Origin of the sequence: Tistrella mobilis, from assembly GCF_041468085.1 — a bacterium.
In the GTDB taxonomy this organism is placed as follows: Bacteria; Pseudomonadota; Alphaproteobacteria; order Tistrellales; family Tistrellaceae; genus Tistrella; species Tistrella mobilis_A.
The window spans coordinates 334,836-391,470 of the sequence record NZ_CP121017.1; the positions used below are offsets into that span (position 1 = coordinate 334,836).

Sequence of the window (56,635 nt, forward strand, 5' to 3'; positions counted from 1 at the left end):
GATCGCCAGTTGCCGCCGGCGTGCGCCCAGCGGCAGGCGCGGCACCAGTCGGCCGCCGTCGGCGACGCGGGCGGCGCGCCCGGCCATCAGGGATTGCAGGCGCAGCAGGCCGAGCGTGCCAAGGCCCAGCAGGCCGGCCAGGGCCGCGGCCTCGCCGAGCGCCGCCGGCCCGAAGCCCGAGAGCCGCTGATAGATCAGCGTCGCCAGTACGGGATAATCGCCGGGAATGCCGAGCAGGGCGGGCACCCCGAAATTGCCGGCGGCGGAGACGAGCGACAAGGCAGTCGCCGCGGCCAGCGCCGGGGCGACCAGCGGGCGGGCTGCGACGGCCAGGGCGGCGGAGGGGCCGGCGCCTGCGACCCGCGCCGCCTCGGCCGGTTCGGCCGGAATGCGGGTGACGGCGCCGATCACCGCCAGGAAGGCGATCGGCATATGCTCCACCCCCATCACCAGCCACACGCCCCAGGCGCTTTCCAACGGGTTGGGGCCGAAACCGCCGAGCCCCGATGCGCGGGCCAGTGGCCCGGCGGGATCGAAGGCGCGCCCCCAGGCGAGTGCGGCGATCTGGCTGGGGATCAGCATCGGCAACAGGGCGAGGGCCGCGAAAGCGCGTCGGCCCGGCAGATCGGTCAACCCGGCCAGCAGGGCGGCACCACCGCCCAGCGCCAGGGCGATGGCTGTGGAGGCGATGGCCGTCACCAGCGTGTTGAGACCGGCCTGCAGCACCCGCCCGTCACCGAGCAGGCCGAGGCCGAGCCCGCCCGCCACCGCCTCGACCGCGAGGAAGCCAAGCGGCAGGCCGGCCAGCAGCAGGGCGGCCGCCACTGCCGGCAACCCCGCCCGGCCGGCGCGGGGATCGCCCGGCGGACCACCTGCCTCGGCCAGTGCCATGCGTGGACGCAGAAGGGGGGCCAGACGCAGAAGCTGCCCGAGACGCGGAAAGGGTCGGGAGCGAGAAGCCGGGATCACCCGCCGAACAACTCCGCGAAGCGGCGACGGGTCTCCTCGCTGGTGGCGGCGAGGGTGTCGGGCGCAACGTCCAGCAGCTTGACGGTTGCCGGCCGGCCTGGCGGCGCGCCGGCCTCGGGACGAAGCGGCACGTAACCCTGGGCGACGGCGAAGCGCTGACCGTCTTCCGAGAGAAGCCAGGCGATGAAGGCGCGTGCGGCCTCCACATTGCGGGCGGTCTTCAGGATCGCGACCGGCTCGGTGACGGCCGTGGCGCCCTCGGCGGGATAGACGAAGCCGACGGGTGAGCCCTTGGCGGCAGCGTTGAAGGCCATGAAATCCACCAGCACGCCATAGGCGGCGCGGCCGGTCGCAACCGCATCCAGCACCGCGCCATTGCCCTGCAGGGCCGTCGCCCCATTGGCCTTCAGTGCCTCCATATAGGACCAGCCGAGGCCCTCGGTGGCTGTGACGGTGCCGACATGGATGGTGGCTGCGCCGGAATAGAGCGGGCTCGGCATCACCACGCGGTCCTTGGCGGCGGGGGCGGCGAGATCGGCCCAGCCGGTGGGGGCGGGCAGGCCCGCCGCCGTGTTCCAGGCGATGCCGGTCGCGATGATCTTGGTGCCGAACCAGGTGAGATCCCGATCATGGGACGAGGCCGGCAGCCCCTGGACCGGCGCGTCCGGCCAGGCCGCCAGGCGATCGCGGGCCTTCAGCCCCTCCATCGCCACGCTGTCGGCGATCAGCAGCAGGTCGGGTTCGGGGCTGCCGGCGGAGAATTCGGCGTCCAGCTTGGCCAGCACTTCGGTGGTGCCCGAGCGGAAGAAGTCGACCGAAACGTCGGGTTCCGCCTTGTTGAAGGCGGCGATCAGATCGGTCATCGCCTTGTTGGGGGTTGAGGTATAGACGACCAGACGGCCCGACGCGGCATCTGCGGCGGCGGGCATCAGGGTGGCCGCGGCAAGGGCCGTGGCCAGCAGCAGGGCGGGCGTCTTCATGGGGCGTGATCTCCACGGGCGAACCGATCTGCCCGCATACCACGCCCGTGTTGCAGGCAGATGTCGGTCCGCCCTGTGAACAGGGCCCGCGCGTCAGCCGCCGGTGCGGGTGAGTGCGCCGATCAGCACCACCGGTCCCGTCGGCGCGCCTGACGGCGAGCCGCCGACAGGCTCGATCGAGACCGCGAGGCCGAGCCCGTCGCCGAGACGTGGGCCGAAGGTCACCGGCAGGTCGACCCGCGTTTCGCGCGCCGGATCGACCAGGCCCAGCGAGACCGGCGCCGCACCCTCGCCGGGGAGGGCCCAGAGTTCGAAATCATGGGCGGCCGGCGTGTCTCCGGCCGAGGGCACGCCCAACGTGCGGACCAGCAGCCGCTCACGGCCTCCTCCTTCGCCCGGCTCTGCCGAGACCACCCAGGTCGGGGCTTCGGCGGCCTCAATCGGGCGCAGAACCGCCACCAGCCGGGTTGCGGCGGGATCGGGCAGCGGCTGGCGGATCAGCAGGAAGGCGGCCATGGCTGCGGCTGCGACCGCGGCGAGGCCGGCCGCACCCGCAGTCCAGCGCCAGAGCGTCAGGCCGCGGCGCAGCTCGATGATTTCGCCGGCCCCCGAGAGACGGGTATCGCCCGCGAGGCTCGCATCGATGCGCTCCTTGAGACGGGCCGGCGGCGTCACGGGGTCCAGCGCCAGCGCCATCGGGGCCAGCCGGCGCTCCCAGTCGGCGACGGCTGCACGCAGTGCCGGATCCTGCGCGATCTGCGCGCGCAGCGCCGTGCGCGCGGGCTCTTCCAGCGTGCCCAGCACATATTCGGCAATGTCGACGTCGCGCGGATCGTCGACGTCGCGCGGATCGGGAACGTCCCGCGGATCGGTCGGGCCGGCGGTCATCGCTCCAGGCACTCCTTCAGCGCGGCCAGGCCGCGGCGGATCCAGCTCTTGACGGTGCCGAGCGGCTGGCCGGTGCGGCCGGCGATCTCGCCATGGCTCAACCCGTCGACATAGGCAAGGCGGATACTGCCGCGCGCCCCGTCCGAAAGCTCGGCAAGGCACGAATCCAGCCGGCCGAGCCGGCCGGGCAGCTCCGGTGTCGTGACGGCGGCAGGACTGTCGGGATCGGCGGCGGCGGCCTGATCGGCCAGATCGGCAACGATCACCGGATCGGCCACGGTCTCGCGACCGCGGCGGCGCAGCAGATCGAGCGCCCGGTAACGCAGGATGCCCACGGCCCAGGCGGTCACTTCGCCGCGGGAACGGTCGTAGCGCCCGGCATTGCGCCAGATCTGCACGAAGGCGTCATGCACCGCATCTTCGGCCAGATCGGCATCTCTGAGCATCCGCAGCGCAACGGCATGAAGCCGGCTCGACAGCCTTGAATAGAGCGTGTCGAAGGCGCGTCGGTCGCCGGCGCCGGCGGCCGTGAGCAGTTCGTGCAGACCGTCCGTTTCCGGCCCGTGGTCCATGGACCCGCCCCGTCCCTCGCAATGAATGACGGGCAACCCTATCACGTCCACCGCGATCATGCATCCGGGGGGTGGGGCGGAGGGATGGGGCGGGGTATGGCTGTGGCGCCCGCCTCAGCCCTGCGGGATCAGCACATGGTCGATGACCTGGATCACGCCGTTGGACTGGAGAACGTCATAGGTCGAAATGTCGGCGGTGCGTCCGCCCGCATCGGCGATCACGATATTGTCGGGCCCGTTCATCCTCGCGGTAAGCATGCCGCCCACAAGCGTGGTCAGGGTTGCCTTGCCGCCGCCGGCCCGGATGCGGGCCATCAGCTCGGAACGGGTCAACCGGCCCGGCACGACATGGTAGGTCAGCACCCCGGCAAGTTGCGCGCGGGCCGATGGTGCCATCAGCCCCTCGACGGTGCCGGCGGGCAGGGCGTCGAAGGCGGCATTGGTGGGGGCAAAGACGGTGAACGGGCCGGGGCCCGAAAGGGCATCCACCAGCCCCGCCTGCTTCACCGCGGCGACCAGGGTGGTGTGATCGGCCGAATTGACCGCGTTCTCGACGATGGTCTTGCTGGCATACATGGGCGCACCGCCGACCTGGACCGGGCCGGCTGCGTCAGAGGCCATATGCGTGCTGCCACGCATGCCATCGCCTGCACAGCCGGCGAGACCCGCCCCCAGGATGAGAGCGAGGGCGAGGGTTGCGGCGCGGGCGCGGGCCCGGCCGGGGATCATGACACTGGTCATCCGACATCTCCCTGGTTCGCGGGGCAGGGCGGGCCGATGCGGCTCCGGCCCTGCTCCATGCAGACCTTACGGAGGGGGGCCGCGCCGTGGATGCAGCCATTTCCCGAAAAAGTCGCGGCGCCGGGGGCCGGCCGTCTTTCGGTCACAACTCTGGCTCTTGGATGTCCGGTATCGCTCACGTGCATGAGGACGCGATCCGGGCGACAGTCGGGATGTGGCCGCGACGGGCACCAGCACACCTCCCGCCCGTCCCGACCGCGCCGGTCCACCGATCCCGTCCCATGTCCCGGCCCCGTCCCGCCGTTCATGGGAGCCCCTCCCTCTCCCGAGGGGTGCCTCCCTTCCCGTAGGAGGCATCGGACCGGCGGTGCGGCGCCCGCCGCGGCCCACCTGCCCTCTTTTCCGAGGGCAGCCGAGACATCATCAGGAGCAACATCTCACATGGGCATCGCTTTCCCCCGCGTCGCAACCCGTCTCGCCTTCGCCGCAGCCGCGGTTCTGGCAGTCGCGGCCTGCGACGACGCCGACGCCCCGAGCACTCCGCCGGCCGAGCAGTCGGCGCCTGCGCCCGCGCCGTCGGCGCCCGCACCTGCCAGCCCGTCGGCACCGGCAGACCAGAGTGGCGCCCCGACCGCGCCGAACACGCCGGCTCCGACTTCCCCCACCAGTCCGACCACGCCGGCTCAGCCGGCCCCCGACGCGCCGGGTGATGCGGGCAGCGGAGCCACCAGCCCGGGTGCCGGTGATACCGGCTCGGCCGGCAATTCCGGCTCGGGCAGCAGCAATCTTGAGCCGCAGAGCGGGACGCCGTCAGGCAACCCCGCCGGCGGCGGCACCTGATCGGTCCGACCGTGAAGCAGGTCGCCGGAAGGGTGCGCCGGCGATCGGGTTCCCCTCAAGGACCGACAGGACGGGTCGGGTGTGCCACATGGCGCATCCGGCCCGTTCCCTTTTGCGCACGCGACTGCCATGCGGCGTCATGCCGCCCCGGAACCCGCCCTGTGGGCGGGTTTTCTGATTCTGTGACCCCTGTCACCGACCTGCATTGTCTGCAGACGACCCCTCCCGAATTTCTGGACCCGATCATCCAGAAATGTCTTGAAGCCCGCGCCGGATCGGCCATCTTGTGCGGGAACCAATTCGTGGTCGCCCTGGTCCAGTAATTTGGGCGGTCCGGTCATTCGGCGGAGGCGGTATGAAGAAGATCATCCTCGGCGTGGTGGTCGTTGCGGCACTGGCCGGCGGGGGCTGGTACGGTGCGGAGTGGTGGCGCCATGGTCGCTTCGTCGAAAGCACCGACGACGCCTATGTCCACGGCGACATCGCCAATATCGCACCGCGTGTGGCCGGCCAGGTCACCGAGGTGGCGGTCAAGGACAACACCGCGATCGATGCCGGCGCCCTGCTGTTCCGGATCGACGATGCCGACTACAGGGCCAAGGTCGCCGAAGCCGAGGCGGCGCTGGCGCGCGCCAGGGCATCGGTGGGCGTGATCGACCGTCAGCTTGAACTCCAGAAGACCGAGATCGCGCGCGCCGAGGCGGGCGTCGCCTCGGCCGAGGCCGAACGCGCCCGCGCCACCGGTGATCTCAAGCGCTATGCCGAACTGAACCGTACCGCGGCCGCCAGTGCCCAGCGCTACGACACCGCCCGTGCCGATGCCCGCAAGGCCGAGGCGTCGCTGGCCGAGGCCAGGGCGGCCGTGGCGGCTGCCGAAGGTCAGGTGCCGGTGCTGGAGGCGAACCGGGTGGAGGCCGAGGCGGAGATCGCCTCTGCCGAAGCGACGCTTCAGGCGGCCCGGCTCGATCTTGCCCATACCGTGGTGCGTGCGCCGCAGTCGGGGATCGTCGCCAACCGGTCGGTCGAACCCGGTGAGTATGTCAAGGCGGGCCAGACCGCGCTCGCGATCGTGCCGCTGCCCGAGACCTATGTGGTCGCGAACTTCAAGGAAACCCAGCTTGCGGCGATGCGTCCCGGTCAGCCGGTGACCATCGCGGTCGATGCCCTTGGCGGGCGGGAACTCCATGGCCGGGTCGAGAGCCTGTCGCCGGCCAGCGGTGCCCGCTTCAGCCTGCTGCCGCCCGAGAACGCCACCGGCAACTTCACCAAGATCGTCCAGCGCGTGCCCGTCCGCATCGCGGTCGACGCGGCCGACCCGGCGGCGAAGCTGCTGGTGCCGGGACTGTCGGTGGTGGTGGCCGTCGATACCGCTGCCGAGCCCGCGGCCGAAGCGGTTCAGCCGCAGTACGGCCTGGGTGCCGAGCCCACGGCCCCGCGCCTGGCGCAGCGCTGAGCGGAGGCGGGTCCGATGACCGAGGCCACGTCTGCAGCGGGCAGTATTGCGGCGGCACCTGCCGCCGCGGCGCCCAAGGGGCCCACGGTGGGGCAGATCGCCGGCTTCATCGCCATGATCTTCGGCATGTTCATGGCGATTCTGGACATCCAGATCGTGTCGTCCTCGCTGTCGGAACTTCAGGCGGGCCTCGCCGCCAGCCCCGACGAGGTCTCGTGGATCCAGACCAGCTATCTGATCGCCGAAGTGGTGATGATCCCGCTCTCGGGCTATCTGTCCCGGGCGCTGTCGACCCGCGGCCTGTTCCTGATCTCGGCCGCGGGCTTCACGGTGATGAGCGCGCTCTGCGCCACGGCCACCACACTCGACGAGATGATCCTCTGGCGGGCATTGCAGGGCTTCGTCGGCGGCGCGATGATCCCGACCGTGTTCGCGGCGGCCTTCCAGCTCTTCCCCGGCAACCGGCGTGCCGGTGTGTCGGTGGTGATCGGTCTGGTCGCGACGCTGGCGCCCACCATCGGCCCGACCCTCGGCGGCTGGCTGACCGAAATCTTCTCGTGGCACTGGCTGTTCCTGGTCAACGTCGTGCCCGGTATCCTGGTCACGCTGATGGTCTGGCGCGCGCCCGCTTTCGACACGGGTGATCGCAGCCTGCTGCGTCGTCTCGACCTGCTGGGGCTGGTGCTGATGGCGCTGTTCCTGGGCTCGATGGAATATGTGGTCGAAGAGGGGCCGCGGGATGACTGGTTCGACGACCGCATCATCACCTTCCTGTTCGTGGTGATGGTGGCAGCCGGCATCGGCTTCTTCTGGCGGGTGCTCAGCCACCACAACCCGATCGTCGATCTCAAGGCCTTCCGCGATCGCAACTTCGCCACCGGCTGCGTGTTCAGCTTCGTGATCGGTGTCGGCCTCTACGGCCTGGTCTATGTGTTGCCGCTCTATCTGGCGCGGATCCGCGATCTCAACGCCATGCAGATCGGCGAGGTGCTGTTCGTCACCGGCCTTGCCCAGTTCTGTTCGGCCCCCATCGCCGGCATGCTGTCGCGCAAGATGGATGTGCGGGTGATGCTGGCGATCGGCTTCACCATGCTTGCCGGTTCCACCTGGTGGATGTCGCATATCACGGCCGACTGGCAGTTCGACCAGTTGCTGTGGCCGCAGATCATGCGCGGCATGTCGCTGATGCTGTGCATGCTGCCGGTCAACCAGATCGCGCTCGGCACGCTGCCGATGGAGATGCTGAAGAATGCGAGCGGGCTCTATAATCTGATGCGCAATCTGGGGGGAGCGGTCGGTCTTGCCGGCATCAACACCCTGATGATCGACCGCAACGCCCTGCATCTGGAGCGCATCGCCGATGCCGCCAACCCGAACCGTCCCGAGGTCCAGGCCGCACTCGACGCATTGGGGCAGCGTTTCGACGGCGCGATTGCGGGGGACAGCTCCCTCGCGGCCCTCAAGACGCTGATGAACATGATCCAGGCTCAGGCGCAGGTGATGACCTTCGGCGACGTGTTTCTGGTGCTGGCGGGGATCTTCGTCGCCGCGGCGGTGATCACCGCCACCGTGCGCCGGCCGCAGATGGCGGGAGCCGGCGGGGGAGGCGGGCATTGAGCGAGGCGAGCCGGGAAGACATCCGTCGGGTACGGGCTGCCGTCGCCGCCGCCCGCGAAGCGGCGGCGGAGGCCTGTGGCGCGGGCTGCCCGCCTGCCCGGCAGGGGCCCGGCCGGCCGCCGGACACGGAAAAGCGCCGGGCGATCCTGGAGGCTGCCCGCCGGCTGTTCACCCGTGACGGCTTCATGGCCGGCATGGGCGAGATTGCGGCCGAAGCCGGGGTCTCGAAGCAGACGATCTACAATGCCTTCCGGAACAAGGACGAATTGTTCCTGGCGGCAATTTCCGAGGTGGCCGACCAGATCACCGCCCATCTGGAAACGCCGGATCCGGAAGCCTCGCCCCACGAGATCCTGACCCGCATCGCCTGGCATTTCATGGATGTGGTGATCTCGGGCAAGATGGTCTCGGTCATGCGCATGCTGACCGGGTCGGGACCGGGCGGCATGGCGCCCGATCTCGCCGCCGCCTTCTACGAGATCGGCCCGGCCCGCAACGGCCGCCGGCTGGCCGACTGGCTGGCGGAACAGGATCGTGCCGGCCGGCTGTCGGTCGATGATCCCGATCTCGCGTCGGAACACTTCTTCGGTATGCTGAACGGCAAATTGCAGCTCCGCCAGCTGTTCCACGCCGCGCCGCCGCCCGACGACGCCGAGGCCGAACGGCGGGTGGAAGCCGCGGTCAGGCGCTTCCTGAAGGCCTATGCCCCCGACTGAACCGGCGGGTGTCTGCCCGGGAGGCCCGGGAACCGGATGCCGGGAAGGAACACGCATGCTGCGCTGGGAAGGCACGGCCCTGGGTCGTGTTGAAGATTTCGCCCCTGTCGAACGACCGCTGCCGGAGCCGGGGCCGGGGCAGATGCGGCTGCGCATCGAGGCCGCCGCCCTGGGCTATGTCGACGGGCTGATCGTCCATGGCCGCTATCAGATCCGTCCCGACCTGCCCTATGTGCCGGGCGGCGAGATCGCCGGCATCGTCGAAGCTACAGGGCCCGGGGTCACCCGGTATGTGCCGGGCGATCGGGTGGTGACCTGGCAGATGGGCGGGGGCCTGGCCACCCATATCGTCGTGGCGGGGGATGAGGCAGATCCGGTGCCGGACGGCCTGTCGGGCGTCCATGCGGCGGCCATGCTGGTCGACTATCAGACGGCGACCTATGGCCTGTTTCCGCGCGGCGGGCTGAAGCCCGGAGAGCGGGTGCTGGTGACCGGGGCGTCGGGCGGGGTCGGCTCGGCGGCCGTCCAGCTCGCGGCAAGGGCCGGCGCCCATGTCGTGGCACTTGCCAGCACCGAAGAGGGGCGGGCGCGGGCGATCGCGTCGGGCGCCGCGGCGGCCATCCCGTCGCTCGACCCCGACATCCGGGCCCGGATCCGCGAAACCCTGCCGGGCGGCGCGATCGACATCGTCTTCGATCCGGTCGCCGGTCCCGGTTTCGAGCCCCTGTTCCGCTCGCTCGACAAAGAGGGGCGGCATCTGATCCTGGGTTTCGTCGGCGGGCCGATCCCGGCCCTGCCGGTCAATCTGCCCCTGCTCAAGAGTGCAGCGCTGATCGGGGTGGAGATCCGCCACTATCTGACCGCCCATGCCGACGAGGCCCGCGCCGTGCGGCTGGCGCTGATGGCGCGGGTGGCGGCTGGGGAGCTGATGCCGCCGAAGGTGGTCGCGATGCCGCTCGATCAGGCGCGCGAGGCGTTGGCGGCGACACTCTCACGGTCCAAGGGCGGCAAGATCGTGGTCGTGCCGGGCGTGGTCGGATCGGACGTGATCGGGCCGGGCTGAGCGTCAGAGCGACAGGAAGAAGCCCACGAAAACCGGCGTCGCGAGGCTGACGGCAAAGCCGCTGGCCAGGGCCACCAGCCCGGCCTCCCGGCCGCCATGGATGGTGATGATGCCGAGCGACACATCCATGGCGGTGGCGCCGGCTGAGGCGACCGGCGCCATGGGCCCGAAGGCACGCACCATCAGCCCGGCGAAGACCAGGGTGATGACCTCGCGTGAGATGTTGGCCATCAGGGCCAGCGCCCCCATCACCTCGCCCCGCGCCTCGGCGATCATCACGGCAGAGAGGCTGTACCAGCCGAAACCCGAGGCCACCGCCAGCACGTCGGGCAGCGTCATGCCCGGCAGCAGCGGTGCCACCAGAGCCGCGCCGCCGAGCGTGCCCAGAATCACCGCCACCGGCAGGGCGATCGCGCGGGGACCGGCGCTGCGCAGCCGCGCCCAGGCGGAGGGATCCAGCGCCGTGCCGATGCCGACCAGGAAGACCAGAAGCATCAGGGCGGGTTCGGTCGCATCGGATGTCCGTGCTGCAAGACCGGGGGCGAGGGCACCGAGGGCGATGCCCGCGACATAGGCGCCGAGGATGATCAGGGTCATGATCACGGCAGCGGCCTCCGCCGGGTGCGGCCGATCAGCCCCAGCAGCGTCAGCGTCACGAGGATGGAGCCCGCCACCGCAGCTGCCGAGATGGCCACCGCTTTCACGCCCGACGCCGCGAGGGTTGCGGCGAGATCGGGCATGGCGCCCGTGCCGATACCCATCAGCACCAGCAGCACGACGATCGACACGGTCGTCAGCCGGTCGATCGGCCGGGCGATCCGCGTCCGATGGCCGCGGAGCAGACGGCCGAGCACGAGGCCGGCCAGAAAGGCGAGGGCAAGGGCGAGCATGGGGCGGGGGCCTTGTGCGCAGGGGTGGAGCGGCGATCAGCCAGAGCTTTACGGCGACCGGTGGCGGCTGTCCATCCCATGTCCACCGCCTGAGTGGTGGCGGTGCCGGGCGGATGTCGCTAGCATGCATAAAAACAAACGTATGAATGCGGACCGGCACGGCCCGGCCGCGCCAGGGAGGATGACCCGCATGGTCGAAATCACCCATCGCCGCGTTCCGGTCGGCGAGGTCACGCTGCATGTCGCCGAAGCCGGCAGCCCCGACGCCCCTGTCATGCTGTTCCTGCACGGCTTTCCGGAATTCTGGTACGCCTGGAAGGGCATGATGGCCCGGTTCGCGGGCGCGTATCGCTGCGTGGCCCCCGATCTGCGGGGCTTCGGCGAGAGCGACGCCCCGGCCGAGGTGGAGGCCTATCGGACAAAGCGGGTGGTGGGCGACATCCTGGGGCTGATCGATGCGCTGGGTGTGGAGAAGGTGATCCTCATCGCCCATGACTGGGGCGGGGCGGCGGCCTGGTCTTTCGCCATGGCTCATCCGGGCCGCATCCATCGGCTGATCATTCTGAACTCGCCCCATCCCGCGACCTTCCAGCGCGAGCTGATGCGCAATCCCGAGCAGATCCGGGCCAGCCAGTATTTCCGCCTGTTCCGCACGCCCGAAGCCGAAGAAAAGCTGTCGGCCAACAATTTCGACTGGCTCTGGCGGTTCTCGATGCGCCCGGTCTACGACAAGGGGCTGATGACCGACGAAGACCGCGCCGCCTATCTGGAGGCCTGGGGCCGGCCCGGCCGGCTGACCGGGGGGCTGAACTGGTACCGGGCCTCGCCCATCGACGTGGTGCCGGCGGGCACGACGCCGCCCGAGCAGCCGCTGCTCGATCCCGCGGTCTATTCGGTCAAGGTGCCGACCCTGGTGATCTGGGGGCTGGGCGATACGGCACTTGTGCCCGGGCTGATCGACGGGCTGGAAGCCTGGGTGCCTGACCTCAGAATTGAGCGCGTGCAGCATGCCACCCACTGGATCGCCCATGAAGCGCCGGACGAGGTGGAGGCCCATATCCGCGATTTCCTCAGCAAGCGCGGATAGGTTTGTACGGATATTTCCGTCAAGCACGATTTAGGGACATCATGATACACTGGATGGGTATTCGACGGTTGTATCCGTATCGAGTGCCCATTTCTGCCTGCCATGTGCCACTTGCTCCACTTGCCGGCCCGGTTTATAGTGCACCGCACATAAAAACAAGGGACCGGGGCCGGCACCGCCCTGCCACCGGACGAGAATGCAGTCGCCCGCGGCCCGCCCCGCGGGCTCGTGGAGAGCATGACGGGTCCGGCCGTGCGCGACCGGGCGCAGTATCGAAAGGTCTGGTTGCCATGACCGCGATCAGCGGCCTGAGCCTCGAAGACATGACCGTCGGCATGGAGTCGACGATCACCCATACCGTGACCGACGCCGATGTCCGGGCCTTTGCCGACATTTCGGGCGATCACAACCCGGTTCATCTGGACGAGGACTTCGCACAGACGACGCCGTTCAAGGGCCGGATCGCCCATGGTGCCTTCACCACGAGCTTGATTTCCGCTGTCCTCGGAACCAGACTGCCCGGGCCCGGCGCCATCCTGGTCGACCAGAGCTTCCGGTACCGCGCGCCCGTGCGCATCGGCGACACGGTGACGGCGCTGGTCCGGGTGAACGAGATCGATCCGGCGCGCCGGCGCGTGACGCTCGCCACCGAATGCCTGGTGGGCGACACGGTCGTCGTCGACGGCATCACCAAGGTCATGGTGCCGGCCCGCGCGGCCGCACTCGCTGCCGCCGGCTGATCAGCCGGCCCGGGCGGGGCGGCGGGTGGTCCGCGCGACCCATCGCCCCGCCTGCCCGGGGCCGGACACATGGACGGGGAATGCGGCTCTACAGACATTTCGAAGGATTGGGCCCCGAGGCACGCGGCCTTGCCGTGGCTCTCGGCAATTTCGACGGCGTGCATCGCGGCCATCAGGCGGTGATCGGCGCTGCGGAATCCGCCGCGCGCCGCCTGAACACCCGTCCGGCGGTGCTCACCTTCGAGCCCCATCCGCGCAGCGTGCTGCAGCCCGACCGGGCTCCGGGGCGGCTGCAGACCCCTGCCGATAAACTGCGTGTGCTCGACGAGATCGGCATCGCCGCCGTGTTCATGCTCCGCTTCGACCGCCTGCTTGCCGCCATGCCGGCCGAGGATTTCGTCGAACGGGTGCTATGGCGCGGCCTGCGCGTGGCCCATGTCTCGATCGGCCATGACTTCGTCTTCGGCAAGGGCCGGGGCGGCAATGCCAAGATGCTGGAAGCCGCAGCCCAGGCGCATGGCTTCAGCCTGTCTGTGGTGGAGCCGCGCGCCGATGGCGACACGATCTTCTCCTCCACCGCCATCCGCGCCGCGATCGCCGGGGGCGACATGATCCGCGCCGCCCGTCTGCTCGGCCGGCCCTGGTCGGTGTCGGGCCGGGTGCGTGGCGGCGACCGGCGCGGCCGGACCATCGGCTTCCCGACGGCCAATGTCGCCATCGGCCGCTATGCCGAGCCGGCGACCGGGGTGTATGCCATCCGGGTGAACCTTCTCCCAGGCCGCGGCCCGGGGGGCGTGCCCCTGCCTGGCGGCCATTACGGCGGTGTCGCCAATTTCGGCCGCCGCCCCACATTCGACAAGCGCGACCTGCTGCTCGAAGCGCATCTCTTCGACTTTACCGGCGACCTCTATGGCCGGCGGGTGGAGATCGCCTTCATCGAGCGCATTCGCCCCGAGCGCCGCTTCGACGGGATCGAGGCCCTGAAGGCCCAGATCGCCGCCGATGCCGAACAGGCGCGATCGCTTCTCGCCAGGGCAGCCGACCGGCGCTATCCATGAGCCTCGCCCCATGGCATGATGCGGCCCGCCCGGGTTCGGGCGCGCCTGCCCTTATGCCATCGGCCGTGCATTCCGCCGGCCGGTGTCTCCCCGTCACCAACCTGAAGCCCGGAAGGGCCGGACCTCGATGAGCGTGGACTACAAAGCCTCGGTTTTCCTGCCCCAGACCCGTTTCCCCATGCGCGGCAACCTGCCGGCCAACGAACCCGGTCTGCTCGACCGCTGGTCCGGCCAGGACCTTTATGCACGCCTGCGCGAAGACGGCCGGGACCGCGAGCGCTTCGTGCTCCATGACGGGCCGCCCTATGCGAACGGCCATCTCCATATCGGCCATGCGCTGAACAAGATCCTCAAGGACGTGATCAGCCGCTGCCAGCAGGTGCTCGGCCGCGATGCCCCTTACGTGCCGGGTTGGGACTGCCACGGTCTGCCGATCGAATGGGAGATCGAGAAGCGTTATCGCGAGAAGGGCCGGAACAAGGACGAGGTGCCGCTGGTCGAGTTCCGCCGCGAATGCCGTGAGTTCGCGAGCCACTGGATCGACGTGCAGCGCGCCGAGTTCAAGCGCCTCGGCGTCCTTGGCGACTGGGACCACCCCTACCTCACGATGACCTACAGCGCCGAAGCGCAGATCGTGCGGGAGCTGGGCAAGTTCCTCACCTCCGGCCAGCTCTATCGCGGGCCCCAGGCCGTGATGTGGTCGCCGGTCGAAAAGACCGCGCTGGCCGAGGCCGAAATCGAATATCACGACAAGACCTCGACCACGATCACGGTGCGCTTCCCGGTGGTGAAGTCCACCCATCCGGCGCTGGACGGGGCCGCGGTCCTGATCTGGACCACCACCCCCTGGACCATCCCCGGCAACCGCGCGGTCGCCTATGGGCCGGATCTGGATTATGTCGCGGTCCGCGTGACCGGCACGGCCGACGGCTCCCTCGCCCGCATGGGCGAGGTGCTGGTCCTGGCCGAGGCGCTGGCCGCCCAGGTGCTGGCCGAGGCCGGCATCACCGGCCACGAGGTGGTCGCGACCTTCAAGGGCAGCGCCTTCGAAGGCGCCATCTGCGCCCATCCTTTCCATGGCCGCGGCTATGATTTCGAGGTGCCGCTGCTGCCGGGCGACCATGTCACCACCGAGCAGGGCACCGGCCTTGTGCACACCGCCCCCGGCCATGGTGAGGAAGACTTCCTCCTGGGCCGTGCCTTCGGGCTGGAGGTGCCGGACACGGTGGCCGAGGACGGCACCTATACCGATCAGGTTCCGATCTTCGCGGGCGACCATGTCTTCAAGGTCGACGACCGGATGTGCAGCGAGCTGACCGGGGCGGGGGCGCTCCTTGCCCGCGGCAAGCTGCGCCACAGCTATCCGCATTCCTGGCGGTCCAAGGCGCCGGTGATCTTCCGCGCCACCCGCCAGTGGTTCATCTCCATGGAACAGTCCCGGCTGCGCGAGAAGGCGCTGGCCGCAATCGACAAGGTGCGCTGGGTGCCCGAGACCGGGCGCAACCGCATCCGTTCGATGGTCGAGAGCCGTCCCGACTGGCTGGTCTCTCGTCAGCGCGCCTGGGGTGTGCCGATCACTGTCTTCGTGGACAAAAAGACCGGTGAGCCGTTGCGCGACCCCGAGGTGATCGACCGCGTCGCGGTCGCCGTGGCCGAAGAGGGCGCCGAGGCCTGGTACACCCGCGATCCGGCCGAGTTCCTCGGCAAGGGCCGCAACCCCGAGGATTACGAGCAGGTCACCGACATTCTGGATGTCTGGTTCGACAGCGGATCGACCCATTCCTTCACTCTGGAAGGCCGCAACGATCTGAAGTGGCCGGCCTCGCTCTATCTCGAAGGCTCGGATCAGCATCGCGGCTGGTTCCAGTCGTCGCTGCTTGAGGCCTGCGGGACCCGCGGCACGGCGCCTTACGAGGCGGTGCTGACCCATGGTTTCGTGCTCGACGGCGAAGGCCGCAAGATGTCGAAATCGGTCGGCAACGTCATCGCCCCCCAGGAGGTGATCGAACAGTACGGCGCCGACATCCTCAGGCTCTGGGTGGTCTCGGCCGACTATTCGCAGGATGTGCGCATCTCCAAGGACATCCTGTCCTCGCAGGCCGATGCCTATCGCCGGCTGCGCAACACCTTCCGCTATCTGCTGGGCGCGCTCGACGGCTTCACCGGGGCCGAGCGCCTGCCCCTGGCCGAGATGCCGGAGCTGGAGCGCTTCATCCTGCACCGGCTGTGGGAGCTGGACGGCCAGATCCGCAAGGCCATCGCGGCCTATGACTTCCACACCATGGCGACGCTGCTGCACAATTTCTGCGCCGTCGATCTGTCGGCCTTCTATTTCGACGTCCGCAAGGACGTGCTCTATTGCGATGCGGCCGACAGCATCCGCCGGCGGGCGACCCGCACGGTGATGGATCTGCTCTTCGACCGGCTGACCGTCTGGTCGGCGCCGATCCTGGTCTTCACGGCCGAGGAAGCCTGGCTTGCCCGCTTCCCCGAGGGGGAGGTGCCCGAGGGCGAAAGCGTGCATCGCCGGGTTTTCCCGGATACCGATGATGCCTGGCGCAACGATGCGCTGGCCGATCGCTGGCGCCGCGTCCGGCAGATCCGCCGGGTGATCACCGGCGCGATCGAGGTGGAGCGCCGCGAGAAGCGTATCCGGGCAAGCCTGGAGGCGCACCCGACCGTCTGGCTGGCGCCGGAGCATGCCCATGTCTTCGACGGGCTGGATCCGGCAGAACTGTCGATCACTTCCGATGCCACGCTCACCGGCGGCGATGCCCCGGCCGAGGCCTTCCGGTTGGAAGATGTGCCGGGTGTGGCGGTGATGGTCGGCCGGGCGGATGGCGAAAAATGCGCCCGATGCTGGAAGGTCCTGCCCGAGGTCGGTGCCCATGCCGATCATCCGGAGCTGTGCGACCGTTGTGCGGATGCCGTCGCTCATGTCTGACCGGAAGGCGGTGACCGAAGCGGCCTGGCATCAGGCGGCGAGGGCCCGCAGCCGGCGCCTGCTGGTCGTGGGCTTTCTGCTGGTGTTCCTTGTCGACCAGATCACCAAGCAGCTCGCCCTGGCGGCCTTCGACATGCCGGGTGACGGTGTCGTCGTCACCTTCTTCTTCAACCTGACACTCGTGTTCAATCGCGGGGTCAGTTTCGGTATGTTGGCTGAGCATGGCGAGCTTGCCCGCTGGGGGCTGGCGGCGATGGCCACGGTCGTGGCCGTACTGCTGGGCCGCTGGGCCTGGAAGGGTGAGCGTCCGCTGACGGCGCTGGGGTTGGGCCTGGTGGCCGGTGGCGCCATCGGCAATGCGCTCGACCGGGTCCGGATCGGCGCAGTGGTGGATTTCCTGGATCTCCACTATGCCGGCTGGCACTGGCCCGCCTTCAACATTGCCGATGCCGGCATTACGCTGGGCGTGATCCTGCTGCTGGTGGACGGCCTGTTCGGCCGCGACCCGGACGGCCCGGAAAAGACCTGACCAGGGGGGCGAAGACCCGCCTCCTGTCGCCTATCATGGACGCTGTCCCCGGGCCTCGGGCCCTTGGACGGGATGAGGGAGCAGACCGCATGAGCCGCCTGACCGCGTTGTCGGTGATCGCCATTCTGAGCGTCGGCCTCGCCGCCTGTGATTCGGCGCGCGAGACCCTGGGCCTCAACAAGCGGGCGCCCGACGAATTTGCCGTCGTGCCGCGCGCACCGCTCGTTCTGCCGCCGAATTACGACCTGCGCCCGCCGGAGCCCGGTGCGCCGCGCCCGCAGGAGGCGACTCCCGCCCAGGCTGCGCGCCAGGCACTGACCGGCACGGCGCCGTCTGCGGCACCGGTTGCGAACGGCATCGACCCGCTGGACCAGGCGGTGCTGGCCCGGACCGGTGGTGACCGGGCCGATCCGTCGATCCGCGCGACCATCGCGCAGGAGAACACCCAGCTGGCCGAGGCGAGCGAGAGCTTCGTCGACGATCTCCTGTTCTGGCAGGAACGCGAGGAGCCGGGCACCGTGATCGATGCCGGCGCCGAGCAGCGCCGGCTGCAGACCAATCAGGCCGTCGGCCGGCCGATCGATACCGGCGAGACGCCGATCATCGAGCGCAAGCGCCGTGGCCTGCTCGAAGGCATCTTCTGAGCGACACATCCACTATCGTTATCCGGGCGGGGTTGCACCGGCCGCCGTCGAGGCCCATCCTGTGATGCGGCCGCATGCGCCCCGCGCGGCCGGTCAACCGAAGAGGAGACGACGCTTGTCTGCGTCCTCATCACCCGTCCGGCGCAGACCGCGCCCCGGGCGGCTGGTCGCCTCGCTGCTGGTCACATCGGCCCTGCTGGCCGGTACTCCGGCCCTTGCCGAAACGCCGCCGTCGATCGCCGCGGCGACCGCAACCGCCGCTGCCGAAGCAGCGACGCCTCTGCTCGGCGCGAAGAGCCGGGTGCTGGAGAACGGTCTCACCGTCGTGGTGGTCGAAGATCATCGGATGCCGGTGGTCTCGCACATGGTCTGGTACCGGGTGGGTGCGGCGGACGAGCCGGCCCGTCGGTCGGGCATCGCTCATTTCCTGGAACACCTGATGTTCAAGGGGACCGAGCAGACCTCCGGCGACGAGTTTTCCCGCCTGATCGCCGAGAATGGCGGGCGCGACAATGCCTTCACGTCTTACGACTACACGGCCTATTACCAGAACATCGCGGCCGACCGGCTTGATCTGGTGATGCGGCTGGAAGCCGACCGGATGACCGGGCTCAGGCTGCGCCCCGAGGACGCCACGACCGAGTTGCAGGTGGTGATCGAGGAGCGCCGCAGCCGCACCGACAACGATCCTCAAACCCGGTTCGGCGAAGCCTACCGGGCCATGGTCTATGCGGGGCACCCCTATGGCCGGCCGGTGATCGGCTGGCCGGACGAGTTGAAGACGCTGGACCGCGATGACGCGGTGGCCTTCTACAAGGCGCATTACCACCCCTCTGCCGCCATCGTCGTGGTCGCAGGTGATGTCAAGGCCGAGGACGTCTTCCGTCTGGCTGCTGGGACCTATGGCCGTATTCCCGACACCGCCGGCTTTGACGAGGCGAAGCGTGTGCGTCCGGCACCGGCGCCGCTGGCCGGCGATCGCCGTCTGGTACAGGATGCCGCCGGTGTGGCGTCGCCCTCCTGGCGCCGGTCATGGCTGGTGCCGCGGGCCGAAGTGTTCGGTCGGGACCGGGAAGAGGCGCTGGACCTGATGACCTTCGCCATGGGCGGCAGCTCGACCTCGCCGCTCTATCGCCGGCTGGTGGTGGATGAAGGCATCGCCGTCCAGGCCGGCGCGTATTACGCCGGGGCCCGGGATGAAGGTCAGCTGATGGTTTACGCCGCCCCGGCGCCGGGTGTCTCGATCACCAGACTAGAAGCGGCGGTCGAGCGGGCGTTGGCCGACATCCTGAAGCAGGGTGTCGCCCCCGACGTACTGGAACGCGCCCGCACCCGGATGCTGGCCGATGCCGTCTATGCCCGCGACAGCGTGTCGTCCACCGCCAATATGGTGGGGGCGGCCCTTGCCACCGGAGAGACGCTGGAGCGGATCGAAACCTGGCCGCAGCGCATGGCGGCGATCACCGGCGATCAGGGCATGGAAGCCCTGCGGGCGGTGATGGGGCCGGATCAGGGCATGGCGACCGGCGTGCTGCTGCCCGAAGGCCTCAGTGTCGACGATCCGGCACCTGCCGTTGCGGCCACCGCCGTGACCCCGCCCTCCAGCGAGGGGACCGTCCATTGATCACCGCCCTGTCGTCTTTCCGTCGTCACATGTCGCCGATTGGTCACGAGGTGCGGCACCGCAGCCTGCGTATGATCGGAACCGTCCTGGCCGCGCTGGTGCTGCTGGTGGTGATCGGGCCGGTGCCGGCGGCACGTGCGCTCGAAATCCGTACGCTCACCAGCCCGCAGGGCATCCCCTTCTGGCTGGTACAGGTGTCGGAGCTGCCGGTGGTCACCGTCGATTTCGCCTTCGCGGGTGGCACCCGGATCGAAGCCGCGGCCAAGGCCGGTGCTGCGACGCTCGCCTCGGGCCTTCTGGTCGAAGGGGCGGGCGATATGGATGGTCCGGCCTTCCAGGACGCGCTCGCCGCGCGGGCGGTCGAATTCTCGACCGGTGTCGATCGCGATGCCTTCTCGGGCAGCTTCCGCAGCCTTGCGACCGAAGCGGAGGAGGCCGCGAAGCTGGTCGGGCTGGCTCTTACCGCGCCGCGCTTCGATGCCGACGATATCGAGCGCGACCGGCAACAGCTGCTGGTCTCGCTGGCGCGGTCGGCCGAAAACCCGCAGGCAATCGCTTCGCGCAGTCTGCTGGCCGGGTTGTTCCCGACCGATTCCTACGGCCGGGATACCGACGGCGCTCGAGAGACCGTGGCTGCCCTCTCCCGCGAGGATCTGGTGGCCTATGTCTCCCGTCAGTTCACCCGCAACCGGCTGACCCTGGGGATCGTGGGCGACATCACGCCTGAGGCTGCCGGGCGAGTGGTGGATCTGGCCTTCGCCCGCCTGCCGGCGGGGGAGGCCCGGCCGAAGGCCGAGCCGGTCTCCCCCAGCTTCTTCGGCGAGACGGTGGTCGACCGACCGATCCCGCAGACCATCATCACCTTCGCCCTGCCGGGGATCCTGCGCAGCGATCCCGACTGGTTCCCGGCCTTCGTGATGAACCACATCCTGGGCGGCGGCACCTTCACGGCCCGGCTGTTCCGGGAGGTCCGCGAGAAGCGCGGGCTCGCCTATAGTGTCGGCACCACACTCTACCCGCTCGACCGGGTAGGACTGCTCTATGGCTATGCCGCCACCCGCAACGACCGGGCGCGGGAGACGGTTCAGGTCATCCGCGACGAGATCGCCCGCTTCGCCGATGAGGGGCCGACAGAGGCCGAACTCGCCGGCGCCAAGAAGTACCTTACAGGATCCTTCCCGCTGTCGCTCGACGGCAGCGGTGCCGTGGCCGGCCTGCTGGTCACGATGCAGATCCACCATCTGCCCCCCGGCTATCTCGACGACCGGAGCAGCCTGATCGAGGCGGTGACGGCCGACGACGTCAAACGGGTGGCGAAGCGGCTGCTCGATACCGACAAGCTGTCGGTGGTGATGGTCGGGCAGCCGGCAGACGGAGCCGGACCCGCTGCTCCCGCAGCCGCCCGGATTTCAGAAGACGGTGCGCGAAGCACCTCGCACAGCAGCATCCAGTGACGTCCCAACAAGGACAAAGCATCAGTATCATGGCCAAGACTCTGCCGTTCTCGATCGATTTCACCGGGTGCCTCGCCGATACCGGGGCGGAATGCGGGGCGCTGCTCGACCAGACCCGGTCCGCGCTTGCGCGTCTGCGCGGCTGGCAGGCCGACGGGACCCTGCCTCTGCTGCGCCTGCCGGCCGCCCGCGATGATCTGGCGGCGCTGGAGCCGCTGGTGCTGCGCTGGCGTAACGAGGCCTCGGATGTTCTGGTGCTCGGCATCGGCGGTTCCAGCCTGGGCGCACAGGCGCTGCTGGAGCTGCGCGATCCCGATGACCGCGGTCCGCGCATCCACACCCCCGACAATGTTGATCCGGTGAGCTTCCGCCGGCTGGTGGATGGCCTGGACTGGGCCGGGACGCGGGTGCTGGCCGTGTCCAAATCCGGCGGAACGGTCGAGACGGTGGCGCAGCTGCTGCTGGTGCTGGACCGTATGGAGGCGTCGCTCGGCCGTGATGCGACCGCGGCACGGCTGGTCGTGGTGGCGGAGCCCGGCAACTCGCCGCTGCGCCGGATCGCCAACGACTATGGTGTCGAGACCTTCGATCACGACCCGAATGTCGGCGGCCGGTTTTCGGTGCTGTCGCTCGTCGGCCTTCTGCCGGCCATGCTGGGTGGCGTGGATGCTGTGGCTATCCGCGAGGGGGCGGCGGCCGTGCTCGATCAGGCCTTTGCCGATGGCGACCCGACAGAGATCCCGGCGGCGATGGGGGCGGCCGCGACCGCGGCGCTGATGCAGCACAAGGGCATCTCGCAGGCGGTGCAGTTCGGCTATGTAGACAGGCTGGCCCGCTTCGGCGAATGGTGGCGGCAGCTGGTGGGGGAAAGCCTCGGCAAGCAGGGCATCGGCCTGGCGCCGGTCTTTGCCCGTGGTGCGACCGACCAGCACAGCCAGCTGCAGCTCTATCTCGACGGACCGCGCGACAAGCTCGTGACCGTGATCGAGCCGCCGGCGGAGCAGCAGCCGGCCTGGCGGATCACGGCCGAAGCGGCAGCACGTTACGGTGTCCCCTATCTTGCCGGTCGCAGCCTGGGAGATCTGATCGCGGCCGAGGCACGGGCGACCGCCGAGAGTCTGATCGCCGAAGGTCGTCCGACGATCCGGATGAAGCTGGATGCCGTCGATGGCCGGACGATCGGCGCTTTGATGATGACGGCGATGATCGAGACCATCCTTCTTGCCGATCTGCTGGCGGTGGATCCCTTCGATCAGCCTGCGGTTGAGAAGGGCAAGGTCCTGACCCGCGAATATCTGGCCGCTGCCGGCTGAGGCATCGTCGCCAGATGTCCCGGATCCGCCGCCTGCCCGAAACCCTGGTCAACCGTATCGCCGCCGGCGAGGTGGTGGAGCGGCCGGCGGCGGCGGTGAAGGAACTGGTCGAGAATGCGATCGACGCCGGCGCCCGTCAGATCGATGTGGTGTTGGGGGCCGGCGGGCGCAGCCTGATTGCGGTCACCGATGACGGCATCGGCATGGATGCCGACGATCTGGAACTCGCTATCGAGCGGCATGCGACGTCGAAACTCGCCGACGATGATCTGGTCGAGATCGACACGCTGGGATTCCGCGGTGAGGCCCTGCCGTCGATCGGGGCCGTGGCGCGGCTTCGTATCACCAGCCGTCGGCGTGGTGAGGACAGCGCGCTCGAAATATCGGTCGAGGGCGGCGCGAAAACGGCCGTGAAGCCTGCGGCCGGACCGGTCGGCACCCGGGTCGAGGTGCGCGACCTGTTCTACGCCACACCGGCCCGGCTCAAATTCCTGAAGGCGGAGCGAACCGAAACTCAGGCGGTGGCCGATGCGCTCAGGCGTCTGGCCATGGCCTATCCCGAGATCGGTTTTTCGCTGGCCGACGGGGAGCGTCGGCTCTTTTCCTTCCGTCCGGAGACGGGAACCGGTGCCGAGGCGCGGCTGGACCGGCTTGGCCGGATCATGGGGCGGGATTTCGCCGCCAATGCGCTGGCGATCGAGGCTGAACGCGATCTGCTGCGCCTGGAAGGCCATGCCGGCCTTCCGACCCTCAATCGCGGCACCGCACAGCACCAGTATCTGTTCGTCAACGGCCGGCCGGTGCGCGACCGGCTGATGCAGGGGGTGGTGCGTGCCGCCTATCAGGATTTCCTGGCCCGTGACCGGCACCCGATGGTCGCCCTGTTCCTCACCGTGCCGGCCCGGCTGGTGGATGTGAACGTTCATCCCGCCAAGGCCGAGGTGCGGTTCCGCGACCCGCAGCTTGTCCGTGGCCTGATCATCGGCGCCCTGCGTCATGCCCTGGCCGAGGCCGGCCATCGGGCGGCGACGGCTTTGGGCGGTGCGGGGCCGCTCGGCACCGCCAATCAGGCGTTTCTGCCGGCGACGGCTCCCCGGCCACCGGGATCTGTCGGAACGGGGCAGGCCAGGGCGGGGCAGGACTCGCTCTGGTCGGCGGCGCGCGCGGCAGCGGCCGGCGTACTGGCAGACCGTCCCGATCCCCGGGCTGCCGACCGCGCAACCGCATTCTGGGCACCTCCGGCCGGAGAGGCGGCGCAGCCGCATGAGCTTGCCGATCAGGGCGTAGCATCCCCTGCGCCACCGGCTGCCCGGGGAGCCGCGCCGGCAGATCATGTCGCCGACGAGGCGACCCGCGCCCATCCCCTGGGAGCGGCGCTGGCACAGTTGCACGACACCTATATCCTGGCCGAAACCCGCGACGGCCTGGTCGTGGTCGACCAGCATGCCGCCCATGAACGCCTGGTTTACGAGCGGATGAAGCGGCATATGGCCGAGGCCGGCGTGCCCTCGCAGGGGCTGCTGCTGCCCGAAGTGGTGGAGCTGGACGAGGCGGTGGCCGACGGCCTGCTCCGGCGGGCGGCCGAGCTGGGGCGGCTGGGGCTGGAGATCGAGGCCTTCGGGCCCGGGGCGGTGCTGGTTCGTGGCGTGCCGGCCCTGCTGGGCCGGGTGGATGCGCAGGGGCTGGTCCGCGATCTCGGCGACGAGATCGCCGAATATGACGAGGCCCTGGCGCTGGCGGACCGGCTGGAGGCGGTGTGTTCGACCATGGCCTGCCATGGCAGCGTGCGCGCTGGTCGCCGGCTCACCGTGCCCGAGATGAATGCGCTGCTGCGCGAGATGGAGATCACGCCGCATTCCGGGCAGTGTAATCACGGCCGGCCGACCTGGGTGTCGCTGGATCGGGCTGCGATCGAGCGGCTGTTCGGGCGGCGGTGATGGCAGGGCGTGCGCGACCGCTGTCCAGTCTGTCGATCGCATTGCTGGCGCTGCCATTTCTCGCCGGCTGTGCAATCCCTGCTGCGGCTGACCCGGCGGCGGCGGGCGGCGTGGAGGTGCTCGATCAACGCGTGCTCCGGCGGGAGGATGGGACGCGTGGGATTCCTGTCGGTGGCCTCTCGGAGATCGCAGTCCTGGCCCCGGTTGATGATACCGGTCTCGGCCGTTTCCTTGCCATCAGTGACGATCGTGGCGAGTGGGGCCCGCCGCGTGCGCTGCGCCTCGACATCCACTTCGACCTGCAAACGCATCGGTTCCGGATTCTCGATCGTGACTGGCAGTGGCTCACGGCGACGGCCGCCGATGGGGTTGCGAGACCTGATGTCATCGATGGCGAGGCTCTGCGCTACGATCCGTCTACAGGGCATATGATCTGGTCTTCAGAAGGCTGGCCGCAATTGCAGGTCCCACCCGGCCTTTATGAGAGCACGCTCGGTGGAGAACTTGCCCGGCAGCTGCCGCTGCCCGCCCATTTCATGCCTGATGCCGCAAAACCTCAGGCGCGCGGTATTCGGCCGAACAAGGGCATCGAAGCGCTGGATCTGTCGCCCGGCGGAAGGCACATCACCTTCCTGAGCGAATTTGCACTTGCGCAGGACCAGTATCCGGGGCGCACCGCCCATCGGCCGATCCTGAGGGTCGTCACATATGACCGCCGCGCTGGCCGTCCGGTTGCGGAACATGGTTATCGCCTTGAATTACAACCAGATCCTCAGGCTCCGGGAGGCGCGGGGGGAACCGAGATCAACGGCGCCGTCTCCATTCTGCTGCTTGGCGATGGACGATATCTGGTTCTGGAACGCGGCTTCTGGTTCGGCTATCGGCTGCGTGTGCGTCTGTATCTGGCGGACCCGACGGGTGCGGAAGACCTGCTTGTCCGGGAGGCTCCGTTTGAGGCCGGTGTTGTAACCGCACGAAAATGGCTTGTTTCCGACCTGATCGGTGCAGGTCTTGCCGCGGATAACTGGGAGGGCATGGCTTTCGGACCCGACCTGCCGGATGGCCGGAAGACCCTGATTCTGGTCACGGATGACAATTTCAATCAGCTGTTTCAATCCACCATCATTGCCTGGATTGCCCTGCCGCCCCTTGGCGCCGTCGCGGCGCGCGGGCCTGCGCAATGAGACGTCATATTACTTTTGGTTGATATATGAGAAAAATAAACGCCGGGCCGGATTGCAACCAGGGCGTTTTGTAATGGCAAACGTCTTGACCGATGCGCGGGCCTTGCTAGATCCTTTGTCCATAGGTTGCATGTCTTCGCATTGGCTCTACCCATTGTGATCTCCGGACCGCTCCGGGCCGGGGGAGGGGGAATGCAGGTTGCAGGATGCGGAAAAATCCGTGGCTGCGATCCTGTGCCGGTGTGCGGGCAGCGCCGCCGTCCACCGAACCGGGACATGGACCATGACACTCAGGGCCGTTGCCGTCTCCGCCCCCGACTGGGTGGCGGGTGCGAAGGATGATCGTGCGCTGAACAGCCGCGACGCGGCGAGCCTGTACAATGCCTGCAGGGTCGCCGCGGCCGAAGCTGCGGCCGGCCGTGGCGCCTGGGGCGCCTCCAATTGGGCAGCGGCCGATTCCCGTGCCGCCCGCGCTGCCGCCCGGGCCTCGACCCTGTTGATGTATTCCATGGACGAGATGCCGGCCTTCCGGGCATTGATCGAGCGGCAGCGCCCGAACCTGCTGCTGATCGGCGCCATGTCGCTCTGCCTGCCCGGCGCGGTCGCCTGCGCGCGGGAGGCGCGCGAGATCCTGGGGGATCAGGTGGCGATCGTCCTCGGCGGGCGTCACGCAAGCGAAACCGTGTGGCTTGCAGACCGGAGCGACCGGCGACCGGCCGCGCTCCGGCACCATGTCGGGGCGCCGCTGGAGCTGATCCATGCCGGACGACTGCCGGCTGTGTTCGACGCCGTTGCCATGGGTGATGGCGAACACCTCATCGCGGCCCTGGGCCGTGCCGTGGAGGCGGCCGTGCTTCGGGGCCTGCATCCGACCGCGCTGTTCCACGAGATCGACCCGGCGACGCCCGGTGACTGGATTCTCGGTCTCGATGATCGCGGCCGCCCCGGCTATCTGGTGTCACGGGGGGTGGCGATGAACCAGATGGCCCTGCCCAGCCCTGCCGAGACCTTCGGTGTTTCGGCGAGTTTCGGCGTGTTCGGCGGGCGCATGACGGCGCATGTCTTCAGCGATATCGGCCGTGGCTGTGTCTATGACTGCAACTTCTGTTCGGAGCGGGTCTCGGCCACCGGTGGGGTGCGCGACCTTGCCAACAGCGCCGACCGGCTGCACGGCCAGCTTGCCGCCGCCTGCCGGACCATTGCCGAAGACTGGCCGGGCCGTCGGGCCAGCGCCTTCTGCGAAGATTCGGTACTGCTGGGCGGCGCCACCCGATTGATCGACCGGTTCTGCGACCTGATGGACCGCAAGCCGCTCGACATCCGTTTCGGCGGCCAGCTGACCATCGACCAGATCCTGACCCGGCCCGCCGAGGTGGCGCGCCTGGCCCGTGCCGGCCTATCCTATGTGTTCATCGGGGTCGAGACCCTGTCGCCAGAGGAGATCGGGGGCATGAGCAAGGATGTCGGCCGCAAGCGTGCCTCGTGGACCGATCGTATGCACCGCGCCTTCGACGTGCTGGGAGAGGCCGGTATCGATTGCGGCTGTGCGGTTCTGTTCGGCCTGGGTGAACGCCATGAGAGCCGCCTCGCCCTGCTCGACACCCTCGATCGGTTCCGCCGCAGCCACGGCGCCCCGGACCCGATCAGTCTGAACTGGGCGGTCCAGCACCCCCTCTGCGGCGAGGATGGCGGCGCCGGTTATGACTATGTCGACTGGGGCACGCCGGAAGGTCCTTATCTGGACCTGTTCCACAATTTCGGCGAGGCGTCGCTGCGCTACCCGCTGCCGCAGGTGGGCGCGCCGCGGCTGGCCGAGGTGGCGGAAGTTGTCGCCATGGCCGATGCGGTGCGTGGTCGGCCCCTCGGCGGCAGGCTTGCCTCGTGAGCGGGGGGCGGCCGACCCGCCCGGCGGATGACGGCGCAGTCGCGAGGGCGCGGCCGGCGACGGTCCTGGCCCAGGGCGCACGCTTCCCGCTGGGGCCGGTGGAAACGCCGGTGCCGCCGGTCACTGAGGCGACGACGGTGCTGTTCAGAGATCTGGATGCGATGGCGCCGGTCGATCGGGACAGCCTCGCCCGTCAGGGCCATGACCCCTTTGCCGGTTTCTATTACGGCGCGGTCGGCACACCATCCTCAGGGGCGCTGGCGCGGATGGTGGCGGCGGCCAATGGTCTGGCTCATGCGGTGATCGCGCCAGCCGGGCTTTCGGCCTTCATCGCAGCCCTCTGGGCTTCGGTGAAACCGGGGGAGCGGGTGGCGGTCACGGATGCCGTCACCTATTCGCTGCGCTGGCATCTGGATCGGCGGGCGGCTGCGGCAGGTATCGGCATCGACTATTTTCCGCCGGGGATCGGCGCGGGCATCCGTGATGTGCTCCGCCCTGAAACCCGGCTGGTCTGCGTCGAGACGCCGGGGGCCTTCACCTTCGAGGTCGAGGATCTGACGGCGGTTGCCGGCGCCACTCATGCGGCCGGTGCCCGTCTGCTGGTCGATGACACCTGGAGCGCCGGCCTTCATTACCGCCCGGCCGATCACGGTGCCGATCTCGTGCTGCAATCGCTGGCCAAGCTGCATGCCGGGGTGGCGGGCGTGTCGCTCGGCGCGATCTCCACCGGCGATCGGGCGCTCTACGAGGACGTGCTGGAGGAGACCGCGCTGCAGGGCATGGCCGTTTCGGCCGATGCGACCCAGAAGGCGGCGGTGGCGATGCAGACGCTGGCCGTCCGCCTGGCCGCCCAGGACCGAACCATCCGGCGCCTGCTGGCGGCGGTGGCGGCGTTGGGGGTGGCCGGCCTGCGCCTGCTGCATCCGGCCATGCCCGGCCATCCGGGCCATGAGATCTGGGCCCGTGACTTCACCGGCGCCGGCAGCTTGTTTTCGCTGGTGGTGGAGGGCGGCAGCCCGGCCGACGCCGCCGCCATCGGCCGTGGTCTGTCGCTGTTCCGGCCGGGCTATGGCTGGGGCGGCGCGGTCTCGCTCGTCTCTCCCTTCCTGGCCGGCGACGGGCGGACGGTGTCGCGGCCGCCGGTCGAAGGGGCGGGCCTCAGATTCTATGCGGGGCTGGAGGATGCGGAAGATCTGGTGGAGGATCTCTGTGATGCGATCTGCCGTGCAGGCCGTGCAGGCGCGTGATCCATGGCTCCGTCACCCCTTCCGGCGACGGCGGATATAGCGGACGGCAAAGGTCAGCAGCAGAACCAGCGGGATCAGGGCGGGCAGCATGCCGATGATCCAGACCAGCACCTCCAGCGCATCGCGAAGCGTGTAGACCAGCGTGAAGAGCAGCTCTTCGCCCAGATTGCCGAAAGGGGCGAGAAGGCCCGGCTCCGTCACCGGCGCCCGCAGCTGTGCGCGATAGATGTCGCGATCGATCCGGCTTTCCAGGCGGCCGAACTCGCCCTGGGCCCGCTCAAGCCGGGTCTGCGTGTCGGCGAGTTCGCGACTGATGGTGATCAGGTCTTCCAGCCGGGCATCGCTGCGCTGATAGAGCGCCTGCAGCCGGTCGCGATGGGTGGTGAGCAGGGCGATGCGCTGCTTCACGTCGACCACCTGGTCCGACAGGTCTTCGGCACTGGTCTGGCGGTCGATTTCGCCGTTTTCGGCGATGCCGGAGAGATAGTCGTCGAACCGGCCGACGCCCGGCTTGGGCAGGCGCGCCTCGAAATAGCCGGAGCTGGTGCCGTCGACCCGCACCGTCAGCACGGTGCAGCTGGTCATGTCCCGGCAGAGCTGTTCCAGCGCCGCGACCTGCGCATCGGGGGCATCGGTCACCAGGCTGCGGTCGTGGGTATAGGCCAGGAAGCCGGCGGCGTCCGGTTGCAGGTTTCCGGCCGTGTCAGCCGGCGCAGCGCCCGCGGGGGGCGGCTCGGTCGCCATCGGTGCCGTGGCGGCCATGCGGGCCATGCCGGCGGGGGCGCTGCCGCCGCTGCCGCTGCCGCCATCCTCGTTACAGGCGGCGAGAGGCAATGCAAGCAGGAGGGCAACGGCAAGGGCTCGGATCATGGGCGGCATCCCGAAAGGGGCGGGGGGCTGCCGGTTGTGCCGGCCCATCCACTCTCCAGGATGCTGCACCGTCAGGCGAGAGGCTTTTCTGGGGCGATCAATCCGCGGTGTCCGGGCCTTCATCCCCGCCCGGGACCTCGTGACCGAAGATCAGAAGGTCGGCCTTGCCATAGCGGCGGCGGTCGAGAAGGCGGAGCGCATCGGGCACCACGATGTCGGTGCCGCGGGCCAGTTCCACGGTGACCAGCGCCGGGCTGGCGAGCCGGCCTGAACGGAGGAGCCCGGCAAGAATGGCCTCGGCCACTGCGGGGGCGTCGTAGGGTGGGTCGAGCAGAACCAGGTCGAAGAGGCGGTCGTTGCGCAGCGCCGCAGTCACCGTCTCGGGACGACTGAGATCAGCCGACGCGAACCGGCAATTGCGGGCTTCGCCGAGCTTTTCGGCATTGGCCCTGGCGATCGCGAGCGACCCCCGATCCCGGTCGATGAAGACGGCCGAAGCGGCACCGCGCGACAGGGCCTCAAGCCCCAGCGCGCCGATGCCGCAGCAGAGATCGGCGACATGGCGGTCACGGACCGCCGCCTCGCCGTCTCCCCTCAGATCGCGATGGCCGAGGATGTCGAACAGAGCCTCACGCGCACGTTCCGAGGTCGGGCGGATAACCGCCCGACCCTCGGGAGCCTGAAGCGCACGGCCGCGATGGCGGCCGCCGACGATCCGCGGCATGGCCGATCAGTCCTCGCTGCCGCTTTCGCCTTCGGGACGACGCGCACGGGGGGCACCGAAGGGGCGATCGCCGCCGGTGCTGCGTCCGCCACGGTCGTCACGATTGCCGCCGAAACGACGCTCGCCACCGCCGAAGCCGCCACGCTCGCCGCCGCGGTTGTCACCGCCGCGATCGCCGCCACGGTCGTCACGATTGCCGCCGAAGCGACGCTCGCCGCCGCCGAAGCCGCCACGATCGCCGCCGCGGTTGTCACCGCCGCGGAACCCGCCGCGATCACCGCCCCGGTCGTCGCGATTGCCGCCGAAACGACGCTCGCCACCGCCGAAGCCGCCACGCTCGCCGCCGCGGTTGTCACCGCCGCGGAACCCGCCGCGATCGCCGCCACGGTCGTCGCGATTGCCGCCGAAACGACGCTCGCCGCCGCCGAAGCCGCCACGCTCGCCGCCGCGGTTGTCGCCGCCGCGGAACCCGCCGCGATCACCGCCGCGGTCGTCGCGGTTGCCGCCGAAACGACGCTCGCCACCGCCGAAGCCGCCACGCTCGCCGCCGCGGTTGTCGCCGCGGTTGTCGCCGCCGCGGAACCCGCCGCGGTCGTCGCGATTGCCGCCGAAACGACGCTCGCCGCCGCCGAAGCCGCCACGCTCGCCGCCGCGGTTGTCACCGCCGCGGAACCCGCCGCGATTGCCGCCCCGGTCGTCGCGATTGCCGCCGAAACGACGCTCGCCGCCACCGAAGCCGCCACGCTCGCCGCCGCGGTTGTCGCCGCCACGGAACCCGCCGCGATCACCGCCGCGGTCGTCGCGATTGCCGCCGAAACGACGCTCGCCGCCGCCGAAGCCGCCGCGATCGCCGCCGCGGTCGTCGCGATTGCCGCCGAAACGACGCTCGCCGCCGCCGAAGCCGCCGCGATCGCCGCCGCGGTCGTCGCGATTGCCGCCGAAACGACGCTCGCCGCCGCCGAAGCCGCCGCGATCGCCGCCACGGTCATCACGATTGCCGCCGAAACGACGCTCGCCGCCGCCGAAGCCGCCGCGATCGCCGCCACGGTCATCACGATTGCCGCCGAAACGACGCTCGCCGCCGCCGAAGCCGCCGCGATCGCCGCCACGGTCATCACGATTGCCGCCGAAACGACGCTCGCCGCCGCCGAAGCCGCCGCGATCGCCGCCACGGTCGTCGCGATTGCCGCCGAAACGACGCTCGCCGCCGCCGAAGCCACCGCGATCGCCGCCACGGTCATCACGATTGCCGCCGAAACGACGTTCGCCGCCACCGAAGCCGCCGCGATCACCGCCGCGATCGTCACGGCCACGGAAGCCGCCGCGATCACCACCGCGGTCGTCGCGGTCGCCGAACTCGCGCCGGCCGCCGCCGAAGCCGCGGCGGTCGCCACGGCCGGCCTCGCGGGCCCGCTGCTCGGCAATCGCGGCGTCGACTTCTTCGTCCTTCTCGTCCTTCAGCGGGCTCCAGCCTTCGCGACGATCATCCCGGCGGTCGTCCCGACGATCGTCCCGGCGATCACCGGCCACGTGCAGGCCGCGGGTCGGGCGGTCGGTGTTGTGGAACTCGCGCTGGCGGCGCTTGTCCTGGATGGCACGCGACGACGGGGCCTGGGGCGCATCGACCGGGTGCGCGAGCGTCAGCAGCTCGTCATCATCCTCGTCGTCGCCGAGGTCTTCGTCCTCGTCTCCATCGTCATCTTCATCTTCATCGTCGCCGTCGAAATCGGCGTCGTCCTCGAAGTCCTCGGCCTCGTCATCGCCTTCGGTCAGCTCTTCGGCCCGGGCGATCAGGGCTTCGAGATCCTCAAGGGTCTCGACCTCGATCTCGTCGAGTTCCTCTTCGAACTCGTCGTCCTCGAACTCTTCCTCACCGTCGAAGTCATCCTCGCCCTCGATGTCATCGTCCTCGATGAAGCGGGCATCCGGGATCTCGTCGGCCGCGGGGCGCTTGGCCTGGGCGGCGGCAGGGGCGGCGGCGGCGGTCTCGTCCGCGGCAGGCCCGGTCTTCTCGACCTTCTTGGTCTCGTCGGTCATCTTGTCGATCATTTCTGGTGCAGGCGCGCCGGTCCTGGCGGCCTGGCGCCGGAGCGGGGCGTCACGCCCGGTCTCGGGCAGATGAAGGCCTTCAGCGAGTGAGCCCAGCTGGTCCTTCAGCATGCGGGCGGTCACCTCGCGCACCTCTCCAGGGTGCATGCGGCCGATCTGGAATGGTCCATAGGCGACACGGATCAGCCGGCTGACCGGGTGTCCGAGGCTTTCGAGGACCCGTCTGATTTCGCGATTCTTGCCTTCGGTCAGCACCACCGAAAGCCACGCATTCGTGCCCTCGTGCTCGATCTCCACTTCGATCGGGCCGTAACGGACACCTTCGACGGTCATACCCTGGGCCAGCCGTCCGATCGCATCGGCGTCGGGCGTGCCATAGACACGCACCCGATAACGGCGGCGCCAGGCGGTTTCGGGGCTCTCTAGACGACGGGCGAGTTCGCCGTCGTTGGTGAGGAGCAGGAGCCCTTCAGAGTTGTAGTCGAGGCGCCCCACGCTCACCACGCGGGGAAGATCTGCCGGCAGGCGGTCGAAGACGGTTTCCCGCCCTTCAGGATCATGGTTGGTCGTGATCAGCCCGCGTGGCTTGTGATAGAGGAACAGCCGCACCGGTTCGCGGGCCGGCAGAGGCCGGCCGTCCACAGTCACCCGATCGGCGGGCGTCACGTCGAGCGCGGGGCTGTCGATGCGGCGGCCGTTGACCGCCACCCGGCCGTCGAGGATCAGACGCTCGGCGTCGCGGCGGGAACACAGGCCCGCACGGGCGATGGCCCGGGCGACGCGCTCACGCGCGCGGTCCGGCTCGGTCTGAAGGCTGCGGGTCATCTGGTCTCCAGGGCGGCGGCGACAAGGCCATCAAAAATCAGGCGATCGCCGGCATCGATCAGGAATTCGGGGTGCCACTGCACACCCAGACAGAAGCGGAAGCCGGGATGTTCCAGCCCCTCGATCACCCCGTCGGGGGCCGTGGCATTGCGCACCGCGCCGGGCGCAATCCGGTCCACCGCCTGATGATGGGCGCTGTTGACCTTCATCCGGGCCGTGCCCACCAGACGCCAGAGCAGGGTGTTCCGGTCGATCAGGACCTCGTGCCCAGGCTCGTTGCGCGGGTTCGGCTGCTCGTGGGCCAGCGCCTCGGGGAAGGCGTCGGGGATGTGCTGTACCAGGGTACCGCCAAGCGCGACGTTGAGCAATTGTTCGCCCCCGCAGATGCCCAGCACCGGCATGTCCCGATCCAGCGCGGCGCGAACCACGCCCAGCTCGAAAGCCGTGCGCCGGTCCTTGGTCGTGACCGTGGCATGCCGCATGCCGGCGCCGAACAGCGCCGGATCCACGTCGAACGCACCGCCGGTCACCACCAGCGCGTCCAGCCGGCCGACCATTTCGGCCGCCAGCTCCGGTTCATGGGGCAATGCCACCGGCAGGCCGCCCGCGGTGACGATCGCATCCATGTAATTCACACGGAGCGCGTACCACGGGAACCTCGAATAGCCGCCGGGCTGTTCGACGTCGAGGGTGACGCCGACGAGCGGGCGGTATGCGGAAGCGGATGTACCCATGGGCGCAATTCATGGGGCTTCCCGCGTCAGGATGCAAGGGCCGCTTGACGTGAAACCCCATGCAGGCTTCGCTTGGCTGCCATGTCGAACACCCCGACGACGCCCCTCCCTGCCCGCTTTCAGCCGCTGCGCCCGATGGAGGCGGCGCTTGAGGAGGCGCGCGCGGCGGCCGCCCGGGGGGAAGTACCGGTTGGCGCGGTGGTGGTCGATCCGGTCCGGCGGGTGATCCTGGCCGCCGCCGGCAACCGGACCGAAGCTGATCACGATCCCACTGCCCATGCCGAAATCCTGGCGATCCGCAAGGCGGCGGCCCTGATCGGCAGCCCGCGCCTTGCCGGCCTCGATCTCTGGGTGACGCTGGAGCCCTGTGCCATGTGCGCGCAGGCGATCTCCTTCGCCCGGATCCGCCGCCTGTATTACGGGGCGGCGGATCCCAAGGGCGGCGGTGTGGAGCACGGTGCCCGCGTCTTTGCCCATCCCACCTGCCATCACCGGCCCGAAATCTTCGCCGGCATCGGTGAAACCGCGGCCGCCGCCTTGCTTAAGGTTTTCTTCAAAAGCCTGAGATAATCTCTGTCCGGACAGAGCCTACCGCGTTGCAGCAGGAGCCTTCGCCCCATGGGTCCGATTATCGGCATCATTCTCACCTTCTCGCTGGTCTTCGGCGGTTTCATCATCGCCGGCGGCCATATCGAGGTGATTCTGGAGGCCCTGCCGATCGAGGGCATGATCATCGGTGGTATCGCGCTCGGTGCCTTCGTCACCGGCAACAGCGGCGAGGTGATCAAGCACACGCTGGGCGGTCTCGGTAAGGCCTTCAAGGGCGCGAAGTGGAAGAAGCAGGATTACATCGACCTGATCGGTCTGATGTATATGGCCCTCTACAAGCGTCAGCGCGAGGGTACGAAGTTCAACGACTTCGAGGATCCGAAGAACAGCGCTCTGTTCAAGAAATACCCGAAAATCCTGAACGACCATCTTGCGATCAACATGATCTGCGACACGCTCCGCAACATGAGCATGCGCCATGAGGATCCGCACCAGGTTGAAGCGTATCTCGAAAACCTGCTCGAAAAGGTCGAAGAGGAACATATGGAGCCCTCTCACGCGCTGCAGGGCATTGCCGACGGTCTGCCGGCTTACGGCATCGTGGCGGCGGTGTTGGGCGTGGTGAAGACCATGTCGTCGATCGACAAGCCCCCGGCGGTGCTGGGCGGGCTGATCGCCGCCGCCCTTGTGGGCACCTTCCTCGGCATCTTTCTGGGCTATGGCGTGATCGGCCCGCTGGCCGGACGCATCAAGCAGATCAACGAGGCCGATGCCCGGTTCTACAAGCTGATCCGCGACGTCTTCGTCTCGACGCTGTCGAAGAATGCGCTGCAGGTGGCGATCGAGGTCGGCCGCGCCAATATCCCGTCCAGCATGCAGCCGACCTTCGCCGAGGCGGAAGCTGCGATCAACAAGGCCAAGGGAAGCTGATCGATGGCGGAGGAAGGCGGCCACGCAACGATCATCAAGAAGGTCAAGAAGGGCAAGGGCGGCGGCCATCACGGCGGCGCCTGGAAGGTGGCCTATGCCGATTTCGTGACCGCGATGATGGCCTTCTTCCTGCTGCTCTGGCTGCTGAACGCGCTGGACGAAAAGAAGCTCAAGGGCATCGCCGACTATTTCACACCGACCTGGACCGTGTTCCGTGATGCCGGGGCCTCGCACACCATGCCGATGATGGCGGGCACGCCCGACATCAATGTCGGACAGGGCGGTGTCAGCATGCCGTCTTTCGAGCGGTCCGACCTGACCCCGCCGCCCTCGCCGATGGATCTGCAGCCCGACATGGCCAAGCGCCCGGCCGCCAATCCGGCCGACGAGGCGCCGCCCGAGGAACTGCCGGTGAACGACCCGGCCGAGGCGATGCGTCGGGTGCTGTCGGGCGAGCGGCTGGAGCCGCCTAAGACCATGCAGACCTTCGAACAGGCGGTGCAGGATGCCGCCCAGCGCATGGTGGAGGCGCGGGACCGGGCCAAGGAGCGCGACATCGCGGCCCGCGGAGCGGCGGAGCGCCGCTCGTTCGAAGATACCGCCGACCGGCTGCTCAAGGCGATTTCCTCTGACCCCTCCACCCGCGAACTCTCAGGCAACCTGACCCTGCGGGTGACCGAGGAGGGGCTTGAAATCAATATCATGGACCGCGAGGACGAGCCGATCTTCCCCTCCGACGGAGCCGAGCCTTATCCGGGGGCGCGGCGCCTGCTGGCGCTGGCGGCGACCACCGTCCGCGCCTCGCCCAACCAGATCGCCGTTCGCGCCTATCTGGGCGGTGAGCCCGGCACCCGGCCCGATGCCTGGGCGCTGACCGCCGAGCGGGCGATCGCGGCGCAGAAGGTGCTGACCGATGCCGGTGTGCCGGTGGCACGCGTGGAAGAGGTTTCGGGACGTGGTCAGTCGACCATGCTGGTGCCCGATCAGCGGGCAGACCCGCGCAACAACCGGATCACCGTGGTGCTGCGGCGGGCCGTGCCGGCTTCTTCATAGTCGTCCTGTTCTTTGTCGTCGTGCGGGGGGATCGGTTCAGCCGACCGCCCGCCAGCCGATATCGCGGCGGCAGAAGCCGCCCGGCCAGTCGATCGCATCGACGGCGGCATAGGCCCGGGCCTGGGCATCTGCCGGGCTGTCGCCCAGGGCCGTGACCGCGAGCACCCGCCCGCCGTTGGAGAGCAGCCGGCCCTCGTCGTCGGTCGTCGTGCCGGCGTGGAAAACGATCACGTCGGGGGCCGCCGCCCGCGCGGCGTCGAGGCCGCGGATTTCCTCGCCCTTGGCATAGTCGCCCGGATAGCCCTTCGCGGCCAGAACCACCGTCAGCGCCGTGCGGGGGTCGAGCTCGATCATCGACGGGTCGAGCCGGCCGTCGCGGGCCGCCAGCAGGATCTGGGCGAGATCGCCCCAGAGCCGCGGCAGCAGCACCTGGGTTTCGGGATCGCCGAAGCGGACATTGTATTCGACCAGCTTCGGCCCGTCCTTCGTCAGCATCAGCCCGGCATAGAGCACGCCCACGAAGGGCGTGCCTTCGGCCGCCATGGCATCGACCGTGCGCTGGACGATCTCGTTCATCGCGCGGTCGGTGATCTCGGGCGTCATGCAGGGGGCGGGGGAATAGGCGCCCATGCCGCCGGTATTGGGGCCGGTGTCGCCGTCGCCCACGCGCTTGTGATCCTGGGCGGTGCCGAGCAGGATGGCGGTGGTGCCGTCGGACAGCGCGAACAGGCTTGCCTCTTCGCCCTCCATGAACTCCTCGATCACCAGCGACGCGCCGGCGCTGCCGAAGCGGCCACCCAGCATCTCGTCCACGGCTTCCAGCGCCTCGGCCTCGGTCATCGCCACGACCACGCCCTTGCCGGCCGCCAGCCCGTCGGCCTTGACCACGATCGGCGCGCCCTGCGCGCGGATATAGGCCCTGGCCGCCCCGGCATCGGTGAAGCGGGCATAGGCGGCGGTGGGAATGCCGTAGCGGGCGCAGATATCCTTGGTGAAGCCCTTGGAGCCTTCCAGCCGGGCAGCGGCGGCCGAGGGGCCGAAGGCCGGCACGCCGGCCGCCTCCAGCACATCGGCCAGGCCGGCGACCAGCGGAGCCTCGGGGCCGATCACCACCAGGCCGATGCCTTCAGCCTTGGCGAAAGCGGCGATGCCGTCCATGTCGGCCGGATCGAGGTCCAGAATCTCGGCATGCTCGGCAATACCGGCATTACCGGGTGCGGCACACAGATAAGACACGGAGGCACTGGCTTCGAGCGCACGCGCCAGTGCATGCTCCCGACCGCCCGATCCGATCAGCAGAACCTTCATCGCACGCTCCCGTCGGCCTGATTCAGTGGAGTCCGCTTTCCCGGCGCGGTCATACCGCCGGCGGTGCGCAACCGCCCCGGGTTGCCCGTCTTCGGGCACCATGCTTCTATCATGGCACCCGTCCGGGAGAAACCCCACCCGCGACCGCGCCTGACATGCCTCGTCCCGCCCTCCGATCCGGAGCCGATGCCTTGAGCCGCCTGCCCTTCGATACCGACCGTCCCTCCCGCCAGCGCGACCCGGGCGCCGAGGCGGCCGCAGACGGCCACAACCTGCCGGTCTATACCGTCAGCGAGATTTCGGGCGAGCTGAAGCGCACGGTCGAAAGCCGCTTCGCCGCCGTCCGGGTCCGCGGCGAGATCAGCGGCTTCAAGCGTGCCGCTTCGGGCCACTGCTATCTGGCGCTCAAGGACGAGGATGCGCTGATCGATGCGGTGGTCTGGCGCGGCGCCGCCATGCGGCTCGGCTTCAAGCCCGAGGACGGGCTGGAAGTGGTGGCGACCGGCCGGCTGACCACCTATCCGGGCCGGTCCAAATACCAGCTGGTGGTGGAGCAGATGGAGCCGGCCGGCGCCGGCGCGCTGATGGCGCTGATCGAAGAGCGCCGCCGCAGGCTTGCCGCCGAAGGCCTGTTCGATGCCGCACGCAAGCAGCCGCTGCCCTTCCTGCCCGAGGTGATCGGCGTGATCACCTCGCCCACCGGCGCCGTGATCCGCGACATCCTCCACCGCCTCGCCGATCGTTTTCCGCGCCGGGTGATCCTGTGGCCGGTGATGGTCCAGGGGCCGGGGGCGGCCGAGCAGGTGGCCGCGGCCATCCGCGGTTTCGATGCTCTGGGGCCAGGCGACCGGGTGCCGCGCCCCGATCTGCTGATCGTCGCCCGCGGTGGCGGCAGCATCGAGGATCTGATGGCCTTCAACGAAGAGAGCGTGGTCCGCGCAGTGGCCGGGTGCTCGATTCCGTTGATCTCGGCCGTCGGTCATGAGACCGACACCACGCTGATCGATTTCGTGGCCGATCTGCGGGCGCCCACGCCGACCGCCGCTGCCGAGAAGGCGGTGCCTGTGCTGGGCGAACTGCTGCTGGAACTGGGGGATCTGGGCGCCCGCCTGCCGGCGGCCGCCTTCCGGCTGATCGAGCGCGGCCGGGAACGCACCGCCGGCCTTGCCCGCGGTCTGCCGCGGCCGCAAAGCCTGATCGATGCCGCCACCCAACGCCTGGATGATCGGGCCGAGCGGCTGGATGCCGGCATCGACCGGGTTCTGGAGCGCCGGGCGGCCCGTGTGCGCGAACTGGCCGCCCGGCTGAAGAGTCCCGGCCAGCGTTTCGCCGAGGCCGCCGGCCGGCTGGACCTGACCGGGCAGCGGCTGGAAGCGGTGATGGGCCGGGTTCAGGACCGTGCCGCGGCCCGGCTCGACCGGGTGGCGGCGGGGCTTTCGCCCGCAGCGGCGATCCGGGCCGGTCGGCTTGGTCGCGAACGGCTGGACGGGCTGGGCGTTCGTCTCGACGCCGGCGCCGGGTTGAAGCTGCAGCGGCTGGGGGAGCGGCTGGAGGCGCAGGCTGCGTTGCTGGAAAGCTATTCCTACCGCCGGGCGCTTGCCCGTGGTTTTGCACTGGTCGAGACGGTGGACGCGGCCGGCGGCATCGGCCAGCCGGTCACCCGGGCTGCGGTGGTCAGCCCCGGTCAGGCCCTGGCCCTGGTCTTTGCCGACGGGCGGGTCGACGTGCAGGTCTCGGGCGAGGCCGGGACGACACCCCCGGCGGCACCGCGTCGGCGCGGCCGCGGGCGTGGTCCGGCAGCCCAGCCCGACCTGTTCTGACTGTGCAGCCGTGGTCGGCTCCCCCCCGGCCGGATCGTTGACGGAAAGGGTTCCCTCCCCATGCCCCTGAACACCGCTCGTTTCCGCGGCACCGTCTGTGCGCTGCCGGTTCTGCTGATGCTGAATGCGGCAGCGCCGGCCCAGACCCGTGCCTCTGATCCGGGGCAGACCAATGCGGCTCAGCCACCGGCCATGCCGGCGCCGATCCAGGATCCCCCCACGGCCGAGGCGCCGGCGATCCAGATCGACGGTCCGGCAAGCCAGGGCAGCCTCAATCTCGGCCGGGTCCCCAAGGGCTGGCAGGTGGCGGTCGACGGCGTGCCGGCCCGGGTCGACGATTCCGGCCGCTTCGTCTTCGGCATCGGGCGTGATGCCGCCACCGCCGATCTGGTCGCCCGCGCGCCACATGGCGCCACGCTGGAGCGGCGGGTGACGGTGGCCGCGCGGGACTGGGCGATCGAACGGATCGACGGCCTGCCGCCGCCCAAGGTGACGCCGGATCCGGAACTCCAGGACCGGCTGCGTCACGAGCGTGAGCTGATCCTGAATGCCCGTTCCGCCTCGGATGACGGCATTATCGGTTTCGAGATCGCGACCAGGGGCTTCCGCCTGCCGGTCGAGGGGCGGATTTCAGGCGTGTTCGGCAGCCAGAGGGTGCTGAACGGCGCGCCGCGCAGCCCCCATCGCGGGCTCGACCTCGCGGCGCCGGAAGGCACACCGGTGCTGGCGCCGGCGGGTGGCAGGGTGGTGCTGGTGATGCCGGATCTCTGGTACACCGGCGGCACGATCATGATCGATCACGGCCAGGGCGTGACCTCGATCTTCGCGCATCTGTCCGAGACGCTGATCGCGCCCGGCCAGCTGGTCAAGGCGGGGGATGCCATCGGCCGGGTCGGCATGACCGGCCGGGCGACCGGTCCGCATCTGCATTGGGGGGTGTTCTGGAAAGAGGTCGCGGTCGACCCGGCACCGCTGGTGCCGGCCCTGCAGGGCCGGATCGATCCGATGAAGCCTCGGCCCGAGCCCAGGCCCCAGACGGAACCGAAGCCTCAGCCGTCTGCGGCGGCAAGGCCGCAGACGGATTGAGCCGACGGCCCGCTAGCCCTGCGGGTGATGTTCCGGGGGGCGCGGCGCGCCGCGGCTGCGGATCATCGAGACCGCGATGCCGCCGACGATCAGGCCGAAGGTGACGATCAGCGACAGCTCCGCCGGCGGCTTGCCGATGAACTGGGTCCAGAAGATCTTGCCTCCGATGAACACCAGGATGATCGACAGCGCGTATTTGAGGTCGTGGAAACGGTGGATCATGGCGGCGAGTGCGAAATAGAGCGCGCGCAGGCCCAGGATCGCGAAGATGTTGCTGGTGTAGACGATAAACGGATCGGTTGTGACGGCGAAGATCGCCGGCACGCTGTCCACCGCGAAGACCACATCGGCCGTTTCGATCAGCAGCAGGGCAACCAGCAGCGGCGTCGCATGGCGCCGGAGCCGTCCCTTGTCGTCGGGCAACCGCACGGTGAAGTCGTGGCCGTGCAGTTTGGGCGTCACCGGCATCGCCTTTTTCAGCAGCCGCATGAATATGCCCTGGGTGAAGTCCGGCGGGTCGCCGCCATCCTTGAGCATCTTGATGCCGCCCCAGATCAGGAAGGCGCCGAAGAAGAGCAGGATCCAGTGGAATTCGTGCACCAGCGCCGCGCCGATGCCGATCATGAAGGCGCGCAGCACGATCGCACCCAGAATGCCCCAGAACAGCACCCGGTGCTGCAGATGCCGGGGGATGGCGAGCGCCGCAAAGATCGTCGCGATGACGAAGACATTGTCCATCGCGAGCGTCTTTTCGAGCATGAAGCCCGTGGCGTATTCCATGGCGGCCGTGCCGCCCGACGACCACCAGACGAAGCCGCCGAATCCCAGGCCGGCGGCGATGTAGAAGGCCGAGAGCACCAGGCTCTGGCGCACGCCGATTTCGCGGTCGCGCTTGTTGAGGACGCCCAGATCGAAGGCCAGCAGGCCCGCGACCAGAGCGACGAACAGACCCCACTGCCACAGCGGATGTCCCGCCATGGTGAGGCTTGCCGCGGAGATGATCTCCGCCGGCAGGATGGATGATGTTTCGGGGAACACGCGATCACCCCTCGATCGCGGTTGCGCTGCGTCCTAGCGCGAAATGGGTGAGGGATCCGACATCACGACCGACGCCTCGGTCGCCAGAGGGGCCCGGATCCGGCAATTCTGCTTATGTGGCGCAGCCGATGACGGCCGTCAAGGCGGCGGGTTCTTGGTGCTGCATGCGGTGATGCAAGGCGGGCTCGACGCCCGGCGCAGGATCATGCAATCATGAGATGATCTGAACCGTCGGAGAACGGCCCCCATGATGCAGAACATCGCCATGGATGATGGCGTGGAGATTGCCGTCGAGCAATCGGGCAACCCCGAGGGCCCGGCCCTGGTGCTGGTCCATGCATTGGCAGTCGACCACACGGTCTGGGATCTGGTGGCTGCACCCATGCGCGCCAGCCGGCGCATCGTGGCCATCGACATCGCCGGCCACGGCATGAGCGGCGTGCGCAGCTCCACGACCGACACTCCGCAGACCCTCGACCGTCTGGCCGATGACGTCGAGCAGGTGGTCGCGGCGCTGGGCATCACCCGGGCCGATTTCGCCGGGGTGTCGATCGGCGGCATGATCGGTCAGGTGCTGGGTGTGCGCAACCCGGCCTGGCTGCGCAGCCTGACCCTGGTCTGCACCGTCTCCGACGTGCCGGACGAGGCACAGGCGATGTGGGACGCCCGCATCGCGGCCGTGCGCGACCAGGGCATGGATGGCCAGGTCGATGCGACGCTGGAGCGCTGGTTCACCCCGGCCTTCCGCGATCTCGCACCCTCGGCGCTGGACCAGGTGGCGGCCATCATCCGCACCACCCCGCCCGAGGGGTTCATCGCGGCCGCCCATGCCATCAAGGGCCTGGCGATGGGGGCGAAACTGCCGGCCGTGAAGGTGCCGACACTCGTCGCCTCGGGCGCCCAGGATGCCGGCTCGCCACCCGAAGCCGGCCGCGCCATCGCCGCCGCCATCCCCGGTGCCCGCTTCGAACTCCTCGACCCCTGCGGCCATATGGGCCCGATCGAGGCGGCGGAACCGCTGTGGAAGCTGATGGACGCGCATCTGACCGCAGCGGGGTGAGCTAACCGCCCCCCTCACTCCGGCCCATAGGTCCGTGCCGGCAGCGGCAGGGCTTCGACCCGTTCGCACAGCAGGGCCAGCAGCCCGGCCTCGGCGCGGTTCAGGCTGGCCTGCGGGTTGAAGACCAGGTGGATGTCGATCGCCGGCGGGTCCTGATAGGGCGGCAGCCGCCAGAGCAGGCCGTCGCGGACGTCGCGGCGGACCACATGCAGGGGCAAGGGGCCGATGCCGAGCCCGGCGGTGATCATCCGGCGCACCTCTTCCAGGCTCGACGACACGCCGACCACCTCTTCGTCGACGCCGGCGCGGGCGCGCAGCAGCGCCACCGGGCGCAGCGCGTCGGAGGTATGATCGGTCTGGAACGAGACCGATGTCTCGCCGCGCAGATCTTCGAGCGTCAGACCGGTACGGCCGTAGAGCCGGTGGGTCGGGCCGCAGAAGAAGCCGAAGAATTCCCGATAGAACACCCGATAGTCCAGCCTGGGGTCCTGGGTGTGCACCAGGCACAGGCCGAAGGCGGCGCGTTTCTGGGCGACCGCCGTCGCCACGTCCAGGCTGGTCATCACCTGGATGCCGAAGGTTGCCCTGGGATGGCGGGCATGGAAATCCGACAGCGCCTCGTCGAACAGCGGCGAGACGATGTGGCTCGCCACCGCGATCAGCACATGGCCCGTCACCTCTTCCTTCACGTCGCGCAGCCGGATCGGCAGGCGTGACACCGTGCCGAAGATCTCCACGCAATCGGCATAGAGCAGCTGGCCGGCGCGGGTGACCTCGAAGACATTGGGCTTGCGCTCGATCAGCCGGCGGTCGAGCCGCCGTTCCAGCCGCGCCAGCGCATTGCTGATCGTCGGCTGCTTCAGTCCCAGCCGCTCGGCCGCCGCCGTGATGCCGCGTTCCTCCACCACCACCATGAAGGTGCGCAGCAGGTTCCAGTCCAGATCCCAGGCCAGGCGCTGGGCCTCGTGCTTTTTCATCGGGCACCGCAGATCATTCTTCAGAACTATGTTTTACATTTTCATTATCTATTTGATCAATGGTCTCGGCATCCGCGAGCATGACCTTACGCGGCGGCGAGGACCTGGGCGGAACCGGGGCCCGCGCGGGGGAACAGGGACCCGGCCGCAGATCTCGAGGGAGACCACGACAATGAAGCGTTTCTGGACGGGCGTGCTTGCCGCCGGCGTCGCGCTGGTGATGGGCGCCGGTGTCGCCGCGGCCGATGATCTGGCGAAGATCAAGGACGAGGGCGTGATGAAGATCGCCATGAGCGGCGCCTACCCGCCCTTCAACTTCGTCAACGACCGCAACGAGGTCGTCGGCTTCGACGCGGCGATCGGGCGCGAGATCGCGAAGCGCATCGGCGTCGAGGGTCGGATCGTCACCACCGCCTGGGACGGCATCCTGGCCGGGCTGCTGGCAAAGAAATACGACACCATCGTCGGCAGCATGACGATCACGCCCGAGCGCGAGAAGGTGGTGGATTTCGTCGGCCCCTATTATCACGCCGGCCGTGCGGTCTTCGTGACCGAGGGCTCCGACGTGAAGAGCCTGGCCGATCTCAAGGGCAAGACCATCGGCGTCACCCTGGGCGAAACCCACGAGAAATGGGCCCGCACCCAGGACGGCTGGTCGGTGCGCACCTATAAGGGCCTGCCCGAGCTGCTGCTGGAGCTGAAGGCCGGCCGGGTTCAGGCGATCGTGAACGACAACATCCCCGTCCGGGTCGCGATCAAGGAAAACGGCGAGAAGCTGCGCCAGCTCGACACGCCGGACATCGAGGGCGGCGCGGTCGCGATCGGCATCGCCATCCGCAAGAACAACCCGGATCTCCACGCCGCCATGCAGACGGCGTTGGACGGGATGATGGCCGACGGCACCTACGAGAAGATCTCGATGGAGTGGGTCGGCGCCGACATCCGCTGATCCGTCGCGCGGGAGGCGAGCCCTCTCGCGCCCCGCTCCCCTTTTGGGGGCCATGACATCGGGAGACGGAGCCCATGGATGTCGACCTGATGATCCGGGTCTTCCCCTTCTTCGCGGAAGCCGCCTGGACAACGGTGCAGATCTCGGTTCTGGCACTGGTTCTGGGCCTCGCCATGGGGGCATGCGGTGCTGCGGCGCGGCTGTCGCGTGTTGCCGTCATCCGTTTCGTCGGTGCGGCCTATGTCAGCCTGTTCCGCGGCACGCCCTGCCTCATTCAGCTCTTCGTGCTCTATTTCGGCGGGCCGCAGATCGGGATCGAGCTGGACCCGTTCGCGGCCGGCGTCATCGGGCTCGGCATCAATATCGGGGCCTATATGACCGAATCGATCCGGGGCGCGATCCTGGCCGTCGATCGCGGCCAGACCGAAGCCGCGCGCAGCCTGGGCATCGGCCGTGGCCAGACCATGGTCCGGGTGATCCTGCCTCAGGCCGCCCGGCTGATGATCCGGCCGCTCGGCGTCAACACCATCGCCCTGATCAAGGGCTCGGCCCTGGTATCGGCCATCTCGCTGGTCGAACTCACCTATACCGCCCAGCGCTATATCGGCTCCACCTACAAGCCGTTCGAGATGTTCGCGATCGCGGCGCTGTTCTACATGGTGGTGATCTGGGTGGCGCTTCAGGCGATCGGCTGGCTCGACCGGCGCTTTGCGATCGACGGGGGGCGGTGACATGGAAGGCCTCGATTTCTCGGTCGTGCCGCCCTATGCCGATCTGATCCTGACGGGCGCCCTCTGGACCGCGGTGCTGACGATCTCGGCAGCGGCGGTCAGCTTCGCCGGCGGCATCGGCTTTGCCGTCGCCACCATGTACGGGCCCTGGTTCGTCCGCCTGCCGGTGCGCGGCTTCGCCTGGCTGTTCATGGGCACGCCGCTGCTGCTGCAGCTGTTCCTGATCTATTTCGGCCTGGTCCAGATCGGCATCGACGTTCCGGCTCTGGTCGCCGGCATCATCGGCCTCGGCCTGCATTTCGCGGTCTACAACGCCGATGTCATCCGCGCCGGCATCACGGCCGTCGATCCCGGACAGAACGAGGGTGCGCGCAGCCTGGGGCTCAGCCGCTATCAGAGCTTCCGCCATGTGATCGTGCCCCAGGCGGTGCGCTCGGTGGTGCCGCCCATCGGCAACAACCTGATCGCGCTGCTGAAGGAATCGGCGCTGGTCTCGGTGATCGGCGTCGCCGAACTGGTTCATGCCGCCCAGCTTGCGATCAGCGAGACCTTCCGGCCCTTCGAGTTCTACATCGTCGCGGCCGCGCTCTATTACGTCCTGAACCTGATGCTCGAAGCGGGCCTGCGCCTGATCGAGAAGCGCGTGGAGGCGACGCGATGACGACGACCAGTTCCTCCGCCCCCCGGCCGATGGTCGAGGTCCGCAATGCCCATAAGCGCTATGGCGCGCTCAAGGTGCTGAAGGGCATCGACCTCACCGTCGGCCGTGGCCGGATCATCGCGATCATCGGCCCCAGCGGTTCGGGCAAAAGCACCCTGCTGCGCTCGATCAATCATCTGGAAACGCTGAACGAGGGCGAGATCTTCCTCGACGGCGTCCAGGTGAACGCGCCCCTGACCGGGGCGGCCTTCGAGCGGCACATCAATGCGGTGCGCCAGCAGATGGGCATGGTCTTCCAGCACTTCAATCTGTTCCCGCATCTGACGGTCGGCCGCAACGTCACCCTGGCGCTCACCCTGCTCAAGGGTATGAGCGAGGCCGAGGCCCGCGAGGTGGCGCGGGAGCAGCTGGCGAAGGTTGGCCTCGCCGATCGCATGGACACTCATCCGGCCCGGCTGTCGGGCGGGCAGAAGCAGCGGGTCGCCATCGCCCGGGCGCTCGCCATGGGGCCCAAGGTGATGCTGTTCGACGAGGCGACATCGGCACTCGACCCCGAACTGGTTGACGAGGTCAATCTGGTGATGAAGCAGCTCGCAGCCGAGCACATGACCATGCTGATCGTCACCCACGAGATGCGGTTCGCCGAAGAGGTCGCCGACGAGGTGCTGTTCATGGATGGCGGCGTGGTCGTGGAACAGGGTCCACCGGCCGAGATCTTCCGCAAGCCCCGGCAGGAGCGTACCCGCGCCTTCCTGCGCAAATACCTCGCCTGACGGGATGACCGCCATGAACGTCGCCCCCGGTAACCTCGCCGCCTGGCCCGATTACGGCCTCACCGCCGCGCAGCGGCGCATTGCCGTGCTTGGCCATACCTATGAATATCCCGGCATGGATGGCGCCCGGGGTGAGATCTGGTGCTATACCGACCGGCTCTCCTATGCGCCGGGCGATACGGTCGCCTTCCACGTCTCCTCGACCGCACGGCAGTGGCGGCTGGAGATCGCCCGTGACGGCGCCGTGTTCGAGGTGGTGCATGTCGAGGAGGGGCTCACCACGGGCCACCACGACACCCCTGATCAGTGCTCGGTGACCGGCTGTGGCTGGCCGGTGGCCCATCGGCTGGTCATACCGGCCGGCTGGCGTTCCGGCGCCTATCGGGTGACGGCCACCGCGGCGGGTGCCGATGGGGCGCCGATCATCTGTCACCACCTGTTCATCGTCACTACGGCGGGCCATCATCGCCTGCCGGGCCGGGTGCTGCAGATCGCCGCCACCGGCAGCTGGACCGCCTATAACACCTGGGGCGGATCCAACCACTATCAGGGCATCACGGGGCCCGAGCGCAACCAGTATGCTCCGCGGGTCAGCCTGGAACGGCCCTTCTGCCGCGGCTTCGTGGTCCTGCCGCCCGAGGCGCCGCGGGTGCCGCTGGAGGTGCCGGTGCCGCCGGCCATGCCGCCGCGCTACCCGCATATGGAATGGGCCTATGCGACCGGGCATTCCAGGAAATACGCCTCGGCCGGCTGGGCCTCTTACGACGGGCATTTCTTCCGCTGGGCGGAGCGGGCCGGCTATGCCGTCGACCTCGCCAGCCAGCACGAGCTGCATTACCGCCCCGAGATTCTGTCGCGCTATGACTGTGTGGTCTTCGTCGGCCATGACGAGTACTGGACGGCGGAGATGCGCGACGCCGTCGATGCCTATGTCGAGGCGGGCGGTCGGGTCGCACGTTTCGCCGGCAACTTCATGTGGCAGACCCGGCTTGAAGACGATGGCCGCACCCAGGTCTGCTACAAATACCGCGCCCGCGCCGAAGATCCGCTCGCCGGCACACCCCGGGTCACCACCTCGTGGGAAGCGGCGGAGATCGGTCGGCCGGGGGCCCTGACCTTCGGGCTGGACGCAACCCGCGGCCTTTATGTCGGCTGGGGCGGCTGCGCCCCGCGCGGCGTGCGCGGCTTCCCGGTCTACCGCCCGGAGCACTGGGCCTTTGCCGGTACGGGGCTCTATTACGGCGATCTGCTCGGCGCCGATTCCCATGTCTTCGGCTACGAGGTCGACGGGCTCGACTATGTCATCCGCAACGGCCTGCCCGAGCCGGCCCCCGGAGCACAGGTCCCGGACGGGCTGCAGATCCTGGCGCTCGGCCTGTCGTCGCTGATCGAGGAATCGGCCGATATTCCCGCCGATGATCAGTTCCTGTCCGATGCCGATGCCCGGTTCGTCGCCGGCATTCTTGCCGGGGGCGATGACCGGGCGGCGGTCGAGCGGGTCAAGCGCGGCTCGGGCGCCATCGTCAACTTCCAGCGCGGCGACGGCGAGGTCTTCCATGCCGGCAGCTGCGAATGGGTGGCGGGCCTGCTCCGCCGTGACCCGATGGTCGAGCGGGTCACCGCCAATGTCCTCGACCGCTATCTCACCGCACGTTGACCCTTCGCCTCACCCGGATATCGTTCCTTCCCGGAGCCTGCCCCCCATGGCCACCCATGCAGCCCCCGCCGCCGGCGACAACCGGCCGCCCTCGCATCTCTTCTATCAGGCCCGCCTGCGCCGGCCGCTGGCCAGCCGCGCCGAGGGCATCTACATCTGGGACGAGACCGGTCGCCGGGTGATCGACGGTTCCAGCGGCGCCATGGTGGTCAATATCGGCCACGGCAATCCGCGGGTGCTGGAGGCGATGAAGCGGCAGATGGATGCCGCCACTTTCATCTACCGCCTGCATTTCGAGAACGAGCCGGCCGAACGTCTGGCTGCGGCGCTCGCCGATCGCTGCCCGGCCGGGCTCGACCGGGTGTTCTTCGTCTCGGGCGGGTCGGAAGCGGTCGAATCCTGCCTGAAGCTTGCCCGGCAATATGCGGTGGCGACCGGCCAGGGCAGCCGCTTCAAGGTCATTTCGCGCTTCCCCTCCTATCACGGCAGCACGCTGGGGGCGCTGGCGGTGACGGGACACGCCGCCTTCTCGGCGCCCTTCGCGCCGATGATGCACGAAATGCCGAAGATCCCGGCCCCCACCGCCTATCTCGACCGCGACGGGCTCGACATGGCGGCCCGCGGCCGGCGCTATGCCGATATGCTGGAAGACGAGATCCGCCGCCAGGGTCCTGAAACGGTGCTGGCCTTCATCATGGAGCCGATCGGCGGCGCCTCCACCGGCGCCCTGGTCGCGCCCGACAGCTATTACCCGCGCATCCGCGAGATCTGCGACCGCTATGGCGTGCTGCTGATCCATGACGAGGTGATGTCGGGCGCCGGCCGCACCGGCCGTTATCTGGGCGGTGACCATTGGGGCATCACGCCCGATCTGGTGGCGCTCTCCAAGGGGCTGGGGGCGGGCTATGTGCCGCTCGGTGCCATGATCGCGTCGGAGAAGCTGGTCCGGCCGGTGCTGGATGCCGGCGGCTTCCAGCACGGTTTCACCTATGCCGGCAATCCGCTGGCCTCTGCCGCCGGCCTTGCTGTGCTCGACGAGATCGATGCCCACGACCTGATGGGCAATGCCGCCCGGATGGGCGCCCTGCTCAAGGCGCGGCTCGACGCCCTGAAGCCCCGTTTTCCCTTCATCGGCGATGTCCGCGGCAAGGGGCTGCTGCTTGCCGTGGAGTTCGTCTCCGACCCCGAGACCATGGCGACCCTGCCGCGGGAGCTGAACGCCCATGCCCGCGTCGTCGACCTGGCCTTCGAGCGGGGGCTGATCATCTATTCCCGCCGCACCCGGGGCGGCATCGACGGCGATCATTTCCTGGTCTGCCCGCCGATGATCGTCACGGCCGGCCAGATCGACGAGATCATGGCGATCCTCGACGACACCCTGCTCGCGCTCGCCCGCGAGCTGAACCTGCCCCATTGCGCCTGACATCCCTTTTATCCGACGATCGAGGAGTCCCCCAATGTCTGTTCAGATCACGGATGCCAGGACCAGATCCACGCCCAAGGTCGTCATCACCTGTGCGGTCACCGGATCGATCCACACGCCGACGATGAGCCCGCATCTGCCCTGGCGGCCCGAAGACATCGCCGCCCAGGCGATCGAGGCGGCCGAGGCGGGGGCCGCCATCCTCCATCTTCACGCCCGCGACCCGAAGGACGGCCGGCCCAGCCCCGATCCCGCGGTTTTCCTGCAATTCCTGCCCCGGATCGCGGCTGCGACCGATGCGGTGCTCAATATCTCGACCGGCGGCAGTTCGCTGATGACGCTGGAGCAGCGTCTGGAAGCGGCGCTCCGGGTTGCGCCCGAGATGTGCTCGCTCAACATGGGCTCGATGAATTTCGGGCTGCATCCGCTGGCCGACCGCTATCAGGACTGGCAGTTCGCCTGGGAACCGCAGCTGCTGGAGGCGACGCGCAGTTCGATCTTCCAGAACACCTTCGCCGATATTGAAGCCATCCTGCGCCGCCTGGGCGAGGGCTGCGGCACCCGCTTCGAATTCGAATGCTACGACGTCGGCCATCTCTACACGCTCGCCCATTTCCGCGACCGCGGCCTGATCCCGCATCCGCCCTTCATTCAGTTCGTGCTGGGCGTGCTGGGCGGCATCGGCGGGGATGCCTCGCATCTCTTCCATATGAAACAGACCGCCGACCGCCTGTTCGGCACCGATTACATCTTCTCGGTGTTGGGCGCCGGCCGGCGCCAGATGCCGCTGATCACCATCGGCGCGGCGCTGGGCGGCCATGTCCGTGTCGGACTGGAAGACAATCTCTACGACGGCCGCCAGGGGCTGGCCCCGTCCAACGCCGCCCAGGTCCGCCGCATCCGCGCCATCCTCGAAGCCCTGTCGCTGGAGGTGGCGACGCCCGCGGATGTCCGCGCCATGCTCGGCCTCAAAGGCGCCGATCTGGTCAGATTGGGGTGAGACGGGGGGAGATCGGATGGCAGGGGGGAGGGCCATGCGCACTCCCCGCTCCGCCGGTCACGGCTTCGCTCCGCCGGTCACGGCTTCGCCAGGTAATCCGTCAGGTGCCGCAGCCCCGTTGCCGCATGTCGCAGAAGGCGCTCGCGTTCATCGGGGCTCCGGGCCGGTATCGCGGCAGCCCGGATATATGCGTCGATCAGCTTTGCCTGGGCCAGGGCGCCGGCTTTGGAGCATGGATGGAGATGAAGGGCTCGCCGTGTGACGGCCTCGTGCAACACGTCGAGCGCATCCGCCAGCTCCGGATCCGTCGACGATGTCGCCGCAGACCGGCGCGCACGGCCGGACAGACGAGACCAATCCGACAGCAGGGAAGATACCGGGCAATTGCCTGAAAAAGACGCCTTAAAGATTACATCTGGTGCCGGTGATCTGGCGGGCTTCCTGCGTCTGGCAGGCATGGCAGGGTGCCTCCCTCTGTCGCCTTGGCATCCTCAATTGCACAGAAAATTTTATAGCACAACAAATTAATCACCCATGGCCGGATGGGGCGCCACCGTTGGTGCCGCTGCCGGCGGAGGCTTTTACCCCTACGTGTATGTAACTTATTAAGCTTAAATTTCCCCGAGTGGTAGCCCTATACAGCCACTCGCGTTCGTTGCGGACGGCACGCATAGTCCTGCTATGACGAGCATTCCGCCGAACCGCATCCGTGAAATGAGAGGCCGTGCCGGACTGACGCAGGAGGCATTGGCCAACGCGATCGGTCAGACCCGGCAGGCCGTGCATCGCCTGGAGACCGGCCGCACCGGCCTGACCGAGGCGACGCTGCGCCGGATCGCAGCCGCGGTCGGGTGTGAGGCCTGGCAGCTGCTGGCCGGGTCGGAGACGGCGGATGACGTGCGGGCCGCGGACCTGGTATCGCCGGCCGAGGTGCGGATGGTGATCCTGGCGGTGGAGCGCACGCTGGCCAATCGCGGCATCGCAGCCAGCCCCGACCAGCGCGCCGACATGGTGACCTCGATCCTGAGCAATTACGCCCGCCTGTTCCGCGGCCTGGACCAGGACACCCTGCAGCGCATCGTCGAGACGTCTCAGGTGATTGTGCGGATCTAGAGTCGCCTCTTTTGGGCTTGCGAATTAAGTTGTGGGCTCATGAAAAAATAAAACCGAGAGTATCATTATTCGCATGCATGTGTTCGAGTTCTATTTATGTATTGCGTGATTTTTTCTGGGGTAATTATTTAAAAGTTGATCGCGCGCCATTCAGTACGGGAATGGCCGACGCGACGGGGCTGTAGCGTCCGGATATGCAACTGGCCCGCTGGGCGTTGAAATAATGCGCAAGGTGCACTATTTTGGAAGTGGAGATTCCATGAATGCCTACTATCGTGCGATTCGGGAATCTCAAGGTCCAGATGTTCGCTGATGATCACAAACCGCCCCATTTTCACCTTCTGACACCGGATTATGAGGCTTTGATCAAGCTTGCCGATTTTTCGGTGATAGCGGGACGGATTGACGGGCGAAGCTATGAAATCGCCACCAGATGGGCGGCGAATAATCGGGAGCTTCTTGCGCATGAATGGGAGCGGCTCGATCAAAGATGACCTGATCGTTGCGGGAGCCCCACTTCCGCGTCTTGCGGCCGCGGAACCGCTCGACGGGCGTAAGGTACGCCTGACCTGGGTATCGGGTGAGCCAACAATTGTTGATCTGGCACCCGTGCTGGCGAGTCGCCGGATCTATATTCCCCTGCGAGAGGACGACGCGCTGTTTCGCTCGATGCGGGTTGCGGAATGGGGGAACGCCATCGAATGGGGTGGAGAGCTTGAGCTGTCTGCAGTGTGGCTGTCGAGATTGCCGCCGGTGGTGTTCGACAATGAGGATTTCCGGCGGGCGATGGATCATCTGGGAATGACGCTGGAAGGCATGGCCGCTGCCCTGGAGGTGTCGCGACGGCTGGTCGCTGACTACCGAAAGAACAAGCCGGTTCCGCGTCATATCGGGTTGGCGGTGCGATATCTGCTGGAACATCATGGCGCGCCCGAGCGCGGGGATGCCGTGCGGGTATAATGATTTTCACCGCGCCCAATGCATGTCCTGCAACTGACGGCTGATCTCGGCCGCTGCCGTGCGGACCCGGGTGAGGGCGTCGGTGAGCGGCTGGCCGTCCTGGCCGATCAGCTGGGGGGTGAGACCAGAGACGCTGACAGCAGCCGCGACGCGGCCGCGGGCGTCGCGGACCGGGGCGGCGAGGGCCGAGACGCCCTTCACGATGTCGTCGACCGCAACCGCCCAGCCGCGCTCGCGGATCAGGGCACCGTCCGCTTCCAGGGCCGCCGGCTCGGTCAGGGTATGGGGGGTGGCGGCGCCGAGCGGCCGGGCGAGACGACGCGCGCGTTCCTCGGCGGCAAGATGCGCCAGAAGCAGCCGGGGGGCCGCACCGCGGTTGACCGGCAGGCTTTCGCCGACATTCCAGATCCGGACGTCGACCGGCGGGTTGCCGTGGCTGCGCTCGATGCACATCGCCCCGTCTTCGCGCAGGATCGACAGGAAGGCCATGGCGCGGGTCTCGCGCGCAAGGCCGGCCAGATGCGGGGCCGCCACATTGCGCAGATCCACCGTCACCGGCACCGAGGCGCCGAGGGCGACAACCCCCAGCCCCAGCGCATAGCGCTGGCCGATCGGTTCCTGCTCCACCAGATCCATGCCGATCAGGGTGAGCAGCATGCGCCGGGCGGTCGCCTTGTCGACCACTGCGGCCTCGGCGATTTCGGCCAGGGTCAGCCAGGGGCGTTCGGGGGTGAAGGCACGCAGGATGCGCACCGCCCGTTCCACGGCCCGCACACCGCCGCGCGACGGCTCGTCGCGGCCGTCGGTCTCGTGTTCCGCGGCATGGAGGCCGGCTTCGGCGCCGGACGCCTGAACCATGGCGGGCTTTCCCCTCGGCATGTGGTGTCGATATCCTCTCTGGGCTTATACGCGATGCGCGCCGACCGCAAGGCCGGCGCGCGTTTCAGGTTATTGGCGGAATGGCGATGTGTCGGTCAGCGGGGTTCCGTGCCAGTCAGGAACTGCTCCTGCAACGCCATCACCCGGTCGAAGCCGATGAAGGTCTTGAAGTCGCCGAGCGGCGTCTGGCCGACCGGCAGGTTGATGCGGGTGCTGCGCGCGGCACGCACCGCCGCCAGGTTGCGGCGCATCGCATCGGTCGCGGTCAGCAACGCCACCAGCGGATAATGGGCGATGCCGGCCACCTCCTCGATCTGATCGGGGGTGAGGTCGGTTTCCAGCCAGCGCATGATCTGCAGGGACAGCGGCACGCCGGCGGCATCCCTCAGGCGCTTCAGACTGTCGAGATCGGTGAAGCCGCGGCTGATCGGCTGGATCATGTCGGCGCCGGCGGCGGCATAGCGCTTCGCCCGGGCGATGGTCTCTTCTTCGGTGCCGGCATCGGTGCGGGCCACGATCACCAGATCCGGATCGGTGCGGGCGGCGACGGCGGCGCGGATCTTGGCCTCGCCTTCTTCGACCGTCACCAGTTCCAGCACGTCGGCGATCGCCGGGCAGCGCTTGGGCACGGCCTGATCTTCGACGATCACGGCGGCGACACCCGCCTGCTCGAACTCGCGGACGGTGCGCATCACGTTGATGGCATTGCCATAGCCGGTATCGACATCGGCGATCAGCGGGATCGTGGTCGCGCGGACCATGTTGCGCACCACGGCCAGGTTCTCGGTCATGGTGTAAAGCTCGACATCGGGCTCGCCCAGATGACTGGCCGAGATGGCGAAGCCCGAAGAGAGCATGACGTCGAAGCCGGCTTCCTCGATCAGTTTGGCGCTGACCGCATCGAAGGCGCCGGCCGACCAGGCGGTCTTGCCGGAGGCGAGCATGTCGCGCAGACGCTTGCGGGTGGGCAGGGACATGGGCGGATTTCCTCGTTGGGCTTCTTGTTCGGGGTCAGACGCCGAGGGCGGCCTTGAGGGCGGGCAGATGGCCGCCAAGGGCCAGCAGGCGGCACTCGGCCGGGCTCGGCGGCTCGAAGGGCAGGCTCCGGCCGTTGCTGTGGTTGACGACCAGGTGGCGGTCCCAGTCGATCTCCAGCTCGTCGCCGCGCCGGGCCAGCCCCAGAACCCCCGGACAGGCGATCTGCGGGAAGCCCAGGCTCATTTCGCCGCGGTAATAGGTCGGCGCGAAGCCCTCGGCGATGACGGCGGCGATGCCCAGATGGCGCATGGCGCGCATCGGCGGGGCATGCGGGTGGCCGTAGCCGAAATTGTCGGCCGCGACCAGAACGTCGCCCGGCACGGTCCTGGCGGCGAAGTCCGGATCCTGATCGGCCATGGCGATCGCCGCCAGCTGGTCCAGGTCCTGGATCTTGATGTTCTTCACGCCCACGATCTGGTCGACATCGTAGTCGGGCTGATCGAACACCCAGGCGACCCGGCCGCGGATGGCCGGCAGCTTCAGGTCCTGCGCATCAGACGGCATCGGCGAACTCCGGATGGCGGCGTGGATCGGTGATCCGCCCTTCCAGCGCCGAAGCGGCGACGGTGGCGGCGCTGCAGATGAAGATGTCGGCCTCGGTGCTGCCCATCCGGCCGGGCACGTTGAGCGTGCCGGTCGATACCGCCGTCTGCCCCGGTGCCATGGTGCCGATGCGGCCGTAGCAGAAGTCGCAGGTGGCGGCGCTGATGAAGGCACCGGCCTCGACCAGGGTGGCGATCAGCCCTTCACGTGCGGCCTGGGCCATCACCGCATTGCTGGTGGGGACGACATTCAGCTGGAAACCGGGGGCGATCTGCCGCCCGTCCAGAAGCTTCGCCGCCACGCGCAGATCCTCGATCCGGCCCGAGGCGCAGGAGCCCAGATAGCCCACCTGCACCGGCCGGCCCTCGAATTCCGCCAGATCCCGGGTGTCGGCCGGGCTGGGCGGGGCGACCACGATCGGCCCCAGCTCCGAGAGGTCGAGCGCGATGCGGTCGCGATAGACCGCATCGGCGTCGCTGCGCAGATCCGGCAGGCGGATCCGGCCACGGGCGGCCGAGGCCGCGAGCCGGTCGTCGGGCAGGTCGACCAGACAGGACAGCGCACCCAGGAACATCACCTGGCCGGCGATCGACTGCAGCGCGTCGTCGGAGAGCGTCGCCACCGCCGGGCCGCCCAGTTCCAGTACCGCAAACCGGCAGGCCTTCACGCCCAGGCGGCGGATCAGATGATGGATGACGTCGCGCCCCATCACGCCGGGCTGCAGATGGCCGGTCAGGTCGACCCGTACCGTCTCGGGCACCTTGATGTCGACGCCCGAGCGCACGAACGCCTCGATCAGCGTGCGCCGCGGCAGGTTGACGCCGAGCGCGCCATAGGCGCCGATCTGCGAGACATGGCCGTCGTAATGCACGACGAAGGCGCCGGGCGCGGCATAGCCTTCCTCGACGCAGACCTGGTGACCGATGCCGCGGCGTTCATAAAGCGTGGCGCCGGTCTTCGCGCACCAGTCGCGGGTCGCCTGGTGAACCTGTTCTTCGGCCGGGGTCGATGAGGGGACCATATGGTCGATGAAAATGGCGAAACGTTCGGGCGCGTCGAGCGTGTCGCGGCCGAAATCCTCGGCCATCATCTTGAAGAACTGGTCGGTGTAGCCCGGAAATTCGTAGGCGAGGACGAAATCCGGTCGGGCCTGTACCTCTTCCCCCGCCCGGGCCGTCTCGCGGCCTGAAGCGCGGGCGAGGATCTTCTCTGCCATGGTGAAGCCCATGGGGTCAGCCTCCTTGCGCGAGCGCGGCGCCGGCGATATCGCCGGTGGCCGGGGCGGCGGGTGCCGTCCAGTGCCGTCCGGGGATCGCGGCCAGCAGCGCGCGGGTATAGTCATGGGACGGTGTCTCGAAAACCCGGGCGGTCGGCCCCTCCTCGACGATCCGGCCGCGGCGCATCACCGCCACCCGGTGGCAGATGCGGGCCGCCACGCGCAGGTCATGGGTGATGAACAGGATCGCGAGGTCGAGACGGGTGCGCAGATCGTCGAGCAGCGCCAGGACCT

52 protein-coding genes (2 of these 52 only partly in view) are annotated in these 56,635 nt (G+C 68.7%); 33 read left to right on the forward strand and 19 right to left on the reverse strand.

Annotated features, from left to right (window positions below; translation table 11 throughout):
* The 5 genes from P7L68_RS07320 to P7L68_RS07340 form a co-directional block, all read right to left on the reverse strand.
* Positions 1–891: the 5' portion of an ABC transporter permease gene (locus tag P7L68_RS07320; protein ID WP_372003748.1), read on the reverse strand. Its footprint begins 798 nt before the window's first position; 891 of the gene's 1,689 nt are visible here — the first part of the coding sequence; the start codon lies at positions 889–891; the stop codon falls past the left edge of the window.
* A gap of 74 nt (positions 892–965) precedes the next feature.
* Positions 966–1,949, reverse strand: a complete 984-nt coding sequence (locus tag P7L68_RS07325) for an ABC transporter substrate-binding protein (protein WP_372003750.1) — start codon at positions 1,947–1,949, stop codon at positions 966–968.
* A 93-nt stretch (positions 1,950–2,042) separates the two neighbouring features.
* Positions 2,043–2,837 carry an anti-sigma factor domain-containing protein gene (locus tag P7L68_RS07330; protein ID WP_372003752.1) on the reverse strand — a complete coding sequence of 265 codons (795 nt, stop codon included), beginning with the start codon at positions 2,835–2,837 and terminating at the stop codon, positions 2,043–2,045.
* Entirely contained in the window at positions 2,834–3,409 is a 576-nt protein-coding gene (locus P7L68_RS07335) for a sigma-70 family RNA polymerase sigma factor (RefSeq protein WP_372003754.1), read from the reverse strand. The genes P7L68_RS07330 and P7L68_RS07335 overlap by 4 nt, the downstream gene beginning before the upstream one ends.
* A 114-nt stretch (positions 3,410–3,523) precedes the next feature.
* Positions 3,524–4,150 (reverse strand): fasciclin domain-containing protein, encoded by a 627-nt coding sequence (locus tag P7L68_RS07340; RefSeq protein WP_372003756.1) that lies wholly within the window; start codon positions 4,148–4,150, stop codon positions 3,524–3,526.
* Between the two features lie 1,195 nt (positions 4,151–5,345).
* Here P7L68_RS07340 and P7L68_RS07345 point away from each other — a divergent pair.
* The 4 genes from P7L68_RS07345 to P7L68_RS07360 are packed head-to-tail and all read left to right on the forward strand — an operon-like array spanning position 5,346 to position 9,839.
* Positions 5,346–6,443 carry an efflux RND transporter periplasmic adaptor subunit gene (locus tag P7L68_RS07345; protein ID WP_372003758.1) on the forward strand — a complete coding sequence of 366 codons (1,098 nt, stop codon included), beginning with the start codon at positions 5,346–5,348 and terminating at the stop codon, positions 6,441–6,443.
* Between the two features lie 15 nt (positions 6,444–6,458).
* A complete protein-coding gene (locus P7L68_RS07350) occupies positions 6,459–8,060 on the forward strand; it encodes a DHA2 family efflux MFS transporter permease subunit (RefSeq protein WP_372003760.1) in 1,602 nt (533 codons plus the stop codon).
* The gene (locus P7L68_RS07355) at positions 8,057–8,776 is read left to right on the forward strand and encodes a TetR/AcrR family transcriptional regulator (RefSeq protein ID WP_372003762.1); all 720 of its coding nucleotides are present in this window, start codon (positions 8,057–8,059) and stop codon (positions 8,774–8,776) included. The genes P7L68_RS07350 and P7L68_RS07355 overlap by 4 nt, the downstream gene beginning before the upstream one ends.
* A 55-nt stretch (positions 8,777–8,831) precedes the next feature.
* The gene (locus P7L68_RS07360; RefSeq protein ID WP_372003764.1) at positions 8,832–9,839 is read left to right on the forward strand and encodes an NADPH:quinone oxidoreductase family protein; all 1,008 of its coding nucleotides are present in this window, start codon (positions 8,832–8,834) and stop codon (positions 9,837–9,839) included.
* A 3-nt stretch (positions 9,840–9,842) separates the two neighbouring features.
* Here the strand turns inward: P7L68_RS07360 and P7L68_RS07365 are convergent, their stop codons facing one another.
* The gene (locus P7L68_RS07365; RefSeq protein WP_372006793.1) at positions 9,843–10,436 is read right to left on the reverse strand and encodes a lysine exporter LysO family protein; all 594 of its coding nucleotides are present in this window, start codon (positions 10,434–10,436) and stop codon (positions 9,843–9,845) included.
* Between the two features lie 2 nt (positions 10,437–10,438).
* Positions 10,439–10,729 carry a LysO family transporter gene (locus P7L68_RS07370; RefSeq protein ID WP_372003766.1) on the reverse strand — a complete coding sequence of 97 codons (291 nt, stop codon included), beginning with the start codon at positions 10,727–10,729 and terminating at the stop codon, positions 10,439–10,441.
* 190 nt (positions 10,730–10,919) lie between these two features.
* On the opposite strand from P7L68_RS07370, the gene P7L68_RS07375 reads away from it, so the two are divergent.
* From P7L68_RS07375 to P7L68_RS07435, 13 genes are all read left to right on the forward strand, one after another.
* On the forward strand, positions 10,920–11,816 hold the full coding sequence (locus P7L68_RS07375; RefSeq protein ID WP_372003768.1) for an alpha/beta fold hydrolase: 897 nt from the start codon (positions 10,920–10,922) through the stop codon (positions 11,814–11,816).
* A gap of 290 nt (positions 11,817–12,106) precedes the next feature.
* Positions 12,107–12,556: a MaoC family dehydratase gene (locus P7L68_RS07380; protein ID WP_372003769.1), complete on the forward strand. Its 450-nt coding sequence runs from the start codon at positions 12,107–12,109 to the stop codon at positions 12,554–12,556.
* Positions 12,557–12,636: 80 nt separating this feature from the next.
* Positions 12,637–13,614, forward strand: coding sequence for a bifunctional riboflavin kinase/FAD synthetase (locus P7L68_RS07385; protein WP_372003771.1), 978 nt, complete (start codon positions 12,637–12,639; stop codon positions 13,612–13,614).
* Between the two features lie 127 nt (positions 13,615–13,741).
* Positions 13,742–16,558 (forward strand): isoleucine--tRNA ligase, encoded by a 2,817-nt coding sequence (gene ileS / locus P7L68_RS07390; protein ID WP_372003773.1) that lies wholly within the window; start codon positions 13,742–13,744, stop codon positions 16,556–16,558.
* The gene (gene lspA / locus P7L68_RS07395; RefSeq protein ID WP_372003775.1) at positions 16,551–17,087 is read left to right on the forward strand and encodes a signal peptidase II; all 537 of its coding nucleotides are present in this window, start codon (positions 16,551–16,553) and stop codon (positions 17,085–17,087) included. The genes ileS and lspA overlap by 8 nt, the downstream gene beginning before the upstream one ends.
* Before the next feature lie 89 nt (positions 17,088–17,176).
* On the forward strand, positions 17,177–17,731 hold the full coding sequence (locus tag P7L68_RS07400) for a DUF3035 domain-containing protein (protein ID WP_372003776.1): 555 nt from the start codon (positions 17,177–17,179) through the stop codon (positions 17,729–17,731).
* Between the two features lie 115 nt (positions 17,732–17,846).
* On the forward strand, positions 17,847–19,355 hold the full coding sequence (locus tag P7L68_RS07405) for a M16 family metallopeptidase (protein WP_372003778.1): 1,509 nt from the start codon (positions 17,847–17,849) through the stop codon (positions 19,353–19,355).
* 71 nt (positions 19,356–19,426) lie between these two features.
* Entirely contained in the window at positions 19,427–20,809 is a 1,383-nt protein-coding gene (locus P7L68_RS07410) for a M16 family metallopeptidase (protein ID WP_372003780.1), read from the forward strand.
* 29 nt (positions 20,810–20,838) lie between these two features.
* Positions 20,839–22,122 carry a glucose-6-phosphate isomerase gene (locus P7L68_RS07415; RefSeq protein WP_372003782.1) on the forward strand — a complete coding sequence of 428 codons (1,284 nt, stop codon included), beginning with the start codon at positions 20,839–20,841 and terminating at the stop codon, positions 22,120–22,122.
* 14 nt (positions 22,123–22,136) lie between these two features.
* Entirely contained in the window at positions 22,137–24,059 is a 1,923-nt protein-coding gene (gene mutL, locus P7L68_RS07420; protein WP_372003784.1) for a DNA mismatch repair endonuclease MutL, read from the forward strand.
* A complete protein-coding gene (locus P7L68_RS07425; protein WP_372003786.1) occupies positions 24,059–25,243 on the forward strand; it encodes an esterase-like activity of phytase family protein in 1,185 nt (394 codons plus the stop codon). The genes mutL and P7L68_RS07425 overlap by 1 nt, the downstream gene beginning before the upstream one ends.
* A 283-nt stretch (positions 25,244–25,526) precedes the next feature.
* Complete coding sequence (locus P7L68_RS07430) at positions 25,527–27,128, forward strand: B12-binding domain/radical SAM domain-containing protein (protein ID WP_372003788.1); 1,602 nt, start codon at positions 25,527–25,529, stop codon at positions 27,126–27,128.
* Positions 27,125–28,375, forward strand: coding sequence for a PLP-dependent transferase (locus P7L68_RS07435; RefSeq protein ID WP_372003790.1), 1,251 nt, complete (start codon positions 27,125–27,127; stop codon positions 28,373–28,375). Before P7L68_RS07430 ends, P7L68_RS07435 begins: the two co-directional genes overlap by 4 nt.
* Before the next feature lie 12 nt (positions 28,376–28,387).
* Here the strand turns inward: P7L68_RS07435 and P7L68_RS07440 are convergent, their stop codons facing one another.
* The 4 genes from P7L68_RS07440 to P7L68_RS07455 form a co-directional block, all read right to left on the reverse strand.
* The gene (locus P7L68_RS07440; RefSeq protein ID WP_372003792.1) at positions 28,388–29,245 is read right to left on the reverse strand and encodes a DUF4349 domain-containing protein; all 858 of its coding nucleotides are present in this window, start codon (positions 29,243–29,245) and stop codon (positions 28,388–28,390) included.
* A 97-nt stretch (positions 29,246–29,342) separates the two neighbouring features.
* Positions 29,343–29,969, reverse strand: coding sequence for an RsmD family RNA methyltransferase (locus tag P7L68_RS07445; protein WP_372003794.1), 627 nt, complete (start codon positions 29,967–29,969; stop codon positions 29,343–29,345).
* A 6-nt stretch (positions 29,970–29,975) separates the two neighbouring features.
* On the reverse strand, positions 29,976–32,843 hold the full coding sequence (locus P7L68_RS07450; protein WP_372003796.1) for a pseudouridine synthase: 2,868 nt from the start codon (positions 32,841–32,843) through the stop codon (positions 29,976–29,978).
* A complete protein-coding gene (locus tag P7L68_RS07455) occupies positions 32,840–33,577 on the reverse strand; it encodes a gamma-glutamyl-gamma-aminobutyrate hydrolase family protein (RefSeq protein ID WP_372003798.1) in 738 nt (245 codons plus the stop codon). Before P7L68_RS07455 ends, P7L68_RS07450 begins: the two co-directional genes overlap by 4 nt.
* A gap of 135 nt (positions 33,578–33,712) precedes the next feature.
* On the opposite strand from P7L68_RS07455, the gene P7L68_RS07460 reads away from it, so the two are divergent.
* From P7L68_RS07460 to P7L68_RS07470, 3 genes are read left to right on the forward strand one after another with little or no spacing between them, the layout of a single operon-like run.
* Positions 33,713–34,147: a nucleoside deaminase gene (locus tag P7L68_RS07460; RefSeq protein ID WP_372006794.1), complete on the forward strand. Its 435-nt coding sequence runs from the start codon at positions 33,713–33,715 to the stop codon at positions 34,145–34,147.
* A gap of 48 nt (positions 34,148–34,195) precedes the next feature.
* A complete protein-coding gene (motA, locus tag P7L68_RS07465) occupies positions 34,196–35,056 on the forward strand; it encodes a flagellar motor stator protein MotA (RefSeq protein WP_372003800.1) in 861 nt (286 codons plus the stop codon).
* 3 nt (positions 35,057–35,059) lie between these two features.
* On the forward strand, positions 35,060–36,109 hold the full coding sequence (locus tag P7L68_RS07470; protein WP_372003802.1) for a flagellar motor protein MotB: 1,050 nt from the start codon (positions 35,060–35,062) through the stop codon (positions 36,107–36,109).
* Between the two features lie 36 nt (positions 36,110–36,145).
* On the opposite strand, the gene purD is transcribed toward P7L68_RS07470, so the two are convergent.
* Positions 36,146–37,417 (reverse strand): phosphoribosylamine--glycine ligase, encoded by a 1,272-nt coding sequence (gene purD, locus P7L68_RS07475; protein ID WP_372003804.1) that lies wholly within the window; start codon positions 37,415–37,417, stop codon positions 36,146–36,148.
* A 191-nt stretch (positions 37,418–37,608) separates the two neighbouring features.
* Between purD and xseA the strand changes: the two genes are divergently transcribed.
* Both xseA and P7L68_RS07485 read left to right on the forward strand, forming a co-directional pair.
* Positions 37,609–39,237 (forward strand): exodeoxyribonuclease VII large subunit, encoded by a 1,629-nt coding sequence (gene xseA / locus P7L68_RS07480; RefSeq protein ID WP_372003806.1) that lies wholly within the window; start codon positions 37,609–37,611, stop codon positions 39,235–39,237.
* Positions 39,238–39,297: 60 nt separating this feature from the next.
* On the forward strand, positions 39,298–40,323 hold the full coding sequence (locus P7L68_RS07485; protein ID WP_372003808.1) for a M23 family metallopeptidase: 1,026 nt from the start codon (positions 39,298–39,300) through the stop codon (positions 40,321–40,323).
* A 12-nt stretch (positions 40,324–40,335) separates the two neighbouring features.
* Here the strand turns inward: P7L68_RS07485 and P7L68_RS07490 are convergent, their stop codons facing one another.
* A complete protein-coding gene (locus P7L68_RS07490; RefSeq protein WP_372003810.1) occupies positions 40,336–41,361 on the reverse strand; it encodes a TerC family protein in 1,026 nt (341 codons plus the stop codon).
* Positions 41,362–41,608: 247 nt separating this feature from the next.
* Here P7L68_RS07490 and P7L68_RS07495 point away from each other — a divergent pair, with 247 nt between their 5' ends.
* Positions 41,609–42,421, forward strand: coding sequence for an alpha/beta fold hydrolase (locus tag P7L68_RS07495; RefSeq protein ID WP_372003812.1), 813 nt, complete (start codon positions 41,609–41,611; stop codon positions 42,419–42,421).
* Between the two features lie 14 nt (positions 42,422–42,435).
* Here the strand turns inward: P7L68_RS07495 and P7L68_RS07500 are convergent, their stop codons facing one another.
* On the reverse strand, positions 42,436–43,398 hold the full coding sequence (locus P7L68_RS07500; protein ID WP_372003814.1) for a LysR family transcriptional regulator: 963 nt from the start codon (positions 43,396–43,398) through the stop codon (positions 42,436–42,438).
* Positions 43,399–43,570: 172 nt separating this feature from the next.
* On the opposite strand from P7L68_RS07500, the gene P7L68_RS07505 reads away from it, so the two are divergent.
* The 10 genes from P7L68_RS07505 to P7L68_RS07550 all read left to right on the forward strand — a co-directional run bounded on the left by P7L68_RS07505 (position 43,571) and on the right by P7L68_RS07550 (position 52,665).
* Positions 43,571–44,347 (forward strand): ABC transporter substrate-binding protein, encoded by a 777-nt coding sequence (locus P7L68_RS07505; RefSeq protein ID WP_372003816.1) that lies wholly within the window; start codon positions 43,571–43,573, stop codon positions 44,345–44,347.
* A 74-nt stretch (positions 44,348–44,421) separates the two neighbouring features.
* Positions 44,422–45,078 carry an amino acid ABC transporter permease gene (locus tag P7L68_RS07510; protein WP_372003818.1) on the forward strand — a complete coding sequence of 219 codons (657 nt, stop codon included), beginning with the start codon at positions 44,422–44,424 and terminating at the stop codon, positions 45,076–45,078.
* Position 45,079: 1 nt separating this feature from the next.
* The gene (locus P7L68_RS07515) at positions 45,080–45,739 is read left to right on the forward strand and encodes an amino acid ABC transporter permease (RefSeq protein WP_372003819.1); all 660 of its coding nucleotides are present in this window, start codon (positions 45,080–45,082) and stop codon (positions 45,737–45,739) included.
* Entirely contained in the window at positions 45,736–46,512 is a 777-nt protein-coding gene (locus P7L68_RS07520; RefSeq protein WP_372003821.1) for an amino acid ABC transporter ATP-binding protein, read from the forward strand. Before P7L68_RS07515 ends, P7L68_RS07520 begins: the two co-directional genes overlap by 4 nt.
* 13 nt (positions 46,513–46,525) lie before the next feature.
* Positions 46,526–48,169, forward strand: coding sequence for a N,N-dimethylformamidase beta subunit family domain-containing protein (locus P7L68_RS07525; RefSeq protein WP_372003823.1), 1,644 nt, complete (start codon positions 46,526–46,528; stop codon positions 48,167–48,169).
* Between the two features lie 46 nt (positions 48,170–48,215).
* Positions 48,216–49,592, forward strand: coding sequence for an aspartate aminotransferase family protein (locus P7L68_RS07530; protein ID WP_372003825.1), 1,377 nt, complete (start codon positions 48,216–48,218; stop codon positions 49,590–49,592).
* A gap of 34 nt (positions 49,593–49,626) precedes the next feature.
* Complete coding sequence (locus P7L68_RS07535) at positions 49,627–50,592, forward strand: 3-keto-5-aminohexanoate cleavage protein (protein WP_372003827.1); 966 nt, start codon at positions 49,627–49,629, stop codon at positions 50,590–50,592.
* Positions 50,593–51,306: 714 nt separating this feature from the next.
* On the forward strand, positions 51,307–51,705 hold the full coding sequence (locus P7L68_RS07540; RefSeq protein WP_372003829.1) for a helix-turn-helix domain-containing protein: 399 nt from the start codon (positions 51,307–51,309) through the stop codon (positions 51,703–51,705).
* Between the two features lie 263 nt (positions 51,706–51,968).
* Positions 51,969–52,199 carry a DUF4160 domain-containing protein gene (locus tag P7L68_RS07545; RefSeq protein WP_372003831.1) on the forward strand — a complete coding sequence of 77 codons (231 nt, stop codon included), beginning with the start codon at positions 51,969–51,971 and terminating at the stop codon, positions 52,197–52,199.
* Positions 52,171–52,665, forward strand: coding sequence for a hypothetical protein (locus P7L68_RS07550; protein WP_372003833.1), 495 nt, complete (start codon positions 52,171–52,173; stop codon positions 52,663–52,665). Before P7L68_RS07545 ends, P7L68_RS07550 begins: the two co-directional genes overlap by 29 nt.
* A 6-nt stretch (positions 52,666–52,671) precedes the next feature.
* On the opposite strand, the gene P7L68_RS07555 is transcribed toward P7L68_RS07550, so the two are convergent.
* The 5 genes from P7L68_RS07555 to P7L68_RS07575 form a co-directional block, all read right to left on the reverse strand.
* Positions 52,672–53,523: an IclR family transcriptional regulator gene (locus tag P7L68_RS07555; RefSeq protein WP_372003835.1), complete on the reverse strand. Its 852-nt coding sequence runs from the start codon at positions 53,521–53,523 to the stop codon at positions 52,672–52,674.
* A 116-nt stretch (positions 53,524–53,639) separates the two neighbouring features.
* On the reverse strand, positions 53,640–54,521 hold the full coding sequence (locus P7L68_RS07560) for an oxaloacetate decarboxylase (protein WP_372003837.1): 882 nt from the start codon (positions 54,519–54,521) through the stop codon (positions 53,640–53,642).
* 34 nt (positions 54,522–54,555) lie between these two features.
* A complete protein-coding gene (locus P7L68_RS07565) occupies positions 54,556–55,086 on the reverse strand; it encodes a 3-isopropylmalate dehydratase (protein WP_372003839.1) in 531 nt (176 codons plus the stop codon).
* Positions 55,076–56,353 (reverse strand): aconitase family protein, encoded by a 1,278-nt coding sequence (locus P7L68_RS07570; protein ID WP_372003841.1) that lies wholly within the window; start codon positions 56,351–56,353, stop codon positions 55,076–55,078. The genes P7L68_RS07565 and P7L68_RS07570 overlap by 11 nt, the downstream gene beginning before the upstream one ends.
* Positions 56,354–56,357: 4 nt before the next feature.
* On the reverse strand, positions 56,358–56,635 hold the 3' end of the coding sequence (locus tag P7L68_RS07575; RefSeq protein WP_372003843.1) for an ABC transporter ATP-binding protein. 1,390 nt of this gene lie beyond the right edge of the window; only the last 278 of its 1,668 coding nucleotides appear in the window; its start codon lies beyond the right edge, outside the window; the stop codon is at positions 56,358–56,360.

Coding starts and splice junctions, on each gene's coding strand:
- P7L68_RS07505 (WP_372003816.1), top strand. CDS start 43,571: ATGAAGCGTTTCTGGACGGGCGTGCTTGCCGCCGGCGTCGCGCTGGTG.
- P7L68_RS07415 (WP_372003782.1), top strand. CDS start 20,839: ATGGCCAAGACTCTGCCGTTCTCGATCGATTTCACCGGGTGCCTCGCC.
- P7L68_RS07525 (WP_372003823.1), top strand. CDS start 46,526: ATGAACGTCGCCCCCGGTAACCTCGCCGCCTGGCCCGATTACGGCCTC.
- P7L68_RS07565 (WP_372003839.1), bottom strand. CDS start 55,086: ATGCCGTCTGATGCGCAGGACCTGAAGCTGCCGGCCATCCGCGGCCGG.
- P7L68_RS07545 (WP_372003831.1), top strand. CDS start 51,969: ATGCCTACTATCGTGCGATTCGGGAATCTCAAGGTCCAGATGTTCGCT.
- P7L68_RS07515 (WP_372003819.1), top strand. CDS start 45,080: ATGGAAGGCCTCGATTTCTCGGTCGTGCCGCCCTATGCCGATCTGATC.
- P7L68_RS07440 (WP_372003792.1), bottom strand. CDS start 29,245: ATGATCCGAGCCCTTGCCGTTGCCCTCCTGCTTGCATTGCCTCTCGCC.
- P7L68_RS07430 (WP_372003788.1), top strand. CDS start 25,527: ATGACACTCAGGGCCGTTGCCGTCTCCGCCCCCGACTGGGTGGCGGGT.
- P7L68_RS07495 (WP_372003812.1), top strand. CDS start 41,609: ATGATGCAGAACATCGCCATGGATGATGGCGTGGAGATTGCCGTCGAG.
- mutL (WP_372003784.1), top strand. CDS start 22,137: ATGTCCCGGATCCGCCGCCTGCCCGAAACCCTGGTCAACCGTATCGCC.
- P7L68_RS07520 (WP_372003821.1), top strand. CDS start 45,736: ATGACGACGACCAGTTCCTCCGCCCCCCGGCCGATGGTCGAGGTCCGC.
- motA (WP_372003800.1), top strand. CDS start 34,196: ATGGGTCCGATTATCGGCATCATTCTCACCTTCTCGCTGGTCTTCGGC.
- P7L68_RS07400 (WP_372003776.1), top strand. CDS start 17,177: ATGAGCCGCCTGACCGCGTTGTCGGTGATCGCCATTCTGAGCGTCGGC.
- P7L68_RS07470 (WP_372003802.1), top strand. CDS start 35,060: ATGGCGGAGGAAGGCGGCCACGCAACGATCATCAAGAAGGTCAAGAAG.
- P7L68_RS07555 (WP_372003835.1), bottom strand. CDS start 53,523: ATGGTTCAGGCGTCCGGCGCCGAAGCCGGCCTCCATGCCGCGGAACAC.
- P7L68_RS07535 (WP_372003827.1), top strand. CDS start 49,627: ATGTCTGTTCAGATCACGGATGCCAGGACCAGATCCACGCCCAAGGTC.
- purD (WP_372003804.1), bottom strand. CDS start 37,417: ATGAAGGTTCTGCTGATCGGATCGGGCGGTCGGGAGCATGCACTGGCG.
- P7L68_RS07500 (WP_372003814.1), bottom strand. CDS start 43,398: ATGAAAAAGCACGAGGCCCAGCGCCTGGCCTGGGATCTGGACTGGAAC.
- P7L68_RS07345 (WP_372003758.1), top strand. CDS start 5,346: ATGAAGAAGATCATCCTCGGCGTGGTGGTCGTTGCGGCACTGGCCGGC.
- P7L68_RS07550 (WP_372003833.1), top strand. CDS start 52,171: ATGAATGGGAGCGGCTCGATCAAAGATGACCTGATCGTTGCGGGAGCC.
- P7L68_RS07335 (WP_372003754.1), bottom strand. CDS start 3,409: ATGGACCACGGGCCGGAAACGGACGGTCTGCACGAACTGCTCACGGCC.
- P7L68_RS07350 (WP_372003760.1), top strand. CDS start 6,459: ATGACCGAGGCCACGTCTGCAGCGGGCAGTATTGCGGCGGCACCTGCC.
- P7L68_RS07340 (WP_372003756.1), bottom strand. CDS start 4,150: ATGACCAGTGTCATGATCCCCGGCCGGGCCCGCGCCCGCGCCGCAACC.
- P7L68_RS07330 (WP_372003752.1), bottom strand. CDS start 2,837: ATGACCGCCGGCCCGACCGATCCGCGGGACGTTCCCGATCCGCGCGAC.
- P7L68_RS07450 (WP_372003796.1), bottom strand. CDS start 32,843: ATGACCCGCAGCCTTCAGACCGAGCCGGACCGCGCGCGTGAGCGCGTC.
- P7L68_RS07530 (WP_372003825.1), top strand. CDS start 48,216: ATGGCCACCCATGCAGCCCCCGCCGCCGGCGACAACCGGCCGCCCTCG.
- P7L68_RS07570 (WP_372003841.1), bottom strand. CDS start 56,353: ATGGGCTTCACCATGGCAGAGAAGATCCTCGCCCGCGCTTCAGGCCGC.
- P7L68_RS07460 (WP_372006794.1), top strand. CDS start 33,713: ATGGAGGCGGCGCTTGAGGAGGCGCGCGCGGCGGCCGCCCGGGGGGAA.
- P7L68_RS07445 (WP_372003794.1), bottom strand. CDS start 29,969: ATGCCGCGGATCGTCGGCGGCCGCCATCGCGGCCGTGCGCTTCAGGCT.
- P7L68_RS07540 (WP_372003829.1), top strand. CDS start 51,307: ATGAGAGGCCGTGCCGGACTGACGCAGGAGGCATTGGCCAACGCGATC.
- lspA (WP_372003775.1), top strand. CDS start 16,551: ATGTCTGACCGGAAGGCGGTGACCGAAGCGGCCTGGCATCAGGCGGCG.
- P7L68_RS07325 (WP_372003750.1), bottom strand. CDS start 1,949: ATGAAGACGCCCGCCCTGCTGCTGGCCACGGCCCTTGCCGCGGCCACC.
- P7L68_RS07560 (WP_372003837.1), bottom strand. CDS start 54,521: ATGTCCCTGCCCACCCGCAAGCGTCTGCGCGACATGCTCGCCTCCGGC.
- P7L68_RS07410 (WP_372003780.1), top strand. CDS start 19,427: ATGATCGGAACCGTCCTGGCCGCGCTGGTGCTGCTGGTGGTGATCGGG.
- P7L68_RS07370 (WP_372003766.1), bottom strand. CDS start 10,729: ATGCTCGCCCTTGCCCTCGCCTTTCTGGCCGGCCTCGTGCTCGGCCGT.
- P7L68_RS07385 (WP_372003771.1), top strand. CDS start 12,637: ATGCGGCTCTACAGACATTTCGAAGGATTGGGCCCCGAGGCACGCGGC.
- P7L68_RS07510 (WP_372003818.1), top strand. CDS start 44,422: ATGGATGTCGACCTGATGATCCGGGTCTTCCCCTTCTTCGCGGAAGCC.
- P7L68_RS07380 (WP_372003769.1), top strand. CDS start 12,107: ATGACCGCGATCAGCGGCCTGAGCCTCGAAGACATGACCGTCGGCATG.
- ileS (WP_372003773.1), top strand. CDS start 13,742: ATGAGCGTGGACTACAAAGCCTCGGTTTTCCTGCCCCAGACCCGTTTC.
- P7L68_RS07365 (WP_372006793.1), bottom strand. CDS start 10,436: ATGACCCTGATCATCCTCGGCGCCTATGTCGCGGGCATCGCCCTCGGT.
- P7L68_RS07425 (WP_372003786.1), top strand. CDS start 24,059: ATGGCAGGGCGTGCGCGACCGCTGTCCAGTCTGTCGATCGCATTGCTG.
- P7L68_RS07485 (WP_372003808.1), top strand. CDS start 39,298: ATGCCCCTGAACACCGCTCGTTTCCGCGGCACCGTCTGTGCGCTGCCG.
- P7L68_RS07360 (WP_372003764.1), top strand. CDS start 8,832: ATGCTGCGCTGGGAAGGCACGGCCCTGGGTCGTGTTGAAGATTTCGCC.
- P7L68_RS07455 (WP_372003798.1), bottom strand. CDS start 33,577: ATGGGTACATCCGCTTCCGCATACCGCCCGCTCGTCGGCGTCACCCTC.
- P7L68_RS07375 (WP_372003768.1), top strand. CDS start 10,920: ATGGTCGAAATCACCCATCGCCGCGTTCCGGTCGGCGAGGTCACGCTG.